55 protein-coding genes, 1 tRNA gene, 1 other RNA gene and 1 pseudogene (1 of these 58 running past the window's edge) are annotated in these 55,133 nt (G+C 69.0%); 29 read left to right on the forward strand and 29 right to left on the reverse strand.

Features of this window, described 5'->3' with window-relative positions; all coding sequences use genetic code 11:
- The first annotated feature begins 39 nt into the window (after nt 1–39).
- The 7 genes and pseudogenes from V8201_RS05350 (at nt 40) to V8201_RS05380 (ending at nt 6,188) form a co-directional block, all read left to right on the forward strand.
- Nucleotides 40–732 carry an SDR family NAD(P)-dependent oxidoreductase gene (locus V8201_RS05350; protein ID WP_271300364.1) on the forward strand — a complete coding sequence of 231 codons (693 nt, stop codon included), beginning with the start codon at nt 40–42 and terminating at the stop codon, nt 730–732.
- Complete coding sequence (locus V8201_RS05355) at nt 722–1,678, forward strand: 50S ribosomal protein L11 methyltransferase (protein WP_271300365.1); 957 nt, start codon at nt 722–724, stop codon at nt 1,676–1,678. The genes V8201_RS05350 and V8201_RS05355 overlap by 11 nt, the downstream gene beginning before the upstream one ends.
- A 271-nt stretch (nt 1,679–1,949) precedes the next feature.
- Entirely contained in the window at nt 1,950–2,489 is a 540-nt protein-coding gene (locus V8201_RS05360) for a glycoside hydrolase family 108 protein (protein WP_336544676.1), read from the forward strand.
- Nucleotides 2,490–2,503: 14 nt separating this feature from the next.
- Nucleotides 2,504–2,743: pseudogene (locus tag V8201_RS05365) on the forward strand (3TM-type holin); the annotation flags it as partial.
- Nucleotides 2,744–3,068: 325 nt separating this feature from the next.
- Nucleotides 3,069–3,614, forward strand: a complete 546-nt coding sequence (hslV, locus tag V8201_RS05370) for an ATP-dependent protease subunit HslV (RefSeq protein ID WP_081792876.1) — start codon at nt 3,069–3,071, stop codon at nt 3,612–3,614.
- Between the two features lie 97 nt (nt 3,615–3,711).
- Nucleotides 3,712–5,004: an ATP-dependent protease ATPase subunit HslU gene (gene hslU / locus V8201_RS05375; RefSeq protein ID WP_336544677.1), complete on the forward strand. Its 1,293-nt coding sequence runs from the start codon at nt 3,712–3,714 to the stop codon at nt 5,002–5,004.
- Between the two features lie 83 nt (nt 5,005–5,087).
- Nucleotides 5,088–6,188: a mechanosensitive ion channel family protein gene (locus V8201_RS05380; protein ID WP_037531499.1), complete on the forward strand. Its 1,101-nt coding sequence runs from the start codon at nt 5,088–5,090 to the stop codon at nt 6,186–6,188.
- Here V8201_RS05380 and V8201_RS05385 read toward each other — a convergent pair.
- Genes V8201_RS05385 through otsB form a run of 3 tightly spaced genes read right to left on the reverse strand, consistent with a single transcriptional unit; the run spans nt 6,130 to nt 10,078 of the window.
- Nucleotides 6,130–7,548: an alpha,alpha-trehalose-phosphate synthase (UDP-forming) gene (locus V8201_RS05385; RefSeq protein ID WP_051583226.1), complete on the reverse strand. Its 1,419-nt coding sequence runs from the start codon at nt 7,546–7,548 to the stop codon at nt 6,130–6,132. The genes V8201_RS05380 and V8201_RS05385 overlap by 59 nt on opposite strands.
- Complete coding sequence (locus V8201_RS05390) at nt 7,530–9,335, reverse strand: glycoside hydrolase family 15 protein (protein WP_037531501.1); 1,806 nt, start codon at nt 9,333–9,335, stop codon at nt 7,530–7,532. The genes V8201_RS05385 and V8201_RS05390 overlap by 19 nt, the downstream gene beginning before the upstream one ends.
- Nucleotides 9,332–10,078, reverse strand: coding sequence for a trehalose-phosphatase (gene otsB / locus V8201_RS05395; RefSeq protein WP_336544678.1), 747 nt, complete (start codon nt 10,076–10,078; stop codon nt 9,332–9,334). The genes V8201_RS05390 and otsB overlap by 4 nt, the downstream gene beginning before the upstream one ends.
- A 226-nt stretch (nt 10,079–10,304) precedes the next feature.
- Here otsB and V8201_RS05400 point away from each other — a divergent pair, with 226 nt between their 5' ends.
- On the forward strand, nt 10,305–11,615 hold the full coding sequence (locus V8201_RS05400; RefSeq protein WP_336544679.1) for a carbohydrate porin: 1,311 nt from the start codon (nt 10,305–10,307) through the stop codon (nt 11,613–11,615).
- Nucleotides 11,616–11,667: 52 nt separating this feature from the next.
- On the forward strand, nt 11,668–13,437 hold the full coding sequence (locus tag V8201_RS05405; protein WP_336544910.1) for a methyl-accepting chemotaxis protein: 1,770 nt from the start codon (nt 11,668–11,670) through the stop codon (nt 13,435–13,437).
- A gap of 13 nt (nt 13,438–13,450) precedes the next feature.
- On the opposite strand, the gene V8201_RS05410 is transcribed toward V8201_RS05405, so the two are convergent.
- From V8201_RS05410 to V8201_RS05425, 4 genes are all read right to left on the reverse strand, one after another.
- On the reverse strand, nt 13,451–14,155 hold the full coding sequence (locus tag V8201_RS05410) for an NTP transferase domain-containing protein (protein WP_336544680.1): 705 nt from the start codon (nt 14,153–14,155) through the stop codon (nt 13,451–13,453).
- Nucleotides 14,155–15,246, reverse strand: coding sequence for an inositol-3-phosphate synthase (locus V8201_RS05415; RefSeq protein ID WP_037535032.1), 1,092 nt, complete (start codon nt 15,244–15,246; stop codon nt 14,155–14,157). The genes V8201_RS05410 and V8201_RS05415 overlap by 1 nt, the downstream gene beginning before the upstream one ends.
- Complete coding sequence (locus V8201_RS05420) at nt 15,243–16,016, reverse strand: CDP-alcohol phosphatidyltransferase family protein (protein ID WP_235199765.1); 774 nt, start codon at nt 16,014–16,016, stop codon at nt 15,243–15,245. The genes V8201_RS05415 and V8201_RS05420 overlap by 4 nt, the downstream gene beginning before the upstream one ends.
- Before the next feature lie 129 nt (nt 16,017–16,145).
- Nucleotides 16,146–18,194 carry an NAD(+) synthase gene (locus tag V8201_RS05425; RefSeq protein ID WP_336544681.1) on the reverse strand — a complete coding sequence of 683 codons (2,049 nt, stop codon included), beginning with the start codon at nt 18,192–18,194 and terminating at the stop codon, nt 16,146–16,148.
- Nucleotides 18,195–18,310: 116 nt separating this feature from the next.
- Here V8201_RS05425 and V8201_RS05430 point away from each other — a divergent pair, with 116 nt between their 5' ends.
- The 3 genes from V8201_RS05430 to bfr all read left to right on the forward strand — a co-directional run bounded on the left by V8201_RS05430 (nt 18,311) and on the right by bfr (nt 19,569).
- Nucleotides 18,311–18,664, forward strand: a complete 354-nt coding sequence (locus V8201_RS05430) for an ArsC family reductase (protein ID WP_271300372.1) — start codon at nt 18,311–18,313, stop codon at nt 18,662–18,664.
- Between the two features lie 112 nt (nt 18,665–18,776).
- A complete protein-coding gene (locus tag V8201_RS05435; protein WP_081793093.1) occupies nt 18,777–18,947 on the forward strand; it encodes a (2Fe-2S)-binding protein in 171 nt (56 codons plus the stop codon).
- Nucleotides 18,948–19,053: 106 nt separating this feature from the next.
- The gene (gene bfr, locus V8201_RS05440; RefSeq protein WP_336544682.1) at nt 19,054–19,569 is read left to right on the forward strand and encodes a bacterioferritin; all 516 of its coding nucleotides are present in this window, start codon (nt 19,054–19,056) and stop codon (nt 19,567–19,569) included.
- Between the two features lie 57 nt (nt 19,570–19,626).
- On the opposite strand, the gene V8201_RS05445 is transcribed toward bfr, so the two are convergent.
- The 8 genes from V8201_RS05445 to purL all read right to left on the reverse strand — a co-directional run bounded on the left by V8201_RS05445 (nt 19,627) and on the right by purL (nt 28,644).
- On the reverse strand, nt 19,627–20,022 hold the full coding sequence (locus tag V8201_RS05445) for a glycine zipper 2TM domain-containing protein (protein ID WP_037535027.1): 396 nt from the start codon (nt 20,020–20,022) through the stop codon (nt 19,627–19,629).
- A gap of 72 nt (nt 20,023–20,094) precedes the next feature.
- Nucleotides 20,095–20,742: a peptidylprolyl isomerase gene (locus tag V8201_RS05450; RefSeq protein ID WP_037535026.1), complete on the reverse strand. Its 648-nt coding sequence runs from the start codon at nt 20,740–20,742 to the stop codon at nt 20,095–20,097.
- Nucleotides 20,743–21,137: 395 nt separating this feature from the next.
- The gene (locus V8201_RS05455) at nt 21,138–21,551 is read right to left on the reverse strand and encodes an Hpt domain-containing protein (RefSeq protein WP_081793092.1); all 414 of its coding nucleotides are present in this window, start codon (nt 21,549–21,551) and stop codon (nt 21,138–21,140) included.
- 96 nt (nt 21,552–21,647) lie between these two features.
- Nucleotides 21,648–23,036: a ribosome biogenesis GTPase Der gene (gene der, locus V8201_RS05460; RefSeq protein WP_271300375.1), complete on the reverse strand. Its 1,389-nt coding sequence runs from the start codon at nt 23,034–23,036 to the stop codon at nt 21,648–21,650.
- A 283-nt stretch (nt 23,037–23,319) separates the two neighbouring features.
- Nucleotides 23,320–24,645, reverse strand: coding sequence for an outer membrane protein assembly factor BamB family protein (locus V8201_RS05465; protein ID WP_037535023.1), 1,326 nt, complete (start codon nt 24,643–24,645; stop codon nt 23,320–23,322).
- Complete coding sequence (locus V8201_RS05470) at nt 24,642–25,394, reverse strand: tetratricopeptide repeat protein (protein WP_037535022.1); 753 nt, start codon at nt 25,392–25,394, stop codon at nt 24,642–24,644. Before V8201_RS05470 ends, V8201_RS05465 begins: the two co-directional genes overlap by 4 nt.
- A gap of 112 nt (nt 25,395–25,506) precedes the next feature.
- Nucleotides 25,507–26,370, reverse strand: a complete 864-nt coding sequence (gene panB, locus V8201_RS05475) for a 3-methyl-2-oxobutanoate hydroxymethyltransferase (protein WP_037535021.1) — start codon at nt 26,368–26,370, stop codon at nt 25,507–25,509.
- A gap of 54 nt (nt 26,371–26,424) precedes the next feature.
- On the reverse strand, nt 26,425–28,644 hold the full coding sequence (gene purL / locus V8201_RS05480; protein WP_271300378.1) for a phosphoribosylformylglycinamidine synthase subunit PurL: 2,220 nt from the start codon (nt 28,642–28,644) through the stop codon (nt 26,425–26,427).
- Between the two features lie 106 nt (nt 28,645–28,750).
- On the opposite strand from purL, the gene V8201_RS05485 reads away from it, so the two are divergent.
- Nucleotides 28,751–29,056: a polyhydroxyalkanoic acid system family protein gene (locus V8201_RS05485; RefSeq protein ID WP_037535019.1), complete on the forward strand. Its 306-nt coding sequence runs from the start codon at nt 28,751–28,753 to the stop codon at nt 29,054–29,056.
- A gap of 231 nt (nt 29,057–29,287) precedes the next feature.
- Here the strand turns inward: V8201_RS05485 and fghA are convergent, their stop codons facing one another.
- The 5 genes from fghA to V8201_RS05510 all read right to left on the reverse strand — a co-directional run bounded on the left by fghA (nt 29,288) and on the right by V8201_RS05510 (nt 33,064).
- Nucleotides 29,288–30,118: an S-formylglutathione hydrolase gene (gene fghA / locus V8201_RS05490; RefSeq protein ID WP_336544911.1), complete on the reverse strand. Its 831-nt coding sequence runs from the start codon at nt 30,116–30,118 to the stop codon at nt 29,288–29,290.
- A 9-nt stretch (nt 30,119–30,127) separates the two neighbouring features.
- Complete coding sequence (locus V8201_RS05495) at nt 30,128–30,511, reverse strand: VOC family protein (protein WP_271300379.1); 384 nt, start codon at nt 30,509–30,511, stop codon at nt 30,128–30,130.
- Between the two features lie 252 nt (nt 30,512–30,763).
- Complete coding sequence (locus V8201_RS05500) at nt 30,764–31,885, reverse strand: S-(hydroxymethyl)glutathione dehydrogenase/class III alcohol dehydrogenase (protein WP_037535017.1); 1,122 nt, start codon at nt 31,883–31,885, stop codon at nt 30,764–30,766.
- Nucleotides 31,886–31,957: 72 nt separating this feature from the next.
- Nucleotides 31,958–32,599: a histidine phosphotransferase family protein gene (locus V8201_RS05505; protein WP_037535016.1), complete on the reverse strand. Its 642-nt coding sequence runs from the start codon at nt 32,597–32,599 to the stop codon at nt 31,958–31,960.
- Nucleotides 32,600–32,662: 63 nt separating this feature from the next.
- Entirely contained in the window at nt 32,663–33,064 is a 402-nt protein-coding gene (locus V8201_RS05510) for a M67 family metallopeptidase (protein ID WP_271300380.1), read from the reverse strand.
- A 20-nt stretch (nt 33,065–33,084) separates the two neighbouring features.
- Here V8201_RS05510 and V8201_RS05515 point away from each other — a divergent pair, with 20 nt between their 5' ends.
- The 4 genes from V8201_RS05515 (at nt 33,085) to mtgA (ending at nt 36,977) form a co-directional block, all read left to right on the forward strand.
- Nucleotides 33,085–34,032, forward strand: a complete 948-nt coding sequence (locus V8201_RS05515; RefSeq protein WP_336544683.1) for an RluA family pseudouridine synthase — start codon at nt 33,085–33,087, stop codon at nt 34,030–34,032.
- Between the two features lie 76 nt (nt 34,033–34,108).
- The gene (rpoH, locus tag V8201_RS05520) at nt 34,109–35,014 is read left to right on the forward strand and encodes an RNA polymerase sigma factor RpoH (RefSeq protein ID WP_037535013.1); all 906 of its coding nucleotides are present in this window, start codon (nt 34,109–34,111) and stop codon (nt 35,012–35,014) included.
- A 4-nt stretch (nt 35,015–35,018) separates the two neighbouring features.
- Nucleotides 35,019–36,293, forward strand: coding sequence for a flavin monoamine oxidase family protein (locus V8201_RS05525; RefSeq protein ID WP_271300382.1), 1,275 nt, complete (start codon nt 35,019–35,021; stop codon nt 36,291–36,293).
- A 9-nt stretch (nt 36,294–36,302) separates the two neighbouring features.
- Nucleotides 36,303–36,977 (forward strand): monofunctional biosynthetic peptidoglycan transglycosylase, encoded by a 675-nt coding sequence (gene mtgA / locus V8201_RS05530; protein WP_336544684.1) that lies wholly within the window; start codon nt 36,303–36,305, stop codon nt 36,975–36,977.
- A 131-nt stretch (nt 36,978–37,108) separates the two neighbouring features.
- On the opposite strand, the gene V8201_RS05535 is transcribed toward mtgA, so the two are convergent.
- On the reverse strand, nt 37,109–37,432 hold the full coding sequence (locus V8201_RS05535) for a YbaB/EbfC family nucleoid-associated protein (RefSeq protein WP_336544685.1): 324 nt from the start codon (nt 37,430–37,432) through the stop codon (nt 37,109–37,111).
- The gene (locus V8201_RS05540) at nt 37,429–39,075 is read right to left on the reverse strand and encodes a DNA polymerase III subunit gamma/tau (RefSeq protein ID WP_336544686.1); all 1,647 of its coding nucleotides are present in this window, start codon (nt 39,073–39,075) and stop codon (nt 37,429–37,431) included. The genes V8201_RS05535 and V8201_RS05540 overlap by 4 nt, the downstream gene beginning before the upstream one ends.
- A gap of 92 nt (nt 39,076–39,167) precedes the next feature.
- Between V8201_RS05540 and V8201_RS05545 the strand changes: the two genes are divergently transcribed.
- The 3 genes from V8201_RS05545 (at nt 39,168) to V8201_RS05555 (ending at nt 41,414) form a co-directional block, all read left to right on the forward strand.
- On the forward strand, nt 39,168–39,422 hold the full coding sequence (locus V8201_RS05545; RefSeq protein ID WP_271300385.1) for a hypothetical protein: 255 nt from the start codon (nt 39,168–39,170) through the stop codon (nt 39,420–39,422).
- Nucleotides 39,423–39,532: 110 nt separating this feature from the next.
- Nucleotides 39,533–41,287, forward strand: coding sequence for a single-stranded-DNA-specific exonuclease RecJ (gene recJ, locus V8201_RS05550; RefSeq protein WP_271300386.1), 1,755 nt, complete (start codon nt 39,533–39,535; stop codon nt 41,285–41,287).
- Nucleotides 41,288–41,339: 52 nt separating this feature from the next.
- Nucleotides 41,340–41,414: transfer RNA gene (locus tag V8201_RS05555), tRNA-Glu, on the forward strand.
- A 10-nt stretch (nt 41,415–41,424) separates the two neighbouring features.
- Here V8201_RS05555 and V8201_RS05560 read toward each other — a convergent pair.
- The 4 genes from V8201_RS05560 to V8201_RS05575 form a co-directional block, all read right to left on the reverse strand.
- Nucleotides 41,425–42,303: a polysaccharide deacetylase family protein gene (locus V8201_RS05560; RefSeq protein ID WP_336544687.1), complete on the reverse strand. Its 879-nt coding sequence runs from the start codon at nt 42,301–42,303 to the stop codon at nt 41,425–41,427.
- Between the two features lie 33 nt (nt 42,304–42,336).
- Nucleotides 42,337–42,879, reverse strand: coding sequence for a DUF2076 domain-containing protein (locus V8201_RS05565; protein ID WP_271300398.1), 543 nt, complete (start codon nt 42,877–42,879; stop codon nt 42,337–42,339).
- A 69-nt stretch (nt 42,880–42,948) separates the two neighbouring features.
- Entirely contained in the window at nt 42,949–43,752 is an 804-nt protein-coding gene (locus V8201_RS05570) for a metallophosphoesterase (protein ID WP_336544688.1), read from the reverse strand.
- Nucleotides 43,749–44,612 (reverse strand): hypothetical protein, encoded by an 864-nt coding sequence (locus tag V8201_RS05575; RefSeq protein ID WP_336544689.1) that lies wholly within the window; start codon nt 44,610–44,612, stop codon nt 43,749–43,751. The genes V8201_RS05570 and V8201_RS05575 overlap by 4 nt, the downstream gene beginning before the upstream one ends.
- Before the next feature lie 103 nt (nt 44,613–44,715).
- Here V8201_RS05575 and V8201_RS05580 point away from each other — a divergent pair, with 103 nt between their 5' ends.
- Complete coding sequence (locus V8201_RS05580; protein ID WP_336544690.1) at nt 44,716–45,789, forward strand: aldose epimerase family protein; 1,074 nt, start codon at nt 44,716–44,718, stop codon at nt 45,787–45,789.
- A gap of 24 nt (nt 45,790–45,813) precedes the next feature.
- Here V8201_RS05580 and V8201_RS05585 read toward each other — a convergent pair whose 3' ends face one another.
- The 3 genes from V8201_RS05585 to V8201_RS05595 form a co-directional block, all read right to left on the reverse strand.
- Nucleotides 45,814–46,332, reverse strand: a complete 519-nt coding sequence (locus V8201_RS05585) for an Hsp20/alpha crystallin family protein (protein WP_336544691.1) — start codon at nt 46,330–46,332, stop codon at nt 45,814–45,816.
- Between the two features lie 32 nt (nt 46,333–46,364).
- Nucleotides 46,365–46,829, reverse strand: a complete 465-nt coding sequence (locus tag V8201_RS05590; protein ID WP_336544692.1) for an Hsp20 family protein — start codon at nt 46,827–46,829, stop codon at nt 46,365–46,367.
- 149 nt (nt 46,830–46,978) lie between these two features.
- Nucleotides 46,979–47,722, reverse strand: coding sequence for a phosphatase PAP2 family protein (locus V8201_RS05595; RefSeq protein ID WP_336544693.1), 744 nt, complete (start codon nt 47,720–47,722; stop codon nt 46,979–46,981).
- Nucleotides 47,723–47,904: 182 nt separating this feature from the next.
- Between V8201_RS05595 and V8201_RS05600 the strand changes: the two genes are divergently transcribed.
- The 8 genes from V8201_RS05600 to V8201_RS05635 form a co-directional block, all read left to right on the forward strand.
- Entirely contained in the window at nt 47,905–50,196 is a 2,292-nt protein-coding gene (locus tag V8201_RS05600) for a chemotaxis protein CheA (RefSeq protein ID WP_336544694.1), read from the forward strand.
- Nucleotides 50,196–50,621: a chemotaxis protein CheW gene (locus V8201_RS05605; RefSeq protein ID WP_271300406.1), complete on the forward strand. Its 426-nt coding sequence runs from the start codon at nt 50,196–50,198 to the stop codon at nt 50,619–50,621. The genes V8201_RS05600 and V8201_RS05605 overlap by 1 nt, the downstream gene beginning before the upstream one ends.
- Nucleotides 50,622–50,687: 66 nt before the next feature.
- Nucleotides 50,688–51,053: a response regulator gene (locus V8201_RS05610; RefSeq protein ID WP_037530094.1), complete on the forward strand. Its 366-nt coding sequence runs from the start codon at nt 50,688–50,690 to the stop codon at nt 51,051–51,053.
- Nucleotides 51,054–51,069: 16 nt separating this feature from the next.
- The gene (gene cheB / locus V8201_RS05615; RefSeq protein ID WP_336544695.1) at nt 51,070–52,170 is read left to right on the forward strand and encodes a chemotaxis-specific protein-glutamate methyltransferase CheB; all 1,101 of its coding nucleotides are present in this window, start codon (nt 51,070–51,072) and stop codon (nt 52,168–52,170) included.
- Nucleotides 52,171–52,172: 2 nt separating this feature from the next.
- A complete protein-coding gene (locus tag V8201_RS05620) occupies nt 52,173–53,021 on the forward strand; it encodes a CheR family methyltransferase (protein ID WP_037530765.1) in 849 nt (282 codons plus the stop codon).
- A gap of 41 nt (nt 53,022–53,062) precedes the next feature.
- Nucleotides 53,063–53,752 (forward strand): N-acetylmuramoyl-L-alanine amidase, encoded by a 690-nt coding sequence (locus V8201_RS05625; RefSeq protein WP_271300408.1) that lies wholly within the window; start codon nt 53,063–53,065, stop codon nt 53,750–53,752.
- Between the two features lie 96 nt (nt 53,753–53,848).
- Nucleotides 53,849–54,231, forward strand: an RNA gene (gene rnpB / locus V8201_RS05630) — RNase P RNA component class A.
- Nucleotides 54,232–54,278: 47 nt separating this feature from the next.
- Nucleotides 54,279–55,133, forward strand: partial view of a hypothetical protein gene (locus V8201_RS05635; RefSeq protein ID WP_152542006.1) — the beginning only. The gene runs 1,080 nt beyond the window's last position; 855 of the gene's 1,935 nt are visible here — the first part of the coding sequence; the start codon lies at nt 54,279–54,281; its stop codon lies beyond the right edge, outside the window.

The raw sequence follows: 55,133 nt of genomic DNA on the forward strand, positions 1-55,133 counted from the left end.
GCCATTGCCGCTCCCGGCCGCGCCGCCTAAAGCCACGCCATGGCGATACTTCTTACCGGATCGAGCCGCGGCATCGGCGCGGCGATCGACGTGGCGTTGCGTGAGGGCGGCGCGCAGGTGATCGGACATGGCACGGCGAGCGGCATCGCCGCCGACTTCGCCGATCCCGCCGCGCCGCGGGCCTTGTGGGCGGCGGCGCTGGCGCAGGCCGGGCAGATCGACGTGCTGGTCAACAATGCCGGCGTGTTCGAGGCCAGTCCGTTGACCCGCGACCACGACGACTGGGTCGCCGATTGGGAGCGGACGCAGCGGATCAATCTCACCGCCGCCGCGGAGCTGTGCCGGCTGGCGGTACGCCACTGGCAGCAGCGCGGGTGCGGCGGGCGGATCGTCAACATCGCCAGCCGCGCCGCCTATCGCGGCGATTCGCCGGCGCACTGGCATTATGCCGCCGCCAAGGCGGGGATGGTGGCGATGACCAAGACGATCGCCCGCGGCTATGCGCGCGAGAACATCCTCGCCTTCGCGATCTGCCCCGGCTTCACGATGACCGGCATGGCCGACGACTATCTCGCCAGCCGCGGCGGCGACGCGCTGCTCGCCGACATTCCGCTCGGCAAGGTCGCTGATCCGGCCGAAGTGGCGGCGGTGGCGCGCTTCTGCGCGCTCGAGGCGCCGGCATCGATGACCGGGGCGGTGATCGACGTCAACGGGGCGAGCTATGTCCGCTGATACGCCGGGGTCGAGCTGGAAGGTCAGCCTGCCGTGCACCCGCGCCGAGGCGGAGGCGATCGACAGCGCGAGCGATCTCGTCATCGACGCGGTGCTGATGACCACCGAAGAGGTGGAGGACGATGTCGAACGCTGGCGGCTCGACGCCTATCTCGATCATGCACCCGATGCGGCGATGCTGGCGACGATCCACGCCCTGGTGCCGAGCGCCAGCGCCCATGATCCGTCGGTCGAGCGGCTCGACGCGCAGGATTGGGTGACGCTGAGCCAGGCGGGGCTGGAGCCGATCCGCGAGGGCCGCTTCGTCGTCCATACCGCCGCGCATGCCGTGTCGCCGCCGCCGGGCGGGCGCGCCTTCCTGATCGAGGCGGGGCAGGCGTTCGGCACCGGCCATCACGGAACGACCAGCGGCTGCCTCGCGATGCTCGACGCGCTCGCGGTGGCGGGGCGGCGGTTCGAGGCGGTGATCGACGTCGGCACCGGCACCGGCCTCCTCGCCTTCGCCGCGACCGCCTTGTGGCCGGCGGCGCGGGTGGTGGCGACCGACATCGATCCGGTGGCGATCGCGGTGACGCACGACAATGCCGCGCGCAACGGCGTGGAGGGGGTCGCGCTCTACGTCGCCGATGGCGCGCGCGATGCGGCGATCGACGCGGCCGCGCCGTTCGATCTGGTGATCGCCAACATCCTCGCCGGGCCGTTGGTGTCGATGGCGCCCGAACTCGCCGCGATCGCCGCGCCCGATGCGGTGATCGTGCTTGCCGGGCTGCTCGAGACGCAGCGCGAGGATGTCGTCGCGGCCTATGCGGCGTGCGGCTGCACGCTGGTCGGGATCGACCGGCGGGGCGACTGGACGGTGCTGCAATTGCGCGGCGGCGCGACGCGCTACGTGCCGGAGGGGCCGTTCGACCCCAAGGGGCGCGACGGGTGGGCGCTCGACCTGTAGGGGCGTGGCCCGCGGTAGTGCGAAGCGGGAGGGCTGCGGGGCCATGGGGCGGGCCGCCGTCACGACCGCCGGGCGCTACGGTTTGACAGGCGGCCCGGCCGACTCGGACATGACGATCGCCGGTTGGCGCCGACGCCGTGTTGGAACGGCGGCCTTGCGCATGCCGGCCAAGCCACGCACGCGCCACGGCTTTTACGCCCCCGAAAAAAGCCGCTGTCCTATTTGGAACGGCCATGATCCCGATCGCCGCCTGACCAGCAGGAGGCACGGCATGACGATACAGACCCTCATCGACGACGTGATCGACCGCGAAGGCGGCTATGTCGACCACCCCGCCGACCGCGGCGGCCCGACCTGCTGGGGGATCAGCGTCGCGGTGGCGCGGGCGAACGGCTACCATGGCGCGATGCGCGATCTGCCGCGCGCCATCGCCGCGGCGATCTACGAGCGCGTCTACTGGCGTGGCGCGGGGTTCGACAAGATCGCCGAACGCGCGCCTGCGCTCGCCGCCGAACTGTTCGACACCGGCGTCAACATGGGCACCGCCACCGCGGCCCGCTTCCTCCAGCGCGCGCTCAACGCGCTCAACCGCAACGGCCGCGATTATGCCGACATCGCCGCGGACCAGCGGATCGGCACCGCGACGCTCGCCGCGCTCGACGCCTTCCTCGCCACCCGCGGGCCGGCGGGGGAGCGGGTGCTGATCAAGGCGGTCGATGCCTTGCAGGGCGAACGCTATCTCGCGCTCGCCGAGCGCCGCCCCGCCGACGAGGCGTTCCTCTACGGCTGGCTCGCGGCGCGCGTCGCATGAGCGAGCCGCTCCCCGACCGCTGGGTGACGCGCGCGCGGCCTGCCTTCCTCTACGTCATGTACGTGCTGCTGCTTGGCGCGATCCCGGTCGGCCTCGTCGCGGCGATCCGCCCGGCCTGCGCCGCGGCGATCGCGCACGGCATGGCGGCGTACCTCGCCGCGATCCCGGAGCCGCTCTACGCGCTCTTCGGCACCGGCTATCTCGGCTACACCGCGGCGCGCACCGTCGGGAAGATCAAGGGCGTCGATCGGTGACGGTGTAGTGGAGGGTTCACGCGGAGGCGCGGAGAAGAAGAATCGGTTCGCGCAGAGGCGCAGAGGACGCAGAGTTGACGTGCTCTGCCGCGGAGCGGCCTTTTCGCTACGCGACCTAGTCAGGAAGGGTGCTTCGCGCCGACGCGATGCCTCTGCGCCTCTGCGCGAAACGCCTTTTCGCGTCTTAGCGTCTTCGCGTGGATCCAACCCCGCCTCTCCCCGCCTCCGCGAGACCCCGATCGTCCTCACTCGCCAAGACGGACCCGATCGAACTTGCCCCGCACCGCAGGCACCCTACATCGCCCCCATGAGCGATTCCCATTCCATGCCGGTCTGGCATGGCACCACCATCCTGTCGGTCCGGCGCAACGGCAAGGTCGTCGTCATCGGCGACGGTCAGGTCTCGATGGGCCAGACCGTGATGAAGCCCAATGCCAAGAAGGTCCGCCGCCTCGGTGCGGACGGACAGGTGATCGGCGGCTTCGCCGGCGCCACCGCCGACGCCTTCACCTTGTTCGAGCGGCTGGAGGCGAAGCTGGAGCGGCATCAGGGCAAGCTGATGCGCGCCGCGGTCGAACTCGCCAAGGACTGGCGCACCGACAAATATCTCCGCAATCTCGAGGCGATGATGATCGTCGCCGACAAGGACGTGACGCTGATCCTCACCGGCAACGGCGACGTGCTCGAACCGGAGGCCGGCGTCGCCGCGATCGGCTCCGGCGGCAATTACGCGCTCGCCGCGGCGCGCGCGCTGGTCGATTACGAGGCCGATGCCGAGACCGTCTGTCGCAAGGCGATGGCGATCGCCGCCGAGGTCTGCGTCTACACCAACGATCGCACCACGATCGAGGTGATGGACAGCACGACCTAAGGACAGACAGCGCCGCCCCGGCGAAGGCCGCGGTGTCGTGACCTTACTGCGCCCTGGCGGCGCGCGATCCCAGCACAGCTGTGACCCAGGATTTCCGATGAATCAGAATCTCACTCCCAAGGCGATCGTCGCCGCCCTCGACGCCCATATCATCGGCCAGCGCGACGCCAAGCGCGCGGTGGCGGTGGCGATGCGCAACCGGTGGCGGCGCCAGCAACTCTCGGCCGATCTGCGCGACGAGGTGACGCCCAAGAACATCCTGATGATCGGGCCCACCGGTTGCGGCAAGACCGAGATCAGCCGCCGCCTCGCCAAGCTTGCCGACGCGCCGTTCGTCAAGGTCGAGGCGACCAAGTTCACCGAGGTCGGCTATGTCGGCCGCGACGTCGAACAGATCGCGCGCGACCTCGTCGAGGAGGCGATCCGGCTGGAGAAGGAGCGCCGCCGCGTCGCGGTCAAGGACAAGGCGGAGGAAGCGGCGATGAAGCGCCTGCTCGACGCCCTCGTCGGCAAGGATTCGAGCCAGGCGACGCGCGAGAGCTTCAAGCAGCGCTTCGCCGACGGTCATCTCGACGCGACCGAGATCGAGATCGAGCTGGAACAGGCCGCGGCGACACCGTTCGACGTGCCCGGCAGCGGCCCGCAGATGATCAACCTCGGCGAGATGATGAAGTCGCTGAGTGGCAATCAGCCGCTCAAGCGCCGCAAGCTGGCGGTGCGTGCCGCCTGGGACAAACTGGTCGAGGAGGAGGCCGACAAGCGGCTCGATCAGGACGAGGTCAGCCGCACCGCGCTGGCGGACGCCGAGGCGAACGGCATCGTCTTCCTCGACGAGATCGACAAGATCGCGGTCAGCGACGTGCGCGGCGGCTCGGTCAGCCGCGAAGGCGTGCAGCGCGACCTGCTGCCGCTGATCGAAGGCACGACGGTGGCGACCAAATACGGGCCGATGAAGACCGACCATATCCTGTTCATCGCCAGCGGTGCCTTCCATGTCGCCAAGCCGTCCGACCTGCTGCCCGAGCTGCAGGGCCGCCTGCCGATCCGCGTCGAGCTGAAGGGCCTGACCGAGGAGGATTTCATCGCCATCCTCTCCGACACCAAGGCGTCGCTGCCGGCGCAATACCAGGCGTTGCTGGCGACCGAGGGGGCCGAGGTCCGCTTCACCGACGACGGCATCGCCGCGATCGCACGCATCGCCGCCGAGGTGAACGGCCAGGTCGAGAATATCGGCGCGCGCCGCCTCCAGACGGTGATGGAGAAATTGCTCGAGGAGGTGAGCTTCGATGCCGAGGATCGCGAAGCGCCGGTGACGGTCGACGCCGCCTATGTCGAGGCGCAGCTGGCCGGGATCGCCCGCAACACCGATCTCAGCCGCTTCGTGCTGTAAGGCGGCGGCGAAGACGTTTCGCAGGTGCAGCATGAAAGCGGGTCGGCAAGGGAGCCTTAACCCGCGTCATGCGTGATAGCGGGATGCGCATTCCGTATCTCGACGTGACCCTGCCCGAATGGACCGCGCGCCTCGGCGGCGTGCTGCTGGTGGTGCTGGTGCTCGCGCTGGTTCACCGCAGCCTGTTCGCCGTGTTGCGGCGGATCGCCAGCCGCACCGCGACCAAGACCGACGATATCCTGATCGCGCGGCTCGGGCGGCCGACCTTCTGGCTGATGATCGGCGTCGCGTTGGCGGCATCTGGGCCGGGGCTCGACCTGCCGCGCTATTGGGAGACGATCTGGCAGCGCGCGATCGGGCTGCTCACCCCGGCGATCTTCGGCTGGATGCTGCTCGCCGCGCTCACCGCCTATCGCGACGTCAGCGAGGTGCGGTTCGACATATCGGCGACCGACAATCTGCGCGCGCGGCGGCGGCGGACGCGGATCAGCATCCTCCACCGCATCGGCGTGTTCGTGCTGGTGATGCTGACGGTGATGATGATGCTGATGAGCATCCCCAGCGTCCGCACGATCGGCGTGACGCTCGCCGCCTCCGCCGGTGTCGCCGGCCTCGCCATCGGCGCCGCCGCGCAGCCGGCGCTCAAGAACGTCATCGCCGGTATCCAGATGGCCTTCACCGAACCGATCCGCATCGACGACGTCGTCATCATCGACAATGAATGGGGGCGGATCGAGGACATCCGCCTGACCTATGTCGTGGTGCGCATCTGGGACGACCGCCGGCTGGTGGTGCCCGTTTCCAAATTCCTCGAGAACAGCTTCCAGAACTGGACGCGCGAGACGAGCGCGCTGCTCGGCTCGGTCTTCTGGTATCTCGATCCCGCCGCCGACGTGCCGCGCATCCGCGCCAAGCTGGAGGAGATCGTCCGCGCCAATCCGCGCTGGGACCAGCGTTTCTGCAACCTTCAGGTCACCGATGCGAAACCCGACGGGACGATGGAGCTGCGCGGGCTGATGACCGCGAAAGACGCCTCGACCGCCTTCGACCTGCGTTGCGACGTGCGCGAGGCGATCTACGCCTTCATCCGCGACGAGATGCCCGAGGCGCTGCCGCGCGAACGCTTCATGCGGGCTCCGTCTGCGCCTCCGTCTCCACCGCCGGACCCATCAGCGCATCGGTGAAGGTCTTGCGCCACCAGCCGATATCCTGCCGGGTGATGACGTCCATCATCTTGGTCCAGCGTTCGATCCGCTCCTCGCGCGGCATGCGCAGCGCGAGCATGATCGCGTCGGACATTTCCTCCGCCGAATAGGGGTTGATCAGCACCGCATCGGTGAGTTGGCAGGCCGCGCCGGCGAAGCGCGACAGGATCAGCACGCCCGGGTCCTCCGGATTCTGCGCGGCGACATATTCCTTGGCGACGAGGTTCATGCCGTCGCGCAACGGGGTGACGAGGCCGATCTTGGCGGCACGATAGATGCCGGCGAGCACGTCGCGCGGATAGCCCTGGTTGACGTAGCGGATCGGCACCCAGTCGATATCGGCATAGGCGCCGTTGATCCGCCCGGCGAGCCCTTCGAGGTTGCTGCGGATCTTCTGGTAGCTGCCGACCGTCGCGCGGCTCGGCGGCGCGATCTGGAGCAAGGTGACTTCCTTGCGCTCCTCGGGATGTTCGGTGAGGAAGCGTTCGTAGCCGAGGAACCGCTCCTCCAGCCCCTTGGAATAATCGAGCCGGTCGACGCCGACGATCATGTCGCGCCCCACCGCGGCATCGCGCATCTGGCGGAAGGCGAGGCGACCGCGCGTGCTGGTGGCGAGTCCGGCGAATTCCTTGGCGTCGATCCCGATCGGGCAGGCCATGACGCGGACGCGGCGATCGTCGAGGACGAGGTCGTCGCCCTCCATATGCGCACCGAGTTCGGCGGTGGCATAGTCGCAGAAGCTCTGCAGCCATTCCTCGGTATGGAAGCCGATCACGTCATAGGCGAACAGGCTGCGCACCAGCGCCTGCGCTTCGGGCAGGATCGACAGCAGCCGCCGCGGCGGCCACGGAATGTGCAGGAAGAAGCCGAGGCGGTTGGTCGCGCCGCGCTTGCGCAATTCCTCGCCGAGCGGAAAGAGATGATAGTCCTGGATCCAGACCGCATCATCCTCCTCGATCAGCGGCTGGACGGTATCGGCGAAGCGTTCGTTGACGCGCTGATAGCCGCCGGCAAATTCGCGCTCATATTCGGCGAGGTCGACGCGGTAGTGGAACAGCGGCCACAGCGTTCGATTGGCATAGCCGTTGTAATATTCGTCGATGTCCTGCTCTTCCAGGTCGACGGTGGCGGTGGTAACGCCGTCGTTGCGCTGGAAGGTGATCTGGCCGGTATATTCGTCGGTCTGGTCCCCCGACCAGCCGAACCACATGCCCTTATATTCGCGCAACGCCGAGGCGAGCGCGACGGCAAGGCCGCCCTGCGCGCCGGAGTCGGACCCCTTGGGCGCGGACACACGATTGGATATGATGATCAGGCGGCTCAGCGGATCGAACTCCATGGTTTGGACAACAGCGCAGCGCAATTGATCATGCCGACCAGCGAATAGGTCTGCGGATAATTGCCCCACAATTCCCCCGATGTCGGGTCGATGTCTTCGGAAAGAAGACCGGCTGCGGTGCGTCGTGCCAGCATCTCGTCGAACAGCGCACGGGCATCGGCGTGGCGGCCGGTGAAGTGCAGCGCCTCGATCAGCCAGAAGGTGCAGACGTTGAAGGCGGTTTCGGGCAGGCCAAAATCATCCTCGGTGTCGTAGCGCAGCATGTGGCTGCCGCGTCGCAGACCCTTCTCCACCGCCTCCAGCGTGCCGACGAAGCGGGGATCGTCGGGCTCGAAGAAGCGCAGGTCGAGCAGCTGGATCAGGCTCGCGTCAAGGTCGTCCCCCGCGAAGGTCGCCGACATCCGGTTGGTCTCGGGCCGCCACGCGCGCGTCTCGATCTCGGTGCGGATCGTGTCGGCGCGGCCCTGCCAGAAGTCGCGACGGTCGGACAGGCCGAGGACGTGCGCGGCATTGGCGAGCCGGTCGCACGCCGCCCAGCACATGGCGGAGGAATAGGTATGGACGCTCTGCCGGGTGCGCAGCTCCCACAGACCGGCGTCGGGCTGGTCGTGGAACTGCCAGGCGCGTTCGCCGACATGTTCGAGGCTCTCGAAATCCTCGCGACCCGACTGGCGGAAAAGCCGCTGGTCGAAGAAGGCATGGACGCTGCACAGCACGATCTGGCCGTAGGCGTCGTGCTGGATCTGCTCATAGGCCTGGTTGCCGACCCGCACCGGCCCCATGCCGCGATAGCCGGCGAGCGCCGGCGCGAACCGCTCCTCCAGCGTCGGCTCGCCGAGCACGCCGTACAGCGGCTGGATATGCCCGCCCGCGGCGCTGTCGACGATATTGCGGAGATAGCCGAGATAGCCCTCCAGCACGTCGAGCGCGCCGAGCCGGTTGAGCGCCTGCACCGTGTAATAGGCATCGCGCACCCAGCAATAGCGATAGTCCCAGTTGCGCTCCGACCCGGCATGTTCAGGGATCGAGGTGGTGAGCGCGGCGACGATCGCGCCGGTCTCCTCGTGCTGGCACAGTTTGAGCGTAATCGCCGAGCGGATCACCACATCCTGCCATTCGAGCGGGATGGCGAGGCCGCGCACCCATTCCTGCCATTCGGCGATCGTCTGCGCGAGCATCGCCTCCAGCGTCTCGGCGAGGTCGCCGCTGAAGCTCTCGTCCGGCCCGAGGAAGAAGTGCAGCGGCCGTTCGAGGCGGAAGGCGCGCTCCTCCTGCACCATGCCGATCGGCGCGGTGGTGGTGAGCCGCAGCTGCATCGCATCGAGCAGGATGCGCAGATGGTTGGAGCCGCCGATCTGTTCTCGGCAGGTGCCGCCCCAGCCGCAGGTGGTGCGGAGCTTTACCGTGACGCGCGGGCTGCCGGCGATCGGACGGACGATGCGCGCGAAGGCGACCGGGCGATAGGTCCGCCCGGTGCGCACGAAGCGCGGGCAGAAATCGGTGACCTCCAGCACGTTGCCGGCATCATCGGTATGCGTGCTGACCAGGATCGGGGTGTTGCGGATATAATGCTGCTCGACCTTGACCGAATTTTCGATGCCGATCGACCAATAGCCGCCGTCGGGATCCGCCCCGCCGACGAGAGCGGAGAAGAGCGGATCGCCGTCGACGCGCGGCACGCACGCCCAGACGAAGCGCCCGGCGCGATCGACCAGCGCGCTGACCTGGCAATTGCCGATCGGCCAGAGGTCGACGCTCATCGCATTGGCGTCGGGCGTGGAGGTCATGCGGCAAGGCTTTCGGTTGCGGCTTCGAGCCAGTGGAGCGTGCTGGCGACGCTGTCGAGACGATAGGCGGCGGCGGTCTCGCGCGCCGCGCCGATCAGCACGCCCGCGCCGCCCAGCGCGCGCGCGGCGACCATCGCCGGCTCGTCGGTGTCGTCGTCGCCGAGGAAGACCGGACGCGCACCGGCCATCGCCGGGCTCTGCATCAGCGTGCGCAGCGCGGTGCCCTTGTCGGCGCCGGGAACACGCACCTCGACCATCATCTTGCCGGTCTGGAGATGCAGTCCGGCGTCGGCGGCGAGCTGGCGGGCGAGGTCGTGCGCCTGCGCCTCCGCCTCCGGCACCGCGCGGTAATGGAGCGCGGCGCCCAGCGGCTTTTCCTCGACCAGCACGCCGCGTGTTGCAGTTGCGAAGGCTTTCATTGCCACGACTATACGGTCGAGGGCGGCGGGGCGTTCCGCGCGCGTGTGCGTGCCGTCGGGCCACAGCACTTCGAGGCCATGGCTGCCCGACACGGCGAAATGCGGATCGCCGAACAGCGCGCGGATGCCGCTGACCGGCCGGCCGGAGATGATCGCCACCCGGCCGTCGAGCCGATCCGACAGCCGATCGATCAGGGCCGCGAGCCGCGCATCGACCGCCACCGCCTCGGGATGCTCCGCCAGTTCGACCAACGTGCCGTCGAAATCGAGGAACAGCGCGGCATCGCGCAACAGGTCGGCGGGGGGCGGGGGCAGGTGCGTCACGCGGCGCGGTGTCGGGGATCGGACGGCAGGGGTCAAGCCGCGAGCGTCGTCGCACCCCGTCGCACCGCCGAACCCACCCGATCGGAGCAACTGGTTCGCAACTTCAGGAGAAGGCGGCCTATTATGGAATTAACCCATTATAAAGTTCTTTAATGGAAAGTTCGCTGACGTAACGGGGGGCGGACGGATGTGGGGTAAGGTCATATGGGGTATCGCCTCCTGGGGCTTGGCCGTCGGATGCGGCGTCGGTCCCGCCGCTGCCCAGGATCTTGCCGCGGGTCCGGCGACGGTTCCCCCACCGCAGCAGCAGGAGGAGTCGCGCGGCGATTCCGGTATCCGCCTCGCGCTCGGCTATACGGGGGAGGCGGCGACCAATGTCCGTGGCGGCCTGCACCGCGACGCCGCTTATGCCGGCCAGGTCTATCTCGGCGTCGACGCTGATCTCGGACGATTGGCGGGAGTCGATGGCGGGACGCTGCATCTCGCCGTCACCGATCGCCACGGCAGCAACCTCAGCGCCATCGCGATCGGCAACAACACGTCGGTGCAGGAGATCTGGGGGACGCAGAACGTCCATCTCGCGATCCTGACGTATGAGCAGCGGCTGCTCCACGATCGCCTCACCGTCGAGGCGGGGCGGAGCCAGGCGAACCTCTATTTCCTCAATGCGCCCGTCTATTGCCAGTTTCAGACGAACTCGGCCTGCGGCAACCCGACCTTTATTTTCAAGGTCAGCAACTTCACCTACTTTCCGGCATCGAGCTGGATGGCGCGGGCGCGGCTATCGCTCGGCGGCACCGTCTATGCACATGCCGGGGTGTTCGAGGTCAATCCCGACCGCCGTCGACCGGGCGATCACGGCATTGCCTTCGGCACCGGCGGCGCGACCGGCGTCATCATCCCCTATGAACTCGGCATCGCCGCCGATGGCGCGAGCGTCCGCCGGCCGCATCATTATGCGATCGGCGGCTGGTTGGACCATGCCGATTACGACGACCCGCTCCGCGACGATCAGGGCGGCATCGCGATCACGAGCGGCCGGCCCGCGGCGATCCGCCACGGGCGATCGGGATGGTTCGCCCGCTTCGATCAGATGCTGACTCGGCCCGACCCGACGTCGCTGCGGGGGCTCACGCTGTTCGGCGTCGCGATGACCAATATCGAAGGGCGGACGAGCGAGACGCACTTCCTCGAACTCGGGCTGTCCTACGCCGGCCTGCTGCCGGGGCGCGAGCGCGATACGCTCGGCTTCGTCATCAACGACCAACGGTTCAGCGATCTCGCGCTTGGCGCCATGCGCGCCGCCCGTCGCACGACCGGCGGGTCCGCCGAGGTGCCGCGGCATCAATATATGATGGAGCTGGCCTATGGCGCGCAACTCGGCCCCGCCGTGCGCCTGTCGCCGAACCTGCAATATATCGTCCACCCCGATCAGAGCGGCGCGCCGTTCCGGCCGCGCGATATCCCCGATGCCTTGGTGCTGGGGCTGAAGTTCACCGTCGACGCGCCGGCATGGCTCGTCCGTCCGGCGCGGTGATCCGTCGCCCCCTTCCCACATCCCCCCAGCGGAGCGTGACCCCGTGCGCCTCATGATCAAGATCAAGCTTTTGCTGACGTTCGGCATCGTCATCGCGCTGCTGATCGGGACCAACGCCTATAGCTACGTCAACCTGACGCTGTTCAACGACACGGTCACCGCGCTGCTCGAAGGACCGGCGGCGCGCAAGGAGCGGATCCAGTGGATCACCGAATATGAACTGCGCGCGACCCGCGGCCTCTACGACCTGATCGAGGCGCCGACCGACACGGAGCGCCACAAGGTGGAGGCGTTGAACGACAGCCACCGCCAGAGGCTCAAAACCGATACGGCTTGGCTGATCGATCATGCCGAAGACGAGACGGACCGGCAGGCGTGGCGCGCCGTCGCCGACGATATCGTGCGCTACGGGCGCGTCGAGCAGAGCGTGCGGGCGCTGCGCGATGCGGGCCGGTCGGCCGAGGCGCGCGCCGTGGCCTATCAGGTTGCCCGGCCGATCACCGACGATATCGAGCGGCTGGAAACGCCGGTGTTCTACAAGCAGCGTGACGAGATGGCGGCGAGCGAGAAGGCGACCACATCGACCTACCGGACCGCGGTGCGGCTGATCGCGGTCTTCGCGGCCGTTGCGGTGGCGCTATCGACGGCGGCGGCGCTGTGGATCGCCTTGGGGATCACCAGGGGCCTCGCGGCGCTGACGCAGGCGGCAAATGCGGTGGCGGTGGGCGACCTCGACCAGCAGGTGAGCGTCACCGGCAACGATGAGATCCGCGATCTCGTCGATACAGTGAACGTGATGACCGGCAACCTGCGCCTCTCGGCGGTCCTAGCGGATACGATCGTGCGGGGGGATCTGACCGTCGACCATCAGCCGCTGTCGAACAAGGATCGGCTGGGTCATTCGCTCGTCGCGATGGTGGCGCGGCTGCGCGCCGTGGTTGCCGAAACCACGGGGGCGGCACAGGTCGTCGCGGCCGGCACGCAGCGCCTTTCCGTCATCGCCGAGCAGGTCAGCGAAGGCGCCGTCCAGCAGGCCGCCGCCGCCGAACAGGCTTCGGCGTCGATGGAAGAGATGACCGCCAACATCAAACAGAATGCCGACAATGCGATCCAGACCGAGGCGATCGCGCGCCAGGCGTCGATGCGGACCGAGCAGAGTGGCGTGGCGGTGCAGGAGGCGACGCGCGCGATGCAGATGATCGTCGAGAAGATCAGCATCGTCCAGGAGATCGCGCGGCAGACCGATCTGCTCGCGCTCAACGCCGCGGTCGAGGCGGCGCGCGCCGGCGATCACGGCAAGGGCTTCGCCGTCGTCGCCGCGGAGGTGCGCAAGCTCGCCGAGCGCAGTCAGGCCGCCGCCGGGGAGATTTGCGGCATTTCCGCCGAAACCATCGCCGCGGCGGCGCATGCCGGCGACATGCTGACCCAGCTCGTCCCCGATATCCGGCGTACCGCCGACCTCGTCGCCGAGATCAGCGCCGCCTGCCGCGAACAGGATATCGGCTCATCGCAGATCAACGCGGCGATCCAGCAGCTCGATCTGGTGACGCAAGACAATGTCCAGGCCTCTGCCCGGATTTCGACGACCGCGACCGAGATCGCCGGAGAGGCGGCCGAGCTGGAGAAGGGCATCGCCGTCTTCAAGGTCGGCAGCTTGACGGCGCCGCCGACCGCGGACGCGACGGCCCGGACGCGGGCACAATCGCTCGTCCCCCAGCCAGCCGCGCGTACCCGCACGGACAAGGCCTTGCTGACCGCGCCGTCGGTCAGGGGGTTCAACCTGCACCTCCTCAACGACGAGGATCGGCCGCCTGCGCGCTGATCACCGGCGCCGTTCAGGCGGCGAGGCGCGTCATCCAGCCCTCGGCATGGGCGAAGGCGGGGGCGTCGTCGACGTCGAGCCAGTCGAGATCGCTGCAATCGACGATCGTCGCCGCGCCGTCTGCCGCGAGCAGGCGAACGCCCTCGGTCAGCGACGGGCTGTCGAGCGTCGCCAGCGCCGCGAAGAAGCGCTGCGACACCGCGAAGATGCCGGTGTCGTAGCAGTCGTGCGGGTGCAGTTCCTTGCCGATCGCGACGATCGCATCGCCGCGCGTCGCGACGCAGGTGACGTCGAGCGGATCGACCCAGGGATGGCCGAGCCGGCGGTCGATGCCGAGCCGCAGCCCGTCGCCCGCGCCCGCCTTGGCGAGGCGGCGATAGTGGCGCGGCTGAACGAGGTGATCGCACATCGCGAGCACCGCGCCCTCGGCGCCGATCAGCGCACGCGCCGCCAGCGCCGAAACACCGTTCGGCTGATGATAGTCGGTCATCACCGTCACCACCTCAAGCGGCCAGCTGCGGGCGGCGAGGTGCGCGGCGATCGCCTCGGCGCCATAGCCGAGCGAGACGATCGCGCGCGTCAGGCCTGCCGCCGCCATGCCGTCGAGCGCATGATCGATCAGCGCCCGCCCGGCGACCTGGCAGAGCGGCTTGAACGGCGTCACCGAACGGAGCCGGCTGCCCTGACCGGCGGCGAGCAACAGGCCCGTGGTGATCATCAGGCGGCCTTGATGAACGCCTCGACCGCGGTCTGGGCGAGATCGTCGGTCATCTGCGTGCGCGGGTGCTTGCAGAAATAGGCACTGGCGGGGTCGATCACGCCGGCGATGCCGCGATCCTTGGCGATCGCCGCGCAACGGATCATGTCGATCGCGACGCCGGCGCTGTTGGGCGAATCCTCGACCGACAGGCGCAGTTCGAGGTTCATCGGCACGCCGCCGAACAACTGGCCCTCCATGCGCAGGAAGCAGACCTTGTTGTCGTTCTGCCAGGGCACGTAGTCCGACGGCCCGATATGGACGTTGTCGTCGTCGAGCCGCTCGGCCGCGACCGACTGGACCGCCTCGGTCTTCGAGATCTTCTTGGATTCGAGGCGGCGGTGGTTCGACATGTTGAGGAAGTCGGTGTTGCCGCCGGTGTTGAGCTGATACGTCCGGTCGAGCTTGACGCCGCGCTTGGCGAACAGGTCGGTGAGCACGCGGTGGACGATCGTCGCGCCGAGCTGCGCCTTGATGTCGTCGCCGATGATCGCGACGCCGGCATCCTCGAACTTCTTCGCCCATTCCGGGTTCGAGGCGATGAAGACGGGGATGTTGTTGACGAAGGCAACGCCGGCCTCGAGCGCGCATTCGGCGTAGAATTCGGTCGCCTGCTGGCTGCCGACCGGCAGATAGTTCATCAGCACGTCGGTACCGCTCGCCTTCAGCTCGGCGACGATCTCGGCCTTGCTCGGCTGCGTGTCGTTGGCGACGATGAAGGTGCGGTCGTCCTTGTAATCCGCCATATGGTCGGCGACGCCGTCGAGCACCGCGCCCATCTTGACGAGCGTGCCGGTGGCAGGAACGTTGGCGGCGAACACCGCGGTGCAATTGGGCTTGGCGAAGATCGCCTCGGCGACGTCCTTGCCGACCTTGCGCGCATCGACGTCCCAGGCGGCGACGACCTTGATGTCGGAGGGCTTATAGCCGCCGAGCTCCCAGTGCATCAGCCCGACGAGATCGTTGGCGCCTTCGCGATAATGCTCCAGCCCCTGGACGAGCGAACTCGCGCAGTTGCCGATGCCGACGATGGCGATGTTGATGCTCTTCATGAATGACCCTGTTCGCTTGGAAAAAGAAGGGAATGCGGCGTAGCGCCGAAGACGAAGCGGCGCTCGACGCGCCGGTGGCGGTAGAGGCCGACCGCGCAGACCAGGGTCAGCGGGACGATCTCGAACCAGAAAAACAATCGCGGGTTGCCGATCAGGCAGGCGAGGCACACCGCCCAGACGCGGACGTTGGCGGTGAGCAGCGACTGGAGGCGCATCGCCGGCACTGCCGCGGCGGCATAAGCGGCACCGAAGGCGGCCCGATCCTCGGCCGCGCCGAAGCGCCGCTCGAACGGCATCGACACGCGGTCGACCGAGCCGGCGACGCTGTCATAGAGGCGGACGAGCGGCATGCCGGTCGGCACCGGCACCGCGGCGAGCGGCTCGCCGCGCGCACGGCGGTGGAAGCGCGCGCGCTCGCCTTCGTACAGGCTCGACTGGACGGCGTGGCAGCCGCCGGCGAGGATCGCCAGCACCCAGCCGCCGGTGGTGCCGATCGCACAGGCGAGCGCGATATAGATCAACGCGAAGACACCATGGTCGCACAGCCCGTCGAGCGTGCGGCCAAGGGCGCTCGCCGTCTTGGTCGCGCGCGCGATCATCCCGTCGAGCCCATCGGCGATCAGCCAGGCGACCGAGAAGATCAGGCCGATCACCGCCGCGGCGGGCGCCGACGCCTGCGCATAGGCCAGCGCCGCGATCGTGCCGCAGCCGAGCCCGATCACCGACACCGCATTGGCGGACAGACCGTGCCGCAAGGCAAGGGGGAGCAAGGCGTGTGACGCAAGATGAATCAGATAGAGATTCGATGGGTCCTCGATCCGGCGATCGCGCGAGCCATCCCGGGGAGGCGGTGTCATCAGATCTTCATAATGCGCCCCCGGGCAAATAAAGGCAATAATTTACGGAACGTTTCGCCGCAACTCTTCGAGCCAGACCGCCGCGCTGCCGTCCGCCGGCGCGCGCCAGTCGCCGCGCGGGCTGAGCGCGCCGCCGCCGGACACCTTCGGTCCGTTGGGGATGGCGGAGCGTTTGAACTGGCTGAGCTGGAAGAAGCGGACGATGAACCGCTCCAGCCAGTGTTTGATCGTCGGCAGATCGTAGGCGACGCGCTCCGCCGCCGGAAAGTCCGCCGGCCATGCCCCCGCCGCGGCATCGCGCCACGCATGCCAGGCCAGAAAGGCGATCTTCGACGGCGCGAGCCCGTGGCGGACGATGTAATGCGCGAAAAAGTCGTTGAGGGCATAGGGGCCGATCATCGACTCGGTGCTTTGCATCGCGCCCGTCTCGGCATCGGCGGGGACGAGTTCGGGCGAGATCTCCTGGTCGAGGATCGTCGTCAGCACCGCATTGGTGGCCGCGTCATACTGACCGGTGCGGATGCACCAGCGGATCAGGAACTGGATCAGCGTCTTGGGCACGCCGCTGTTGACCGCGTAATGGCTCATCTGATCGCCGACGCCATAGGTGCACCAGCCGAGTGCCAATTCGCTGAGATCGCCGGTGCCGAGCACGATGCCGCCGCGCTGATTGGCGAGGCGGAACAGGTAATCGGTGCGCAGCCCCGCCTGCACATTTTCGAAGGTGACGTCATAGACCGGCTCGCCGCTCGCGAACGGGTGGCCCATGTCGGCGAGCATCTGGCGCGCGGCGGGGCGGATGTCGATCTCGGCGCCGGTGCAGCCGAGCGCGCGCATCAGCGCCCAGGCATTGCTCTTGGTCGTGTCCCCGGTCGCGAAGCCGGGCAGGGTGAAGCCGAGGATGTCGCTGCGCGGCCGACCGAGCCGATCCATCGCCTTGGCGGCAACGATCAGCGCATGCGTCGAATCGAGACCGCCCGAGACGCCGATCACCAGCGTCTGCGATCGCGTCGCGGCGAGCCGCTTCGACAGCGCCTCGACCTGGATGTTGAAGGCCTCGTAGCAATCCTCGTCGCGCCGGCCGGGATCGTTGGGGACGAAGGGGAAGCGGCGGATCGGCCGCTCCAGCCCGCTGTCGTCGAGGCTGGGCCGGTGGCTGAAGCCGATGCGGCGGACGCGCGTCTCCGGATGGCCGGAGGCGATCGCGGCATCGTTGAACGTGCCGGTGCGCAGCCGCTCCTGGACAATCCGTTCGCCATCGACGTCTGCGACGGTGAGCTCGGCCGTCTGGACGAAGCGCTGCGATTCGGCCAGCAGGTCGCCGCATTCGTAGATGAAGCCCTGACCGTCCCAGGCGAGATCGGTGGTGCTCTCGCCCGGCCCCGCGGCGGAATAGACATAGGCGCAGGCGGTGCGCGCCGATTGTGCCGCGGCGAGCAGCATCCGCTCGCGCCCCTTGCCGATGACGATGTTGGAGGCGCTGAGATTGCAGCAGATCGTCGCCCCGGCGAGGGCGCCAATGGTGGAAGGCGGCGTCGGCGCCCAATAATCCTCGCAGATCTCGGCATGGACGACGAAGCCGGGCAGATCGTCGGCGGCGAACAGCAGGTCGGTGCCGAACGGCACGGCTTCCTCGCCGAGCCGGATGGTCAGGCCGGTGAGGCCGAGGCCGGAGGCGAACCAGCGCTTCTCGTAATATTCGCGATAATTGGGCAGGAAGGTCTTGGGCACGACGCCGAGGATGCGGCCGCGATGCACCGCCACCGCGCAATTGTAGAGCCGCCCGTTGCGGACCAACGCCGCGCCGACGAGCAGCAGCGGCGCGAGGCTCGCGGTCTGCTCGGCGAGCGCCAGCACCGCCTGTTCGCTGGCGCGCTGCTGCGCCGCCTGCAGGTGAAGATCGTCGATCGCATAGGAGGTCAGGTTGAGTTCGGGAAAGACGACGAGGTCGACGCCGCGCGCATCGGCATCGGTCGCCGCCGCCACGGTCGCGGCGAGATTGACGGCGACCTCGCCGACGCTGGCGATCGGTGTCGCGGCGGCGACGCGGACGAGCTGGTGACGATGGATCGAGAAGAAGGCGTCGGTCATGCTGCACTGCTAGCCCTGAAGGGAGAAGGGTGCCAGCCGCGCGAACGCGCCGGGTCGGGAGGCGATCCGGGCCGATCAGCCTCGCCCTCGGCCGACCGGCCGGCTAAAGGCGACCGATGACGACGCTCTACGGCATCCGCAATTGCGACACGGTGAAGAAGGCGCGGGCCTGGCTCGACGGCGCGGGCATCGCTTACGCCTTCCACGATTACAAGACCGCCGGCATCGACGCCGCGCTGCTCGAATCCTGGGTCGCGCGGCTCGGGTGGGAGGCGTTGCTCAATCGCGCGGGGACGACCTTCCGCGCTCTGCCCGATACCGACAAGGCCGGCATCGACTCGGCGCGCGCGGTCGCGCTGATGCTGGCGCAGCCGTCGATGATCAAGCGTCCGGTGTTCGTCCACGACGCGATTCTGCTCGTCGGCTTCAAACCGGCGGCGTGGCAGGCGGCGCTGACGCCGGAATGCTGAGCCGGCGCCGCGGCATTGCGGCGAAGCGTGCCGGCACGACTGCGAATGATTAGCATTACACTTGCGACCGTCTCGCATTAGCTCCATAAGCACGGCTGAGCGAGGAGCATCCATGGTCGTCTGTGTTTGCAATGCGATACGAGAGTCCCAGGTTCGGGAGGCGGCCCGCAACGGCTGTCGCACCGCCTGCCAGGCCTATCAGTCGCTCGGCTGCCGCGCGAAATGCGGCCAATGCGTGCTGGTAGCGCGAGCGATTATCGACACCGAACGCGCTGCTGCCTGACGTTTGCAACGCAAAAAACGGCGGATTTCTGCGGTTTTTTGGCTTGTCGTCCGCCTCGGTCGCCGCCTAGATCGCCGCCATCGGCAACCATGGTGGAGTTTGGACGATGAAGGGTGAACCGCGCGTCATCGAATTGCTCAACGAGGCGCTCAAGAACGAGCTGACCGCGATCAATCAATATTGGCTACACTATCGCCTGCTCGATCACTGGGGCGTCTACAAGCTCGCCCAGTATGAGCGGATGGAATCGATCGACGAGATGAAGCATGCCGACTGGCTGTCGGAGCGCATCCTGTTCCTCGACGGTCTGCCCAATTTTCAGCTGCTCGGCCGGCTGCGCATCGGCGAGACGGTGGAGGAGATCCTCCGCTCCGATCTGGCGATGGAGCAGGAGGCGGTCGTCCAGCTCAAGGGCGCGATCGCCTATTGCGAGGAGGTCAAGGATTTCGTCAGCCGCGATCTGTTCGCGCGCATCCTCGCCAGCGAGGAGGAGCATGTCGATACGCTCGAACGCCAGTTCGAGATGATCGAGCGGATGGGGGTGCAGAATTACGTCCAGCTCAATTCGATCAGCGAGCACGATTCGCCCAAGGCGGGCGCCGCACCGCACCTCAACGGCTGATCCGGAATGAAGACGACCCCGCGGCATGCCGCGGGGTCGTTCTGGATTCTGCGATCCTTAGCGGCAGCGCACCTTGCCGCGATCGACCGAGCGGCCGAGCAAGGCGCCGCCGCCTGCGCCGAGCAACGTGCCGAGCGTGCCGCCACCGACGAGATTGCCGAGCACGCCACCGCCGACCGCGCCGACCACCAGACCGGTGGTGCCGTCATTGCGGCGGCAATAGGCGCGACCGTCCTGGCCGCGATAGATACGGTCGTTGCGGCCGAGGCGACGCTCGCGATAGCGGCCCTCACGATACGAATCGGAGGGGTTCCAATTGCCGTCGCGATCGCCCTGCCAGCGGTAATCGTTCCGCGCATTGTCGTAACGGTCGCGCTGCGCCGCGGCGGGGGTCGCGGCGATCGGCGACACCATCGCCACGGTGGCCAGTACGGCCAGGAACCCGGTCTTCATCGTTACTCTCCTAAAAGACTAGGCGGGATAACCGGGGGCGAGGCATATGGTTGCAACCGGGGCTGATCTGCCTCAGTGCGCCGGTCGATCGCGCGTCTTGACGAGCCACGGCTTGACCAGCCCGGTCGGGTGCGGCGTGCCGTTGAGGCGGCGCGCGGCGATCAGCCGCACCGGCTTGAGCAGCAACTGCCCGCCCATGCCGCCGCCGGTCGGCAGCGCCAGGATGCGCTTGATGACCGGCATGCCCGAGACGACGTGGCCGAAGGCGGCATAACCCGGATAGTCGCCTTTGGCGTCCATGCTCGGCATCGCGCCGACGGTGATGAAGAAATTGCCGCCCGCCGATCCCGCCTCGGCGCGCCGCGCCATCGAGATCGTGCCATCGACATGGCGCAGCCCGGTCATCGCCGTGGTTTCGAGCGGGAAGGGCGGCAGGATGCGCCGCGCGTCGGTGCGGATGCCGCCCTGGATGAAGCCATAGCTCGGCGCGCTGCGGTTGCGAGCGGACCGATAGAAGCTCATCCCGTCGAACCGCCCGTCGTCGACATAGCCGAGGAAGTTGGCGACCGTGCGCGGCGCGTGCCGCGCGTCGAGCGCGAGCACGATCGGCCCATAAGGCGTGTCGAGCCGGACGCGCACCATCGCGGGTTCGCGTGGTGCGGCGGCGGGGGTTGCGGTGGCAATGCCGAGGGTTGCGAGCAGGGCGAGGGGCAGGCGCATGCCCGCTTCGCTAGGCGGCGCGCGGCGCGGACACAACCGGGGAGAGGCAGGCCAAGGCTAACGATTGCGATAAACGAAACCTCAATTGCGTCTTTTGCAATTGCGAAGCATCGTGCTGCGATGCACAAAGACGGTGCCTTTCAGGCATCCTCTCCTAAAAACTTTCCGGCCGGTCGCAAGACCGGCCTTTTTTTTGGCCGCGACTTGGCGTATTCGTTTTTTGCCTAAAACGCGCCGTCAACGAAATATACGGAGCGGAGCCAGCCGGTCAGACCGGCACCGGCGCGGTTATGGGCACGGGGGATCGAGTCGCGCGGCGGTGACTCTCCCCCGTATCGAGTTCGAGAATTTTCCAGCAGGGTGAACTCCGTCTCTGAGACGACCCTTGCCGCCCCTCACACCTTCCGCCCGAATCCCCCCGGTGCCGGCCGTCGCGGTGCCACCGGGGCGGCTTCCCGCTCCAGCAACGCGAGCGTCTCGAAGAAGAGCGGTCGCAGCTGCACCACCAGTTCCAGCGCTTCCTCGCACGTGTCCTGCCGCTCGACGCAGTCGCGCGCCATCTCCTCGATCTGCTCGGCGAGGGTGGCAAGCGGTTCGGCGCCGAACTGCCGGGCCTCGCCTTTCAGTGTATGCGCCGGGATGACCATCGCCGCGGCGGTGGTGGTGCGCATCGCCTGTTCGATCGCGATCACCGACTTGACGCCGTCCTCCCGGAAATAGCCGAGAATGCGCACGAAACCGGTTCCGAGTTCGGCGCGTGCCTGCGCGTACACGGCCCAGTCGATCAACGTGCTGCCAACGAACGACACTGATTTCTCCCCGCAACCCGTGGGCACACCCCTGCCGGTCTCGCATCGGAGTAAGGCAAAGCCGTAAACATCACGTTGCCGCGCGGGGCGGCCGGTCTAATCCTTGGTGTCGAACGGGTTCTTCGGCGCGCGGAACGTCATCCGCACCGGTACCGCGCCAAAGCCCAGTTCCTTGCGCATCGAATTGACCAGATAACGTTCGTAGCTCGCCGGCAATTGGTCGACGCGCGTGCCGAAGACGACGAAGCTCGGCGGCCGCGTCTTGACCTGGGTGACGTAGCGCATCTTGATCCGCTTGCCGCCGGGGGCAGGGGGCGGATTGGCCTCGATCGCCTTTTCGAACCAGCGGTTCATCTCGCCGGTGCCGACCCGCTTCGACCAGGCGTCGCGGACCTCGAACGCCGCCTGCATCAACTGGTCGATGCCCTTGCCGGTCGCGGCGGAGACGGTCATCACCGTCACGCCCTTGACCTGCGACAGCCCGTCCTCGAGCGCGCGCTTGACGCCGTTGAACAGCGACGAGGCATTCTCCGCGACGTCCCATTTGTTGAGCGCGATGACCAAAGCGCGCCCCTCTTCGAGCACCTTGTCGGCGATGCGCAGATCCTGCGCCTCGAGGCCAAGCGTGGCGTCGAGCAACAGCACCACCACCTCGGCGAAGTCGACCGCGTGCAGCGCATCGGCGACCGACATCTTCTCGAGCTTGTCCTGCACCTTGGCGCGCTTGCGCATGCCGGCGGTGTCGATCAGCCGGACCGGGCGCGGCTCGCCATGCGCACCGCGGCGCGGGTCGCGCCACAGCCAGTCGACCGCGATCGAATCACGCGTGATCCCCGCCTCGGGGCCGGTGATCATCCGGTCCTCGCCGAGCATGCGATTGATCAGCGTCGACTTGCCGGCATTGGGGCGGCCGACGATCGCGAGCTTGAGCGGCGCGTCGGCGCGGTCGTCGTCCTCCTCGTCGAGCGCGATCTCGGCGAGCGCCTTTTCGATATGCGGCAGCAGCGCCTCGAACAGCTCGGCCATGCCCTCGCCATGTTCGGCGGACAATTGCACCGGATCGCCGAAGCCGAGGCTGAGCGATTCGAGAATGCCCTGTTCGCCGGCCCTGCCCTCGGCCTTGTTGGCGGCGAGGATCACCGGTGTCTTCGACGAGCGCAGCCAGCGGCCGATCTCCTCGTCGAGCGGGACGATGCCGGCGCGCGCGTCGAACAGGAACAGCGCCACATCGGCCTGCCCGATCGCCGCCTCGGTCTGCAGCCGCATGCGGCCGGGCAGCGTCTGCGCGTCATGATCCTCATAGCCGGCGGTGTCGATGACGCGGAAGTCGAGGCCGATCAGATGCGCATCGCCCTCGCGCCGATCGCGGGTGACGCCGGGCCGATCGTCAACCAGGGCGAGTTTCTTGCCGACGAGGCGGTTGAACAGCGTCGACTTGCCGACATTGGGACGGCCGACGATCGCGACGGTGGGAATACGGGACATGGTTGCGCCTTAGAAGACCGGCGCGGAAATTACCAATGTTCGCCGGGCGGGTGGCGTCACCGGCGCGGCGAGGGTGTGTGCGCCGACCGCCTCGTTCGCCGAGAGGATCAGTATTCCCGCGCAGGCGGGAATCCAGTGGCCAAACAGACCATCGGCTGGCGGCAAGAAGAACACCGGGCTCCCGGCTGGGCGGGAGCACAGACATGACCGTCGCAATTCTCCCCACCCGTTCGGGATGAGGGCATCGCAAGCAACCCCAATTCCGCCCCGGCCGCGGAAAGGATCACCGATAGGCGGTGATCTTCCCCGACTGGCCGAGCGTGTAGAGCGTCGACTTCACGACGATCGGCGGCAGCGCATAGCTGTCCTTGGTCTCGATCGTCTTGACGATGCTGCCGTCGGTCGGCGAGGCGAAGGCGATGTCGCCCAGCGAGTTGGTCAGCACCAGCCGGTTGCCGGCGAGCACCGGCCCGAACCAGGTGACCTGCGGCCCCTTGTTCTTCTTGGCATTCTTGAAGCGCTGCAATTGCGCGATCCAGCGTGCCTTGCCGTTCGACCGGGCGAGGCAGACGAGCCGCGCGTCGTCGGTGACGACGAACAGCCATTCGCCCGCGATCCACGGGGTCGAGATGCCGGCGAAATTCTGCTCCCACAGCCGCTGGCCGGTGGCGAGATCGAGGCTGACCATGCGGCCGCCCTGGCCGACCGCGAAGACGCGGCCGTTGTCGATCACCGGCGCGGCATCGATATCCGACAGGCTCGACACCGAGGTGGTGATCGAGGTGCGCGACAGAGCGTCACCCCACAGCACGCGGCCGTTCTCGTAGCGATAGGCGTTGAGCTCGCCGCTCGAGAAGCCGGCGACGATCGTGCCCTGGCTCGCGGCGGGGGCGGCGACGCCGAACACGCCCTGCGTCTCCAGCGTGCCCGACTGCGTCCATTGCACCTTGCCGTCGCTCTGGTTGAGCGCGAAGATCTGATTGTCCTGGCTCAGCACATAGACCGAGCCGTTGGCGACGGTCGGGGCGCCGCGCAGCGGGCCGCCCGGCTTGGCGCGCCAGATTTCCTTGCCGTCCGCGGCATTGACCGCGACGACGTCGCCGACGCCGTCGGTCGCATAGACGTGGCCGTCGTCATAGCTCGCGCCGCCGCCGAACCGCGCCGGACGATTCTGGTCGCCGGTGCTGACCGAGGCGTCCCAGAGCTTCGCGCCGCTGTCGGCGGCGAAGGCGTGGATCTGCGCATTGACGTCGACGACGAACAATTTGTTGTCGGCGACCACCGGCGGCGCGCCGAGGCGCTCGCGGTTGGAGGCGCGGCCGATCGACTCCTGCCAGGCGCGCGCCGGCGATTCGGCCAGCGCCAATTGTCCCATCGACTTGGCGGCATTGCCGCCGGGCTGCGTCCAGGCGTCGTTCGGCTCCGCGGCGGGCAGCGTCACCTGGATGTCGGCGATCGTGCTGTCCGCCTCGATCGCATTTTCCGATGCGAGGATCGGCACCCGCTCGCCGACCGTCGGGGTCTTCTTGGTATGGCCCTTGAAGATGCCGCAGGCGGACAGCGCCATCAACGCCGCCACCGCCACCGAGGCCCGATATCTCGTCGTCATTGCGCAGGTGCTTCCTTCGATTGTGCGCCGGCCGCGCTGGCGGGAGAGACGATCCGCACCTTGGCGGCATCGTTCGGCGTGGCATCGATACCCATTGTGCCCGCCATCTGAACCGCGCGTTGACGGATCGTGTCGGGCACCGCGTCATTCTGCGCGAGCTGGCTGAACAGCTGGCCGGCGAGGTCCTTGCGGCCGCTGTCGAGATAGGCGATCGCGAGCATCTCGCCGGCGCTGCCGAAATAGGCGTTGGTCGGCACCGCGATCGGGCGCAGCCGCTCGATCACCACCTGCGGCTTCAGCGTGTCGAATTCGGCGCTGGTCTGCCGGATCAGCGCGAGGTCGCGGAACGGCTGGGCGAGGCTGGTGTCGGCGGCGATCCTGGCGAACATCGCCGCGGCGGGCTTGATCTGCTGCTTGCCGAGCAGGATGTCGGCCTGCGTCATCTGCGCGAGCGCGCGATAGCCGGGGCGCGGCGAGGCGGCGATCGGCTTGAGCATCGTGTCGGCCTTGTCCGCCTGTCCGGCGCCGAGCGTGTCATAGGCGGCCTGCAACTGCTCGCCCTCGACGCCCGCCGCCTCGGTCTGGCGATGCTGCCAGTAGAGGACGCCGGCGAAGGCGGCGAGCGCCACGACGATCGCGGCGATCGTCCAGCGGCCGTAGCGCTCCCAATAGCTGGTCAACTGGTCGCGGCGCAGCTCGTCATCGACTTCGCGCAGGAACGCTTCGTTGTTTTGCGGCGTAAGGGCCAAGGAGGGCTCCGGAACAGACGGTGGAATTGGCGCGCACTCTTAGCGGCGACGCCGACGAAACGAAAGCACGCGAAATGTGGCGGGTTGAGGGCGCTGCACCGCGGGCGGGGACTTACACCTTGGCGGCGTAGATCTGCTCGGGGCCGGGGAAGGTCCGCGCGCGCACTTCCGCGGCATAGCGTTCGGCGGCGTCGGAGATGCGCGCCGCCATATCGTCATAGCGTTTGACGAAGCGCGCGGTGCGCTCGAACAGGCCGAGCATATCCTCCGCCACCAGCACCTGGCCGTCGCAGCGGGCCGAGGCGCCGATGCCGATCGTCGGGCAGGCGACGCTTTCGGTGATGCGGATCGCGATCGGCTCGACCACGCCTTCGATCACCAGGGCGAAGGCGCCAGCCTCGGCGATAGCGGTGGCGTCGGCGGCGATCGCCTCCGCCTCCGCGTCGCTGCGGCCGCGTGCACCATAGCCGCCGAGCACGTTGACCGCCTGCGGCGTCAGGCCGACATGGCCCATCACCGGAATGCCGCGCTCGCTGAGGAAGCGTACCGTCGGCGCCATCGCCGCGCCGCCTTCCAGCTTCACCGCCGCGGCACCGGTCTGCTTGAGCAGCAAGGCGGCGCTGTCGAACGCCTGCTGCGGCGAGCCTTCGTAGCTGCCGAACGGCATGTCGATGACGACCAGCGCGTGATAGCTGCCGCGCACCACCGCCGCGCCATGCGCCGCCATCATCTCCAGCGTCACCGGCACGGTGGAAGGCAGGCCGTAGATCACCTGGCCGAGGCTGTCGCCGACGAGCAGCATGTCGCAATGCGGGTCGAGCAGCTGCGCGGTGCGCACCGTATAGGCGGTAAGCATCACCAGCGGTTCGCCGCCGCCCTTGCGCTGGCGAATCGCGGGCACGGTCAGGCGCTTGCGCGGCGCCGGCGTCGGGTTGGCGCGGCTGGTCGCGGTGTCGATGGTGAAGGTGGTGGACATGGCCATGCCTTACCGCGCGGGGCGGGCGGGCGCTACCCGGCCCGCCGCCGCCGGTCAGGCGAGCGCGCCGTCCACCCCCATCAGCGCCGGGAAGAAGCCCTCGTGCGCGCTGCGCAGCGCCTCCAGCGTCACCACGTCGTCACGATCGGGCCGTTCGAAGATCAGCCGCTTGCCGCCGGTGCGCCCGAGCGGCTCGGCCTCGACCCCGGCGGCATGCGCCGCGCCGAGGAAGTCGAGCAGCGCCGCATCGTGGACGGTGACGACATAGACGCCCTGGTCCTCCGCGAAGAAGGCGCGCGCACAGTCGAACGGCTGCTTGCGGTCGATCATCGCGCCGACATTGCCGGCAAGCGCCATTTCGGCGAGCGTCACCGCGATGCCGCCGTCCGACACGTCGTGCACTGCGGAGAGCTGCCCGGCGGTGATCGCGGCGCGGATCAGGTCGCCGGTCTTGCGCTCGGCGGCGAGATCGACCGGCGGCGGCGGGCCGTCCTCGCGGCCATGGCATTCGCGCAGGAAGAGCGACTGGCCGAGATGGCCGCGCCGCGTGCCGACCGCGAGGATGATGTCGCCGGTGCCCTTGAAGGCGATCGTCGCATTCCGGGTCCAGTCCTTGAGCAGCCCGACGCCGCCGATCGCCGGGGTCGGCAGGATCGCGCTGCCGCCGCCGGTCGCCTTCGATTCGTTGTAGAGCGAGACGTTGCCGCTGACGATCGGGAAGTCGAGCGCGCGGCACGCCTGCGCCATGCCGTCGAGGCAGCCGACGATCTGGCCCATGATCTCGGGCCGCTGCGGATTGGCGAAGTTGAGGCAGTTGGTGATGGCGAGCGGCGTGCCGCCGACCGCGGTGATATTGCGCCACGCCTCGGCGACCGCCTGCTTGCCGCCCTCGACCGGATCGGCGAAACAATAGCGCGGGGTGCAATCGGTGGTGATCGCCAGCGCCTTGTCGGTGCCGTGGACGCGGACCACCGCGGCGTCGCCGCCGGGCGCCTGCACCGTATCGGCACCGACCATGTGGTCATATTGCTCCCAGATCCAGCGACGGCTGGCGATGTCGGGCGAGCCCATCAGCGTCAGCAGGTCGGCGGCGATGTCGCGGCTCTCGGGCACGTTGGCGAGCGGCGCCGGCGGCGGCGTCGGCACGTGCGGCCGGTCGTACAGCGGTGCCTCGTCGGCGAGCGGGCCGAGCGGGATGTCGCAGACGGTCTCGCCCTTGAAGGTCAGCACCATGCGGCCGGTGTCGGTGACACGGCCGATCACCGCGAAATCGAGCTCCCATTTGCGGAAGATCGCCTCGGCCTCGGCCTCGCGGCCGGGCTTGAGCACCATCAGCATGCGCTCCTGCGATTCGGAGAGCATCATTTCATAGGGCGTCATGCCGGTTTCGCGCTGCGGCACGTCGTCCATCACCAGCTCGATGCCGACGCCGCCCTTCGACGCCATCTCGACGCTCGACGAGGTGAGGCCGGCGGCGCCCATGTCCTGGATCGCGACGATCACGTCGGTCGCCATCAGTTCGAGGCAGGCCTCGATCAGCAGCTTCTCGGTGAATGGATCGCCAACCTGCACGGTCGGACGCTTGGCATCGGCATCCTCGCCGAAATCGGCCGACGCCATCGTCGCGCCGTGGATGCCGTCGCGCCCGGTCTTGGACCCGACGTAGACGATCGGATTGCCGATGCCGCTCGCCGCTGAATAGAAGATCTTGTCCTGATCGGCGATCCCGACCGTCATCGCGTTGACCAGGATGTTGCCGTCATAGGCGGGGTGGAAATTGACCTCGCCGCCCACCGTCGGCACGCCGACGCAATTGCCGTAGCCGCCGATGCCATGGACGACGCCGCTGATCAGGTGGCGCATCTTGGGATGGGTCGGCGATCCGAAGCGCAGCGCGTTCATGTTGGCGACCGGCCGTGCGCCCATCGTGAACACGTCGCGCAGGATGCCGCCGACCCCGGTTGCCGCACCCTGATAGGGTTCGATGTACGACGGGTGGTTGTGGCTCTCCATCTTGAAGATCGCAGCCTGATTGTCGCCGATGTCGATCACGCCGGCATTCTCGCCCGGACCGCAGATCACCTGCGGCCCTTCGGTCGGCAGCTTCTTGAGGTGGATGCGGCTCGACTTGTAGCTGCAATGCTCGGACCACATCACCGAAAAGATGCCGAGCTCGACCAGATTGGGCTCGCGGCCCAGCGCGTGGAGGACGCGCTCATATTCTTCCGGGGACAGGCCGTGGTCGGCGACGATCTGGGGCGTGATCTCGGTCATGCGGCGCGCCTTAGCGGGGCGCGGGGGTTTCGTCACCATCGCTGATGGTTGACGGCGCACGCCGGGCGCGGGCAGGGGCGCCGCCTGTTCCTTTCCGGAGACGATGATGGCCGCGATCCCCTTCGACATAGCGCACGACCTCGGCCGCGACGAGGCGCGGCGGCGGATCGCGGCGGGGCTGCCCAAGCTCGCCCGGCATATCCCCGGCGGCGGCACGGTGGATGCCGACTGGACGGGGCCGGACACGCTGGCGCTGGCGATCGTCGCGATGGGGCAGAAGGTCGCGGTCGACATGACGGTCGGCGACGCCGACGTCCGCGGCACGGTCAGGGTGCCGATGATGCTGGCGATGATGTCCGGCCCGATCGCCGACTTCGTGAAGACCAGCGCGGAGAAGATGCTGGCCAAGTGAAGAGGTGATCACGTGCGTTCATCCGCTGAGCGTCGCGTGATCCTGTCAGACTAGAGTGCTCCCGCGCAGGCGGGAGCCCAGTGTTTCTGTGCCGCAAGCCGTCGTTCTGCTGGGCCACTGGATTCCCGCCTGCGCGGGAATACGGGCGGGCAGGCGGAAGCCTCCCGATCAGCAGCGGCGTTCTACAAGCGGAGGTGATGGGGTGACCATCGCTCGTGTACCCGTAACCCGCTACCCCAGCCGCGCCGCATGCCAGGCGAGATGGTCCGCCATGAACGTCGCGATGAAATAGTAACTGTGGTCATAGCCCGGCTGCATCCGCAGCGTCAGCTCGATCCCCGCGGCGTCACACGCCTCGGCGAGCAACTGCGGGCGTAGCTGCTCGGCGAGGAACTGGTCGGCCTCGCCCTGGTCGACGAGCAGCGCGGGCACGCGCGCGCCGTCCTCGATCAGCGCCACCGCATCGTGCCGGCGCCACGCCGCGCGGTCCGCGCCGAGATAGCCGCCGAGCGCCTTCTCGCCCCACGGCACCCGGCTCGGCGCGACGATCGGTGCGAAGGCGGAGACGGCGCGGAACCGCTCCGCCAGCGTCAGCCCGATGGTCAGCGCGCCATGACCGCCCATCGAATGGCCCATGATCGACTGGCGCGCCATGTCGGCCGGGAAATGCGCGGCGATCAGCGCCGGCAATTCCTCGGTGACGTAGGACCACATGCGGAAATGCGCCGCCCAGGGCGCCTCGGTCGCATCGACGTAGAAGCCGGCGCCCTGGCCGAAGTCATAGGCAGGATCGTCGGCGACGCCGTCACCGCGCGGCGAGGTGTCGGGCGCGACGAAGATCAGCCCGAGCTCGGCGCAGGCGCGGCGATATTCGCCCTTGTCGGTGACATTGGCGTGCGTGCAGGTCAGCCCCGACAGATACCAGACCACCGGCAGCGTCTGTCCCGGCGCATGCGGCGGGACATAGACCGAGAAGGTCATCGGCGTGCCGGTCGCGTCGGAGGCATGGCGATAGACGCCCTGCGTGCCGCCGAACGCCCGCGCGGTGGCGACGGTCTCGATCGCCATCCCTCAGGCCGCCATACGGTGCGCGGCGCACAGCTTGTTGCCGGCGGGATCGCGCAGATAGGCGAGGTAGAGCTGGCCGAACGGCGACTGGCGCGGGCCGGGCGGGTCCTCGATCGCGGTGCCGCCATGCGCGAGTCCGGCGGCATGCCATGCATCGACCGCCGCGGGCGAGGCGGCGGCGAAGCCGATCGTGCCGCCATTGGCGTGGCTGGCGGGCTCGCCGTTGATCGGCACGCTCAGCAGCAGCCGGCCGCCAGCGTGCATATAGGCCGTGCGGCCCTTGGCATCGCTGACCCCCGGTCCGATGCCGAGCGCGCCCAGCGTCGCATCGTAGAAGGCGCGCGAGGCGGCCATGTCATCGGTGCCGAGCATGACGTGGGAAAACATGGGAGGCTCCTTCATGTGTGTTCGATGCTACGCTTGGTCGAAGGTAAAGCGGGTCGCTGTTTCAGCGATCCAGCCGTCATCGGGATGGTTGAGAATACCATCCCGTATCTCCCTAGCTACCACCCCGGCGCAGGCCGGGGTCCAGTCGGGTGGACCCTGGTAGTCACTCACTCCGCGTCCCCCATCTGGGCCCCGGCCTCCGCCGGGGCGGTCGGAGGATTGTTGCAGAAATCCAGGGGGAATCGTGCGCCGTCAGTAGATCACCACGCTGCGGATGCTCTCGCCGGCGTGCATCAGGTCGAACCCCTTGTTGATCTCGTCGAGCGTCAGCCGGTGGGTGATCATCGGGTCGATCTGGATCATCCCGTCCATATACCAGTCGACGATCTTGGGCGTGTCGGTGCGGCCGCGCGCACCGCCGAACGCGGTGCCGCGCCAGTTGCGCCCGGTGACGAGCTGGAACGGGCGGGTGCTGATCTCCTTGCCCGCCTCGGCGACGCCGATGATGATCGACGTGCCCCAGCCGCGGTGGCAGCATTCGAGCGCCTGGCGCATCACGTCGGTGTTGCCGGTGGCATCGAAGCTATAGTCGGCGCCGCCGTCGGTCAGCTGGACGATATGCGCGACGATGTCGCCCCCCGGTACCGAAGAGGCATCGCGCGGATTGGCGAAATGGGTCATGCCGAAGCGGCGGCCCCAATCCTCGCGATCCGGATTGATGTCGACGCCGACGATCATCTTCGCGCCGGCGAGCTTCGCCCCCTGGATGACGTTGAGGCCGATGCCGCCGAGGCCGAAGACGACGACGGTGTCGCCCGGCTGCACCTTGGCGGTGTTGACCACCGCGCCGACACCGGTGGTGACGCCGCAGCCGACGTAGCAGCTGGTGTCGAACGGCGCGTCGGGGCGGATCTTGGCGACCGCGATCTCGGGCAGCACGGTGAAGTTGGAGAAGGTCGAGCAGCCCATGTAGTGGAAGATCGGCTGGCCCTTGTAGCTGAACCGGGTGGTGCCGTCGGGCATCAGCCCCTTGCCCTGCGTCGCGCGGATGGCGGTGCACAGATTGGTCTTCTGGCTGAGGCACGACTTACACTGGCGGCATTCGGGCGTGTAGAGCGGGATGACGTGATCGCCGACCGCGACGCTGGTCACCCCCGCGCCGACCTCGCGGACGATGCCCGCGCCCTCATGGCCGAGCACGCTCGGGAACAGGCCCTCGCTGTCGAGGCCGTCGAGCGTATAGGCGTCGGTATGGCAGATGCCGGTCGCCATGATCTCGACCAGCACCTCGCCGGCCTTCGGTCCTTCGAGGTCGAGCTCGACGATCTCGAGCGGCTGTTTGGCGGCGAAGGCGACGGCGGCGCGGGTCTTCATGGATCGGAGCTCCGGAAAGTGCAGGCCGCCCGGTTAGTCCCCTCCACCCGGACAGGGCAAGTCGCGGCGGGATCAGCCGCGAAATACCGCGCCGAAGATCATTATCGTCTCGGTCGGCTCGCTGATCTGCAACGTGCCGCCCGCCTGCGCGACCAGGCTGTGCACCATATAGGCGGCGGCGGTGCGCGGTGTGACGCCCTCCGGCCCTTCGCCGTGATCGAGCGCGAGCCGCAGGTCGGGCGCGAGGATGATGCGCGGCCCCTCGATCTTGACGACGATCTCGAGCTGGCCGTTATTCTCCTCGCCGCCGACGTCGAGCGTGCCGCCGCGCACCAGCGCCTCGCTGGCGAGCAGCGCGAGGTTGAGCATCACCTTGAGCGCCGTCTTGGGCAATTGGTCCGACTCGACCCACCAGTTGAAGGTGGTGCGCTTGTTGTCGATCAGTAGGCCTTCGATCGCCGTCTTCGCCTCGCGCGAATCGACGCGGTCGCCGAAGCCGCCCGCCCCGCCGAACGCGAGGCGGAAGAACTTGAGCTTGTTCGCCGAGGCGCGGGCGGATTCGGCGAGCAACTGGAAGACGCGCGCGCGCATCTCCTCGTCGGTTTCGTCGGTGAGCAATTCCAGTCCGTTGTTGAGCGCGCCGACCGGCGAGAGCAGGTCGTGGCACAGCCGCGAACAGAGCAGACTGGCGAAATCGACCGGACTGACGGACATGAGCTTCCCCTGGATGAACGCTGCGTGTGTGGCCGAGCCGAGTCGCGCGCGCAAGGGCGGCCGTCAGGCGATGCGCAGCGGCACCGGCGCGAACCGCCCCTCGACCGGTCCGTCGGCGACCGCGCGCCAGCCGCGCACCGTCCCGCCGGCGACGATCAGCCACAGCGCACCGTCGGGCGGCGCGCTCGCGGCATCGCGCGGCGAGGGACGCGCGATGCCGCTCGGGTGCGAATGATAATGGCCGATCAGGCGCGGTCCGCCGCCGCGCGCGGCGCGATGCGCGGCGAGCAAGGCGGCCGGATCGATCTCGAACCAGCGCGCCGGATCGGCGGCGACGTTGCGGCACGGCCGGATCGCGGTGATCGCCGCATCGTCGCCGAACAGCAGGCCGCAGACCTCCGCGTCGGGACAGGCGGCGGCTTCGCAGCGGATGCGGTCGATCAGGTCGCTTGCAATTGCGGTCATGCTACCCACATCCCTAGGTAATGGACCGGGGGGTTTCCATCATTGAAGCAGTGATCGCGCCGGCGGCGGACGGCTGGCGGCTCGATCGGGCGCTGGCCGATGCGGTGCCGACGTTGTCGCGCGAACGGCTGAAAGTGCTGATCGCCAGCGGCGCGGTGACGCGCGCGGGCCTGATGGTGCGCGATCCCGCCAAGCGCGCCGCGGCGGGCGACCGGCTTGCGGTCGCGGTGCCCGTGCCGAGCCTGCCGCATAACGAGGCGCAGGATATCCCGCTCGTCGTCGCCTATGAGGACGAGCATCTCATCGTCATCGACAAGCCCGCCGGGCTGGTGGTGCATCCCGCCGCGGGCAATCTCGACGGCACCCTGGTCAACGCGCTGCTCTACCATTGCCAGGGATCGCTGTCGGGAATCGGTGGCGTCGCGCGGCCGGGGATCGTCCACCGCATCGACAAGGACACCTCCGGCCTGATGGTCGCCGCCAAGACCGATCGTGCGCATGAGGGGCTGGCGCGGCAGTTCCACGATCACAGCATCGATCGCCGCTATCGCGCGATCGTCGGCGGCGTGCCGCGCCCGGCGGAGGGCAAGGTCGACGCGCCGCTCGCGCGCTCCGCGGCCAATCGCAAGAAGATCGCGATCGTCCCCGGCGGCAAGCGCGCGGTGACGCATTACCGCACGATGCAGGTGCTGCGCGACGCGGCGCTGGTCGAATGCCGGCTGGAGACGGGACGGACGCACCAGGTGCGCGTCCATATGGCCTCGCTCGGCCACGCCTTGCTCGGCGACCCGGTCTATGGTAGAACAAAGGGTGTTCAAAAGGCGCTGCTCGAAACCCTTGGTTTCCGGCGCCAGGCCTTGCACGCCGCCCACCTCGGGTTCATCCATCCGGTGAAAAGCACCGCTTTGGCGTTCGATAGCCAGATGCCTGCAGACATGCAGGAACTGTTCACCGAGCTTCACGTATAGGTTCGAGCCGGTTCGCCGCCGCCCCAAAGGAGACAGGGCGGGGCGAATCGCCTCCGAAAGAAAGGGAGATCAGATCATGGCAGCCCGCAGCAACGTCCCCGCGACGATTCCTGCCCTTGGCGGGGAGCAGAGCCTCAACCGCTACCTGGCCGAGATCAAGAAATTCCCGATCCTCGCGCCCGAGCAGGAGTTCATGCTCGCCAAACGGTTCCAGGAGCATGGCGATACCGATGCGGCGGCGCAGCTCGTCACCAGCCATCTGCGCCTCGTCGCGAAGATCGCGATGGGCTATCGCGGCTATGGTCTGCCGACCTCGGAGCTGATCTCGGAAGGCAACATCGGCCTGATGCAGGGCGTCAAGAAGTTCGAGCCCGATCGCGGCTTCCGCCTCGCCACTTATGCGATGTGGTGGATCCGCGCCTCGATCCAGGAATATATCCTGCGCTCGTGGAGCCTGGTGAAGATGGGCACCACCGCCGCGCAGAAGAAGCTGTTCTTTAATCTGCGGCGGATGAAGTCGAAGCTCGACGCGTTCGAGGACGGCGACCTCAAACCCGAGCATATCACCAAGATCGCCACCGACCTCGGCGTCGCGGAAGCCGATGTCGTGTCGATGAACCGGCGCATGGCGATGGGCGGCGACACCTCGCTCAACGTCTCGATGCGCGAGGATGGCGAGGGCCAGTGGCAGGATTGGCTGCAGGACGACGCGCCGTTGCAGGATACGGTGGTCGCCGAGGCGCAGGAGGCGGACGTCCGCCACGGCATGCTCGTGTCGGCGATGGACGATCTCAACGATCGCGAGAAGCATATCCTCACCGAGCGGCGGCTGACCGACGATCCCAAGACGCTGGAAGAGCTGTCGCAGGTCTATGGCGTATCGCGCGAACGCGTGCGGCAGATCGAGGTGCGCGCGTTCGAGAAGCTCCAGAAGGCGATGATGCGCATCGCCGGCGAAAAGCGTCTGCTCGCCGCGGCCTGACCCGATGCGCACCGTCGTCATCGGCGGCGGTGCGGCCGGGATCGCCGCGGCCCGGCGGCTGCACGATGCAGGCGCCGAGGTGCTGCTGGTCGAAGCAGGCAGCCGACTCGGCGGCCGCGCGCGCAGCGTCGCGGTGGAGACGCTAACCGGTGGTGAGAGACTGTCTTCGCGCGCGCCGGATCGGGCCGAAGGTCAACCCGCCATCGATCTCGGCTGTGGCTGGCTCCATTCCGCCGGCCGCAATCCGTGGACCGCGATCGCCGAGCGCAGCGGCGCCGCGATCGATCGCAGCTCCCCCCATTGGGGTGAGCAATGGCGCGACCTCGGCTATCCGCCCGACGAGCAACGCGCCTTCCGCGCCGCCTATCAGCGCTGGGACGAGGCTGCGCATGCCGCGCTCGCCGGCCCCGACCGGCCCTTGTCCGATTTCGTCGCGCCGGACGATCCGTGGCGGCCGATGATCGATGCGATCTCGGGCTATGCCAATGGCGCGCCGCTCGACCGTGTCTCGCTGCACGATTGGGCGGCTTACGAGGATGCCGCCACCGACGACAATTGGGCGCTTCCCGCCGGCTATGGCACGCTGATCGTCGGACACGCCGGCGCGGTGCCGGTGCGGCTCGATACGCCGGTGACGCGGATCGACCACCGCGGCCGGACGATCCGGCTCGACACGCCCGCGGGGACGATCGAGGCCGACCGTGTCATCCTCGCCATCCCGACGAGCGCTTATGCCGCGATCCGCTTCGACCCGCCCTTGCCCGACAAGCAGGCGGCGGCGGCGGCGCTGCCGCTCGGTCTCGCCGACAAGGTGTTTCTCGCGGTCGACCGACCCGAATGGCCGGCACAGGCGCATCTGATCGGCGATCCGCATCGCAGCTGCACCGCCAGTCACCGGCTGTCGCCCTTCGGCCTGCCGATCATCGAAAGCTTCTTCGGCGGCGCCTGCGCCGAGGCGATGGCCGACACCCGCGCCGCGACCGACTTCGCGATTCGCGAGCTGGTCGCGCTGCTTGGCTCCGACTGGCGGCGCCGGCTGACCCCGCTCACCGCGACGCACTGGCGCGGCGAGTCGTATATCCACGGCAGCTACAGCCACGCGCGGGTCGGGCAGGCGGGGGCGCGCGCGATCCTCGCCGCGCCGGTCGACGATCGCCTGTTCTTCGCGGGCGAGGCCTGTTCCGCCACCGACTTCTCGACCGCGCACGGCGCCTATCAGACCGGCATCGCCGCCGCCGACGCGATCCTCCCCTTGCTGGAGCCCGCGCCGCGCCGGTAAGGAGCGGCGATGCTCTTCGTCCTCCGCCTCCTGTTCAAGGCCGGTCTGGTCTTCGTCGCGATCAGCCTGCTGTGGGTCGGCATCTATCGTTTCGTGCCGGTGCCCTTCACCTGGACGATGGCGGGCGATCTGCTCGGCGGGCGCAGCGTCACCAAGGACTGGATGCCGCTGTCCGAGATGGACCCCGACATGGCCCGCGCCGCGATCGCCGGCGAGGATGCGCGTTTCTGCTCGCATTACGGCTTCGACTGGCAGGGGATCGCGCACGCCGCCTATAGCAATGCGCAGGGCAACCGGCTGCGCGGCGGCTCCACGATCAGCCAGCAGACCGCCAAGAACGTCTTCCTGTTCCAGGGCGGCGGCTATGTCCGCAAGGCGTTCGAGGCCTATTTCACCGTGCTGATCGAGACCCTGTGGGGCAAACGCCGGATCATGGAGGTCTATCTCAACGTCGCCGAGACGGGGATCGGCACCTATGGCGTCAATGCCGGGGCGATGCGCTATTTCCACCACGACGCCTCGCACCTGACCCCGACCGAGGCGGGGCGGATCGCCGCGGTGCTGCCGCTGCCCAAGAAGCGCGCGGCGATCGACCCGCACGGCTTCGTCCGCCGCCACGGCAACGCCCTGTCGCGCTATGTCGGCGTGGTGCGGCGGAGCGGGCTGGACAGCTGTCTGCGGTAGGGGAGGTCGGTTCGGGACAGCGTCTTACCCCTGTATCGCGCCTGTCTTGTCGTCCTGCCCCGGTTGTCATCCAGCCCCGGTGGTCATCCCCGCCTGCGCGGGGATGACAAATTCCGGTGGAGCTAAGAACCTCAGAACGGCAGCTTGAACCCCGGCGGCAACGGCAGGCCGCTCGTCATCTTGGACATTTCCTGGCCCGACACCGCATCCGCCTTGGCGCGCGCATCGTTGAACGCCGCGGCGAGCAGGTCCTCGAGCATCTGCTTTTCCGACACCTCGATCAGCGAATCGTCGATCGCGATGCTGATGATCCGGCCCTTGGCGCTCGCCTTGACCTTGACCAGGCCGCCGCCCGAGACACCCTCGACCTCGATCGTGTCGAGCTGGTCCTGCGCCTTCTGCAGCTCGTTCTGGACGTTCTGCGCCATGGCGAGGATTTCGTCGATATTCTTCATGCCATACTCCGTTTGCCGGGCCAGGATTCGAGTTCCGCCTCGGGGAAGGCGGCGAAGGCCGCCCTGACCAGCGGCGTGTCGAGGATCGCCAGCCGCTTCGCTTCGTCGTCCGCCTTGGCCTGCTCGCGCAAGGTAGGCGCGCCGGGCGCATCCTCCAAGGCGATCTTCCAGACCTGTCCTGTCACGGACTTGAGCGCATCGGCGACGTCGCGCAGCGTATCGGCGGACATCGGCCGCGACCCGCTGAGGATCAGCTCGGGCGCCGCATAGCGCACGACGCGCGCGCCGTGGCTGAGTTGCGCCGCGACCGCGAAATGGCCCTTGTCCTCGAGCAGGGTGACGAGGCCGGGGAAGTCCGCGGGCACCGCCGGACGTTCGGCCACGGGGGCGGCGGCGGCGGCGGGCGCCGGCGCGCCGGACGCGGCAGCGGGTGCGCCGATCGCGCCGAGCTTGCCGCTGGCGATCTGCTTCGCCAGTTCGCCGGGATCGGGCAGGCTCGCGGCATGGATCGTGCGCAGCAGCGCCATCTCCGCCGCCTCGATCGGCAGCGCCGCCTTGGCGACCTCGTCATGCCCCTTCAGGAACAATTGCCACAATCGGTGCAGCGCCGGGAAGGACAGGGCCGCCGCCCATTCGTGCCGCGCCGCGCGCTCCTCGGCGGGCTGGGCGGGATCGTCGGCGGTGCCGACCTTGGTCAGCGTGATGCCGTGCACCGATTCGAGCAGTGCGCGCAGCACCGCCTGCGGATCGACGCCATAATCATATTGCCGGCGCAGGCTGGCGAGCGCCCCCGCCGCATCGCCGGCGAGCACCAGCGCGAGCAGGTCGCGCACCGCGCCGCGATCGGACAGGCCGAGCATCTGGCGCACCGCATCGGCGGTGACGCCGCCGCCCTCCAGCCCGGCATGCGCGATTCCCTGGTCGAGGATCGACAGGCCGTCGCGCGCCGAACCTTCCGCGGCGCGTGCGATCAGCATCAGCGCCTCGGGCTCGGCCTCGACGCCTTCCTCGCGGCAGACGAAGGCGAAATGCTGGGCTAGCTGCTCGGCCGAGATGCGCCGCAAGTCGAACCGCTGGCAGCGCGACAGCACGGTGATCGGCACCTTGTTCACCTCGGTGGTGGCGAACAGGAATTTGACGTGCGCCGGCGGCTCCTCCAGCGTCTTCAGCAACGCGTTGAACGCATTCTTCGACAGCATGTGGACTTCGTCGACGATATAGATCTTGTAGCGTGCCGACACCGCAGCATAGCGCGCCGCATCGATGATCTCGCGCACGTCGTCGACGCCGGTATGGCTGGCGGCGTCCATCTCGATCACGTCGATGTGACGCCCCTCGGCGATCGCGCGGCACGGCTCGCAGACGCCGCACGGATCGATCGTTGGACCGCCCTGGCCGTCCGGGCCGATGCAGTTGAGCGCCTTGGCAATCAGCCGCGCGGTCGACGTCTTGCCGACGCCGCGCACCCCGGTCATCAGGAACGCATGCGCCAGCCGGTCGCGCTTGATCGCATTGCCGAGCGTGGTAACCATCGCGTCCTGGCCAATCAGCTCGCGGAAGGTCTGCGGACGGTATTTGCGCGCCAGCACGCGATAGGGCGTCGCCGCCGCCGGTGGTTCGCCCAGGTCAAAGGAATCGGCCATTGGCGCTGATATAGGCAGGGAGCGGGCCGGTGTCGAAGGGTGAGACGGGAACGGCGGTTCCGGCGCCGGGACGATAGATGGAGGGGACGACCTTGCTCGCCGATCTGCTCACCGCATTCGCATCGACGGCCTGCGTCGGTTTGATCGGCTACGCCGCGACCCGGTGGCTGGCCCCCTTGCGTCCGGCCCGTTTCGGCGGCTTCATGCTGGCGATCGGCTATGCCTCGGCACGGTTCAGCGGCGCGGGGGCGGGGGAGGCGCCGCTGATGCGCGCGATCGGTGCCGCCGCGGCGCTCGGGTTGCTGTGGTTCCTGTGGTTTTCTGAACGCGACGCGGATCGGCCGTGACACCGCGATGAGCCGCTGACCGGCAAAGCGTTTCCTCCTCGGCGCATCTTGCTTTAAGGACGGCAGACCGTCGCGCCGTGCCGCGCCCTACCGGAACCTTTGCCCCATCCATGACCCCCGTTCTCGGCGTATCCCATTCGATTCTCGGCCAGCCCTGGCATTGGCGCAGCCTCGCCGCCGATGCGCGCGATGGCTTTGGTGCGGACGATCTCGTCACCCAGCTGCTGCTCGCCCGCGGCGCCGAGCGCGAGACGCTCGACGATCACCGCAGCCCCTCGATCCGCGCCTTCATGCCCGATCCGTCGGTGTTCCGCGACATGGACCGCGCCGCGGCGCGGCTCGCCGATGCGGTGCAGGCGGGGGAGAGCGTCGCGGTGTTCGGCGATTATGACGTCGACGGCGCCACCTCGGCGGCGCTGATGATCCTCGTGCTGCGCGAACTTGGGCTCGAGGCGCGGCCCTATATCCCCGACCGGCTGCTCGAAGGCTATGGCCCATCGGGCGATGCCCTGGTGCGGCTGGCGGGTGAGGGGGCGTCGCTGATCGTCACCGTCGATTGCGGCGCGCAGGCGTTCGACGCGCTGGCGATGGCGCATGCGCATCCGGTCGACGTCGTCGTCGTCGATCACCACAAATGCGCCGCCGCGCTGCCGCTCGCGCATGCGCTGGTCAATCCCAACCGCCTCGACGAGGCGGAGGGCGCGGCGCACGGCCATCTCGCCGCGGTCGGCGTCTGCTTCCTACTCGCCGCCGCGCTGCTGCGCGTGCTCGATGCGCGCGGGTTCTTCGCCAGCCGGGCCAAGCCCAACCTGCTCCACCATCTCGATCTCGTCGCGCTCGGCACCGTCGCCGACGTCGCGCAGCTGCGCGGGCTCAACCGCGCCTTCGTCGCGCAGGGGCTCAAGGTGCTGGCGCAGCGCCGCAACCCCGGCCTCGCCGCGCTGATCGAGGCGGCGCGGCTGACCCGTGCGCCGACGTGCAGTGACCTGGGCTTCGCGCTCGGCCCGCGGATCAACGCCGGCGGCCGCGTCGGCCGTGCCGACCTCGGCGTCCGGCTGCTCACCACGCGCGATCCCGACGAGGCGCGGCAGATCGCCGTCGAGCTCGACCGGCTCAACGAGGAGCGCCGGCTGATCGAGGCGGGCGTGCAGCAGGCCGCCGAGCTCGGCGCGACCGGCGACCGCCGCGTCGTCGTCGTCGCGGGCGAGGGCTGGCACCCCGGCGTGATCGGCATCGTCGCCGGTCGCCTCAAGGAGAAGCTCGGCCGCCCGGCGATCGTCATCGCGATCGGCGAGGACGGGCTCGGCAAGGGATCGGGCCGGTCGATCGCCGGGGTCGATCTCGGCGCGGCGGTGCTCGCGGCGAAGGAGCACGGGCTGCTCGTTGCCGGCGGCGGCCACGCGATGGCGGCGGGGCTGACGATCCCCGCCGACGGCATCGCCGCCTTCGCCGACTTCCTCGAAGCGCGGCTCGCCGCCACCGTCGACAGCGCGATGGAGAGCCGTGCGCTGCTCGTCGACGCGGTACTCGCGCCGGGCGGGATCAACCCGCTGCTGGTCGAATCGCTCGACGTCGGCGGGCCGTACGGCATGGGCTGGCCGGCGCCGCGCATCGCCGCCGGGCCGGTGCGGATCATCAAGGCCGATGTCGTCGGCAACGGCCATGTCCGCGCGGTGGTGGCGGGCGACGACGGCCGCAGCTTCAAGGCAGTGGCGTTCCGCGCCGCCGACACCGCCCTGGGGCAGGCGCTGCTCGCCGCCGCGCCGCACCGCCGCCTGTGGCTCGCCGGCCGCGCCAAGATCGACGATTGGGGCAGTCGCCCGGCGGCGGAAATGCACCTTGAAGACGCCGCCTGGGCGAATTGATCGCTGCAACCCCTTGACCGATCGCCGACCCTCTTCTAGCAGCACCCCCGCTGGCCCCTTCGTCTAGCGGTTAGGACGCGGCCCTTTCACGGCTGAAGCACGGGTTCGATTCCCGTAGGGGTCACCAGCACTTCCCCTTACACCGCCACCCCCGTGGCCGCGACATGCGCGGCGATGTCGCCCGCGGTCGTCCACCAGATGCGCGGATCGTCCGCGGCGCGCAATTCGGTCAGCACCTTCGCCAGCGGCGGGACGCGGTGCGCCTGTCCCATGATATAGGGATGCAGCGCGATGCCGAGGACGAGCGGCCGGCGGTCGCATTCGGAAAGCAGTTGCTCGACCGCGGCGCGAATCATCGCGGCGAAGGTATCGGCTTCCTGATGGCGCTGGATGATCGAGGGGATGTCGTTGATCTCCTGCGAATAGGGGATCGACAGCAGCGGCCCGTCGCTGGTCGCCAGCTGCGTCGGCTGATCGTCATGCGCCCAGTCGAGCACGTAGCGATAGCCCTCCGCGGCAAGCAGGTCGGGGGTATGCTCGCTTTCCGAGATCCACGGGCCGAGCCAGCCGGTCGGCGCGGTGCCGAGCGCGGTGAGGCGCGCGGTGACGTCCGCGATCAGCATGCGCTCGGCATGGCGCGACAGCTTGCCCTGCGCCTGCGCGTTGCTGCCGCCGTGCGCGGCGATCTCGTCGCCGCGGTCGCGGCAGGCCTCGGCGAGGCCGGGGCAGCGGTCGAGCACCGCGCTGTTGAGCAATGCGGTGGTGCGCAGCTGCAAACGGTCGAACAGGTCGAACAACCGCCATGCGCCGACGCGATTGCCGTAATCGCGCCACGCGTAGTTCATCACGTCGGGCTGGGTCTGCGACGGCGCGAGTTCGGCGCCGAGGCCGCCGCCGAAGTCGAACACCTCGTAATTGACGCCGAGGTAGATCGCGAGGCGGCGGCCGTCGGGCCAATCGTAATCGGGCCGGTCGATGATCGGGCGGTAGGCGTAGCGGTCGTGATGCTGGGACATGGACGCGCAACGCACGACCGGCCGGACCGGCCCCTACCAGTCGCCGCGATCGTCGTAATCGTTGTCGCCGTCGTCGCCGTAATTGTTGATGACGACATTCTCCTCGGGCGCGAGGAAGCCCTGGCCGCCGCCGTGGTGGCCGCCGAACAGGTCGGACAGGCCGCTGAACAGCATCTCGCCGCCGGCGACGCCCGCCGCGGTGGTGCCGGCGGCGCGCAGGAAGCTGCCGAGCCCGCCGCCGCCAGACAGGATGCCGGGCCGCGCCTCGGGCGCGGGCGGGGCATAGTTGGTCTGGGCGAAGGCGGGCGACGCGCCCCACGGCCCCTGCTCGGGCAGGAACCGGTTCGCGGCGGGCTGCGGCGCGAGCTGCCGCTCCAGCTCGGCGATCCGCGCCTGCGCCGCGTGCAGCGACTGGTCGGCGACGATCGCATGCTGGACGAGCACATAGGCAGCGTCCGGATTGGCGGCGAGCGCCTGGCGGATCATCGCGTCCGCCTCGGCATCCTTGGCGATGCCGCGCGCCGCGCCGAGGTCGGTGAGGAATTGGGAGAGGAGGGTGCGTTCGTCCGGTGTCATCTCTGATCCCCTGGATAGGTCGCCGCGGAAGATCGGTGCGGATCGGTCCCAGTCAACCGGCGGGGGCGATCATGACGCCGAATTCACCTCGGCCGCCGGCGTGTCGACCGCCTGGAGGATCGCGGCGTGGTCGTCGCACAGATAGAGCGCGGTGAGCACGCCGGTCTTGTACGCGCCGGTATCGATGCCGATGCGGTGCGGCAGCAGCACCGGCTGGTCGCCGGTCCAGGTATGGCCGTGGACGATCACCGCCGTGGCAGGGCGCGGGTGGTCGAGGAACTCGTCGCGGATCCACAAAAGGTCGTCGCGGCGCTGCGCATGCAACGCCACGCCGGGAACGACGCCGGCATGGACGAAGGCGTAATCGCCAACCTCGACGAGCAGGTCGAGACGGTCGAGCAACTGATAATGCGAGGTCGGCATCGCATCGAGCAGGCTGTCGCGCAGCGCGACGAGCGTCGCGGGGGTGTCGAGCGCCGCCTCGTCGGGAATCGCCACGCCGTACGAGGCGATCGTCGCCGCGCCGCCGACCGCGAGCCAGCGGCGATGTTCGGCCGGGCGATCGAGGAAGCCGCGCAGCATCGCCTCGTGATTGCCTTCGAGCAGCCGCGCATCCACCGCCTTGGACCGCAGCAGCCAGACCAGCGCCGCGAGCACCGCCGCCGAGGCGGGGCCGCGATCGACATAGTCGCCGCACAGCAGCAGCCGCGGCGTCACGCCGGGATGCCGCTCCGCCGCGTCGCGGCTGATCTCGGCGAGCAGCGCATGGAGCAGGTCGTAGCGGCCGTGGACGTCGCCGATCGCATAGAGCGGCTGCGGTCCGGCGCGCAGGCCCGGCGCGGGGTTATGCGCGACGCGACGGATGGCGATCATCGCCACGCCATCCGGTCGTCCCCCGGCGCATTGTCGGCGTAGAGCTGAAGGTCGGCGGCGATCATGCCGTATATGCGCAACGCCTCGCGCGGGCGGCGCTGCGAGACGCGGCGGGCGCGCAGCCATTCGTCGCGATAGTCGCGCAAGGTGCCGTTGCGCACCTGTGCGGCGGTGGCGCGATCATAAGCGACCGCGACGGTGCGCTCCGCCGCCTGCAATTGCGGGGCGAGGCACGAGGCCTCGTCATAGCAGTTGCGCGCGGCATAGAGGACGGGGGATGCCCGGTCGATCGCCACGGGGCGCTCGGCGCGGCGCGGGCGCGGCACGACGATCGGCCGCTCGTCGGCGCGTGCGGTCTGACGGGCCGCGGCGGCTGGCGGCGCGGGCGTCGCCCCGTCCGCCGGGGCCGAATCGACACGATAGTCGGCGCCGGCGCGATCATCGGCATCACCGCGATAGCCGGTGTCGCCGCGATCCTCGGTGTCGCCGCGATAGTCCTGCGCCTCCGCAGTGTCGCCGGGCGTCGGCGTCGGCACGGTGGCGGCGGCGACCATCACCGGCGCCACGGTCGGCGCGGCAGCGGGGCGGGTGGCGATCCGCTTGGGGGCGGCGCGCTGGGCCGGCGCGGCGCCCGAATCGAGTACGGCGCTGCCGCCGATCAGCCCGGCGGTGATCATCGTCGCGACCCCGCCGACCGCGACCAGCGCGCGCCAGGCGCGGTGGCGTCGCTGCGGCACCAGCGCCGGCGCGCGGTCGTTCGGCAGGTCGCCGCGATGCGTCGCGCCGAAGATCGCCGTCATATCGTCGGCGACGGCGCGGATCGCCGGGGCGGGAGCGGGGGCGGGCGTCTCGGAATCCATGGCGGTCCTGTTAAGCATAGCCGCTGAACCTCGGCTGTATTGCACGCAAGCGCAACGCCACGCGGGACTCGCCCACCTGCCGTCGCTGGCGTAGATCGCGTGGATGATGATTTTGCTCCCGCTTGCCGCGATCGCCGCCGCGACGCCACCCGCCGATCCGACGATCACGCTGCGCAACGCGCACGGCATGGTGGTGCGGCTGATCCCGCAGGGCGCGATCGTCACCGCGGTCGAGGTGCCCGATCGCGACGGCCATCGCGCCAATGTCGTGCTCGGCTATCCGACCCCGGCGGACTATCGCGCCAAGATCCGCAAGAACGGCTTCGGCGCGACGATCGGCCGCTATGCCGGGCGGATCGGCGGTGCGCGCTTCGCCATCGACGGCCGGCCGGTGACGCTGGTCGCCAATGACGGCGCCAATGCGCTGCACGGCGGCGGTCCGCAGGGGTTCGACACCGTCGACTGGACGCCCGCCGCGATCCGCCGCGACAGCGTCCGCTTCACGCTCGTCAGCCCCGACGGATTCCAGAACTTCCCCGGCCGGCTGACGGTGAGCGTCACCTATCGGCTCGCCGACGACGATGCGCTGCATATCGACTATCGGGCGCAGACCACCCGGCCGACCGTGCTCAACCTCACCAACCACAGTTATTTCAACCTGGCGGGGGAGAGCAGCGGCAGCGTCGACGGCCAATATCTGCAACTGCGCGCGGCGCGGCTGGTCGACACCGACGCCGGCGGCATTCCGAGCGGCCGCTTCACCCCGGTCGCAGGGACGCCGTTCGACTTCCGCTGTCCGCACACGATCGGCGAACGGATCGCGCAGCCGCCGCTGACGCCACGCGGCTACAATCACGCCTGGCTGTTCGACAAGCCCGCCGGCACGCTGGCGCCGGTCGCACGGCTGGTCGATCCCGGCTCGGGCCGGACGTTGACGATCGAGACGACCGAACCGTCGATCCAGGCCTATACCGGCGGCTATATCGACGGCAGCGATGCCGGTCCCGGCGGCCATGTCTACCGGCCGGGCGACGGCATCGCGCTCGAGATGCAGCATCTCGCCGACAGTCCCAACCAGCCCTCCTTCCCGTCGACGCGGCTGCGTCCGGGCGAAACCTATCGCCAGACGACGATCTGGCGGTTCGGGGTGGCGGCGAAGGGGGCGCCCGCCTGCTAGTTGGGCGGGCGCCGTCGCTGCGGCTCAGCCCGAGCCGGCGTGGATCGGGATGCGCCGCACCGCATCCCCGGCGGCGGCGGTGCGCGGTATCGTCACGGTGAGCACGCCATGGGCGAAGGCGGCGGTCGCCTTGTCGGCGTCGATGCCGCGCGGCAGGCCGATGCGGCGTTCGAAGCGGCCGTAGCGGCGTTCGGAATAGCCGCGCGCCTCGTCCGCCACCTCGGCCTTCTTCTCGCCGCGCAGCGTCAGCACCTGGTCCTCGATCGACAGCTCGACGTCCTTCTGTTCGAGCCCGGGCAGTTCCGCCGTGACGCGGATCGCCTGATCGGTCTCGCTCAGCTCGACGCTCGGCACGGCGAGGCGTTCGGTGGCGAAGGACGGCGCGCCGAAGCCGTGCAGCACGTCGTCGAACAGGCGGTTCATCTCGCGGTGAAGCGACAGCAAGGGAGGCGTGTCGCAGGCGCCCTCGGCATCGCGCAGGCCGACCGCCGGTACGGCGCGATGGTCCTGGCGGCTCCAGGGGATCAGATCACGGATAGCCATCATCATTCTCCTGTCTGGCTGGGCTGTGGGGATCAGGCGGCCGCGGGCAGAGCGGCGCCGTCGTTGATCGCGATGCGGCGCGGCTTCATCGCGTCCGGCACGATGCGTTGCAGCGCGATGCTGAGCAGGCCGTCGCGGAAGTCGGCGGACTGTACCTCGACGTAATCGGCGAGCTGGAAGCGCCGCTCGAACGAGCGCGTCGCGATGCCGCGATGCAGGAAGCGGCTGCCGCTGTCGTCCGATCCATCCCGATCGGGTTCGGCGTGGCGACCGGTGACGGTCAGCTGATTGTCGCGCGCGACGATCTCGATCTGATCGGGCCGGAAACCGGCGAGCGCGATCGTGATGCGGTAGCGGTCGTCGCCTTCGCGGACGATGTCATAAAGTGGATAGCCGTCGCTGCCGTCGCCGCGGGTCCCCGTTTCGAGCAGGTCGAACAACCGGTCATAGCCGACCGTGGCGCGCCGATACGGCGTGAAATCGAAATTGGTCCTCATCTCCAAATCCTCCTGACGAGCAATCTGGACCTGAGCTGCGCCGGAGCGAGAGCCGGCGCCCCCTACGTCCAACCGGACCCGAACACGGCGCCCGGCGACGGTGAATTAGAAACCGCCGGCCGCGGTTCAAGCCGCCCGGCGCGGATTTTTTACGGCAGCATCTGCACCACCGCGCGGCTGCCGGCCGCGGCGGTGACGCGCGGCGCCTCGCCCGAGATCGACTCCTTGCCGAGCATGTATTTGACCAGCACGCGCTGGTCCGCGAACAGCGTGCCGAAGCTCACCGCGACGAAGGCGAGCGCGGCGGTGATCGCCACCGGCGCGCGGCGATAGGCGAGGGCGACGATCCGGTTGGCGCGATGGCCGATATCGGGGAAGCGCCACAGGCCGGTGAAGGTCGCGACGCCGAGCCCGGCGCCGATCAGGATGTCGGTGGGATAATGGTAGCCGGCGAACATCTTGGCGATCGCGACCAGCACGCACATGGCGATGCCGACGATCCCCCAGCGCCGCTCCGCCGTCCACATCGCGGCGGTGAAGGCCGAGAGGATGGCGAGCGTGTCGCTCGGCAGCGACGACCAGTCGAAGGGGAAATCCTGCCTGGTGAAGGGATACAGGCCGAGCGCGGCGGGACGGGGCCGCGCCGGCAGGAACAGCTTCGACGCCATCGCCAGCGCGACGACGACGATCGCGGCGATGAAGCCGGTCATGATGATGTCGCTGCGGCGGCCGTCGCGCGGCGCGGTCAGCCACATGGCGAAGGCGATCATCGCGATCGGCAGCGTCTGCACCGTATTGTAATGCAGACCATAGACGAAGACGTCGTCGAGCCCGCGATGGCCGTTCAGCCCGGCGAAGAAGCGCACGGCCGCCATGTCGAAGCCGTTCTGCATTGCTCTGCCCCCCTTACCCTCGTCGCGCCAAAACGTAGATCGGCCAGCGGGAATTGTCACTAATCTGTCATCTAAATGAAATGCGCCTGTCATGTGTCAGATCGGGCCGCGCCGCCCCCTCGCGAGTAAACGCAGCTTTAACGCATGTTCCGCCATGACCCGGGGATAACCCACGGGGACCCATGGACGACCTTCTGCAGGAATTCATCGCCGAGACCCGCGAGACGCTCGAGGCACTGTCGGGGGAGATCGTCGCATGGGAGGCGGCGCCGACCGATCGGACGCGGCTGGATGCGATCTTCCGCTTCGTTCACACGGTGAAGGGCAGCTGCGGCTTCCTCGATCTGCCGCGGCTCGCCCGGCTCAGCCATGCCGCCGAGGATGTGCTCGCCGCGGTGCGCGACGGACAGCGCCTCCCTGACACCGCGCTGGTCGATGCGGTGCTCGCCATCGTCGACCGGATCGGCGAACTGGTCGAGGCGATTGACGCCGGCGCGCCGCTCGACGATTCGTGCGAGGACCTGCTGATCGCCGCGCTTGCCGAGGATGCCCGCCCCGCGGTCGTCGCGCAGCCGGCGGCGGCGATGCGTAGCAACGGCCGCTCGGTCCGCCTCAACGTCGACCTGCTCGACCGGATGATGAGCGGCATGTCGGAGATGGTGCTGGCGCGCAACGAGCTCGCCCGGCGACTGCGCGACGAACAGGTCGATCCACTGGTCGAGGCGGCGCTGGAGCGGCTGTCGCTCACCGTCTCCGACATGCGCGACACCGTCACCCGCACCCGGATGCAGCGGATCGACGCGCTCTTCTCGGCTTTGCCGCGGATGGTGCGCGATACCGCGGGCGAGCTCGGCAAGTCGGTCGCGCTCAGCATTGACGGCGCCGATGTCGAGCTTGACCGCGAGATGATCGAGCTGATGCGCGATCCGCTCGTCCACATCATCCGCAACGCGGTCGATCACGGCATCGAGACGCCGGCCGAGCGCCGCGCCGCGGGCAAGCCGGAAACGGGCCGGCTCCTCGTCTCGGCGCGCCAGTCGGGCAACCAGATCCTCGTCGAGATCGCCGACGACGGCCGCGGCATCGACAGCGACCGGCTCGCCGCCAAGGCGCGCGCGCAGGGGCTGGTCAGCGACGCGGCGCTCGCGTCGATGGACGCGGCGGCACGGCTCGACCTGATTTTCCACGCCGGCCTGTCGAGTCGCGACACCGTCACCGCGATCTCGGGCCGCGGCGTCGGCATGGACGTGGTGCGGTCGAACATCGAACATATCGGCGGCCGGATCCAGCTCGCCAACCGGCCGGGGCAGGGGCTGACGATCGTCATCTCGGTGCCGCTGACCCTGTCGATCATGTCGACGATCGTCGTCGGCGTCGGCGACCAGCGCTTCGCGATCGCGCGCCAGTCGGTCGACGAGATCCTGCGCATCGGCTGCGAGACGGTGCGGATCGACACGGTCGGCGATGCCCAGGTGGCGACGGTGCGCGGACGGCGGCTGCCGCTCGTCTCGCTCGGCCGGCTGCTCGGCATCGGTACGGGCGGCGAGACCAATCTGGCGATCGTCGCCACCCGCGACGGCGATTATGCGCTGGCGATCGATGCGGTGATCGATGCCGAGGAACTGGTGGTCAAGCCCGCCGCGCCCGCGGTGATGGCGACCGGCGTCTATGCCGGCCATACCTTGCCCGATTCGGGACTGCCGATGCTGCTGCTCGACGCCTCGGGGATCGCCACCGTCGCCGGGCTGCGCTTCCTCCACGGCATCCTCGCCGAGGAGGAGGCCGCTGCCGCGGCACCGGCGCGCGGCGTGCTCGCGCTGATGTTCGAGGATCTCGACGACCAGCGCCGCGTGCTGCCGCTCGCCGCGATCGACCGCGTCGAGACGGTGTCGACCGCCGCGATCCGCCGCACCGGCGGCCAGTTGCGACTCGCGATCGGCGGCCACCTCGTGCCGCTCCACGCCGCCGCCGCGATCGGCGAGCGCGCCGACCTGCCCGTGCTGCGGCTGACCGACGGATCGACCGAGATCGCTTATGCGATCCACGAACCCGTCGAGATCGTGCAGCTGCCCGGCGAGGTCGCGCCGGCGCGCGGGGTCGGGCCGGTCGCCGGCGTCGTCATCATCGACGGCGAGCAGGTCGAATTGCTCGACGCGCACGCGCTGTTCGCCGGGGCGCTGCAACCCGCCGGCGATCGCCTGTGCTGGCTGCAACGCGATGCCGGCGGCTGGATGGAGACCTTCCTGCGGCCGATGCTCGAATCGATGGGCTATCGCTGCGTGATGCAGCCGCCGCCAGACGGACCGGCCGACGTGGCGCTGGTGATGGATGGAGCGACGATCGCCCCCGCCGCCGCGCGCAACGTCGTCCGGCTGCGCCAGGAGCGGCCGAGCGACGGCGATCCCGCCAGCATCTATCGCTATGACCGGCCGGCGCTGCTCGACGCGCTGGCGCATGCCGTGGGAGATCGCTGATGGGCCTGTTCCTGATCGCGCATATCGCCGGGCGCGGCGTCGCCATCGAGACCAGCCAGGTCGATTCGGTGGTCGATATCGCGCAGGTGATCGCGGTGCCGCGCACCGAGGCGGCGGTCCGCGGCCTCGTCGCGCTGCGCAGCCGCGTCGTGACCGTCATCGACACCGGCACCGCGCTCGGCCTCGATCCGACGCCGGCCAGCGCGCGCCGCGCCGTCATCACCCGTGTCGACGGCCATCTCTACGCGATCCTCGTCGACGAACTGGAGGACGTCTCGGTCTTCGAGGCGCAGCCGCTGTCGCCGGGCCTCGCGCTCGACCATGGCTGGGCGCGCGCCGGCATCGGCCTCGTCGAGCGCGACGGCGAACCGTTGCTGATCGTCGATCTTGCCGCGCTCGTCCCGCAACAAACGCTCGCCGCTTAACGCGACGCTTACGCTTCGCTGCCACTGTCCCGAATGGCGAACACACGCCCGTATAAAGGCTTATCCATGAAGACCTGCCTCGTTGTCGACGATTCGAAGGTGATCCGGAAGGTCGCGCGCCATATCCTCGAAACGCTCGACTTCACCGTGTCGGAAGCCTGCGACGGGCGCGAGGCGCTCGACGCCTGTCTCGCCTCGCCGCCCGACGTGATCCTGCTCGACTGGAACATGCCGGTGATGAGCGGCATGGATTTCCTGCGCGCGCTGCGCGAGGCGCCGATCCCGACGCGGCCCAAGGTGGTGTTCTGCACCACGGAAAACGGCATGGCCTATATCCGCGCGGCGATCGAGGCGGGGGCGGACGAATATGTCATGAAGCCGTTCGACCGCGATACGCTCGAATCCAAACTCCAGATCGTCGGCATGGCCTGAGGCGGAGGCCGGCGTGATGGCCACCGCGATATCCCTCGACCGGCAGGAGGCCGCGACCGCCGGTGCGACTCTGGCACGGGTGCTGATCGTCGATGATTCGGCGGTCGCGCGCGCGGTGGTCGAACGCATCCTGACCGCGACCGATCGCTATGCCGTCGTCGCCAGCGTCAGCACCGCCGCCGCGGCGCTCGACGTGCTGGCGCGGGCGAAGGTCGACGTGATCCTGCTCGACGTGCAGATGCCGGGCACCGACGGGCTGACCGCGCTGCCCGACCTGATCGTCGCCGGGGCGGGGGCGACGGTGCTCGTCGTCTCCGGCCAGGCGGGAGAGGGCGCCGCGACGACGGTGCAGGCGCTCGCGCTCGGCGCCGCCGACACGGTGTTCAAGCCGGCGAGCGGCGCGCGCCTCGGTCAATTCGCCGCGATCCTGATCGACAAGCTCGACCGGCTCGCCGGCGCCACCCCGTCACGCATGCCGTCGCCGCCCGCGCCGGCGCGCCCCGCACCGCCGCCGCGCATCGCGACCGGTGCCGGCAGCGACGAATTCGACATTGTCGCGATCGGCGCCTCGACCGGCGGCATCCATGCGCTGAGCGCCTTCCTCGCCGAGATCCCGGCGAGCTTCCGCCTGCCGATCCTCATCACCCAGCATCTGCCGACCGCCTTCATGCCCTATTTCGCCGCGCAGCTCGCGGTGATCGGCAAGCGCCCGTGCGAGGTCGCGACCGACCGGCTGCGGCTGCGTCCCGGCCGGATCGTCGTCGCGCCGGGGGATGCGCACATGCGCATCGTCGCGCTCGCCGACGGCTCCGCCGCGATCCGCCTCACCGCCGAGCCGGTGGCGAGCGGCTGCACGCCCTCGGTCGACCCGATGTTCGCCTCGCTCGCGGCGGTGTTCGGGCCGCGGCTGCTCGCCGTGGTGCTGAGCGGCATGGGCCGCGACGGATCGGACGGCGCGCGACGGGTGCATGAGGCGGGCGGCTGCGTGGTCGTCCAGGATCAGGCGAGTTCGGTGATCTGGGGCATGCCCGGCGCGGTGGTCGACGGCGGCAGCGCGGACGCCGTGCTGCCCCCCGCCGCGATCGGCCGCATCGCCGCCGCCCGGCGCCGGCCATGACCATGCCCGCGTCCGGGACGGTATCGCCCGTCGCCCTCAACGTCTTCAGCGCCTTGCTCGAGGCGCGCACCGGGCAGCAGATCGCCAGCTATCGTTCGTGGCGGATCGACGTCGCGCTCAAGCCGCTGCTGCGCGAACGCGGGCTCGACACGCTCGACCAATTGGTGACGCTGCTGCTCGACGGGCAGGACGTGCGGGTCGGCGATCAGATCGTCAACGCGCTGGTCAACCAGGAAACCTCCTTCTTCCGCGACGCGCCGGTCTTCGATCTGGTGCTCGAGGCGGTCGCCGGCGCCGAAGCCGCCGGGCGGCGGCCGCGCATCTGGTGCGCGGGCTGTTCGACCGGGCAGGAGCCGCTGTCGCTGGCGATGCTGTTCGCCGAACGCGCCGAAGGCGGGCGACCGATGCCGGAGATCATCGCCACCGACGTGTCCGAGGCGGCGGTCGCCCGCGCGCGCGCCGGCCGCTACAATCAGTTCGAGATTCAGCGCGGCCTGCCGATCCGCCGCATGATGCGCTGGTTCGACAGCGAGGGCGGCGACTGGGTCGCCCGGCCCGAGCTGACCCGGCTGGTGACGGTGCGCCGCCACAATCTGGTCGCCGATCATCCGCCGGGCGGCGCGTTCGACGTCATCCTCTGCCGCAACGTGCTGCTCTATCTCTCCCCGACGACCAAGGCGGCGGTCTTCGCGCGCTTCGCCGCGGCGATGCGGCCGGGCGGAACGCTCGTGCTCGGCGCCGGCGAGACGGTGATCGGCCAGACCGACGCCTTCGCCCCCAGCCGCCGGTTGCGCGGCCTCTACGAGCGGACCGGCGATAGGCCGGCACCGTCGCACGCCGCCGCGGCCTGATCCCCCTTACGCACCCGGCCCGGCTCGGCTAGGCTGACGCCATGACCATCCTCGACACGCCCTCGCCGAACTTCGACGAGCGGTCGCTGCCGATCTCCATGATCGTGCTGCATTATACCGGCATGCAGGACGGCCCGTCGGCGCTCGCGCGGCTGCGCGATCCGGAGGCCAAGGTGTCCGCGCATTATCTGGTCGAGGAGGACGGCACGGTCTGTCGGCTCGTCGCCGAACAGGACCGCGCCTGGCATGCCGGCCGCTCGTCGTGGCGCGGCATCACCGACGTCAATTCGGCGAGCGTCGGCATCGAGATCGTCAATCCCGGCCACGACTGGGGCTATCGCCCGTTCACCGAGGAGCAGATCGCGGCGCTGATCCCGCTGGTCGCGGCGATCAAGGAACGCCACGGCATCACCCGCGGCAATATCGTCGGCCATTCCGATATCGCCCCGGCACGCAAGCGCGATCCCGGCGAGCTCTTCCCCTGGGGCAAGCTCGCCCGGCTGCGGCTCGCGCTGCCGCGCCCGACGCGCAACCTGCTCGACCCGATGTGGACGCAGGGCGGCTTCCTACTCGCGCTCGAACGCTTCGGCTATGACGTCAGCGACGCGATGGCGGCGATCATGGCCTTCCAGCGCCGCTATCGCCCCGAGCTGATCGACGGCGAGATCGACGCCGAATGCCGGATGATCCTGCTCGCGCTGCTGCTGCCCAAGCCGCAGGGCGACGACTGAAGCGTCGTGCCGGACGCGGCGGCAGCGCGGCGTTCGGCATGGAAGCGCGCCGGCACCGCTTCCCTAGCGCGATTTCCCGCGCTAGGGCGCACCCGGTCAGAGGGTCGGGCGGCCGCGGGTATCCCAACGGATACGCGAGGAAAGTCCGGGCTCCGCGAAACAACGGTGCCGGGTAACGCCCGGCGGGGGTGACCCCAGGGACAGTGCCACAGAGAGCAGACGGCGACGGCTTCGGCCACGTCAGGGTGAAAGGGTGCGGTAAGAGCGCACCGCGCGCCTGGTAACAGGAGCGGCATGGTAAACCCCACCGGGAGCAAGACCGAATAGGGGCGACAGGGGGCTTCGTGCTCCGGGGCTTTGTTTCAGCTCGTCGCCCGGGTTGGTTGCTGGAGGCGGCGCGCAAGCGTCGTCGTAGAGGAATGGTCGCCCATCTTCCGCAAGGAAGAGGACAGAACCCGGCTTACAGACCCTCTGGCGTTTCATTGCCCCGTGGTGCAGGCTGCCCCCAAGGGACGGGGGACGGACGATGCGGATCGAAATGGGCGTGCTGGCGACGATGCTGGCCATCGGCAGTGCGGCCGTCGCGCAGCCCCAGCGGAGCGTCCAGCAGGATTTCGAGGCCGCCACGGCGCTGAGCGCGGGCGACGATCATGCCGCGGCGCTCGCGGCATGGCAGGCGCTGGAGCCCCGTGTCGCGGCCAAACCGCGCAGCCGCGGCATCGTGCTGGTGCGCAAGAGCCGGGATTTGGTCGCGCTCAAACGCTATGACGAGGCGGTCGCCGCGACCCGCGAGGGGCTGGCGCTGCTGCCGACCGGCGACAAGACGTTGAGCGCCGATCGCTTCGATGCCTATCTCAACCTCGCCGGGCTTGACCAGCAGACGCTCGATTATGCCAGCGCCGCCGACGCCTACCGCCATGCCGAGCAGGAGGCCGCGACCGCCGGCGAACGGCTTGCCGCCTTGCGCGGGCTGATCCGCACCGCGACCTTCACCGATCCCGCCACCGCAACCGCCGCAGCCGCACGCGCCGATGCGGTGATCGCCGCGACGCCGATCGACAATCCGCTCGCCGCCGATTTCGCCTCCGCCAAGGCGGTGCTCGCGCTCAACACCGGCAATCTGCCCGTCGCCACGGCCGAGGCGATGCGCGCCGTCAAGCTGCTCGGCGGACTCACCGAGAAGACCGACCTGCGCGATGTCGCGGCGCGATCGAACGTCGCCCTGGCGATGCTGCTCGCGGGGCGGAAGGACGAGGCGCGCCACTATATGGCGATGACCGGCGCGGGTCGGATGCCGGACGGCCAGTTCGACCTCGGCGCGGCGATGACCCCGCCCGATTGCGGCGGTGAGGCGGGGCTCAAGCCCGAGCAGCTCGCCGTC

Origin of the sequence: Sphingomonas kyungheensis (genome assembly GCF_037120395.1) — a bacterium.
GTDB classification, from domain to species: domain Bacteria; phylum Pseudomonadota; class Alphaproteobacteria; order Sphingomonadales; family Sphingomonadaceae; genus Sphingomonas; species Sphingomonas kyungheensis.

Coding starts and splice junctions, on each gene's coding strand:
- V8201_RS05350 (WP_271300364.1), top strand. CDS start 40: ATGGCGATACTTCTTACCGGATCGAGCCGCGGCATCGGCGCGGCGATC.
- V8201_RS05355 (WP_271300365.1), top strand. CDS start 722: ATGTCCGCTGATACGCCGGGGTCGAGCTGGAAGGTCAGCCTGCCGTGC.
- V8201_RS05360 (WP_336544676.1), top strand. CDS start 1,950: ATGACGATACAGACCCTCATCGACGACGTGATCGACCGCGAAGGCGGC.
- hslV (WP_081792876.1), top strand. CDS start 3,069: ATGCCGGTCTGGCATGGCACCACCATCCTGTCGGTCCGGCGCAACGGC.
- hslU (WP_336544677.1), top strand. CDS start 3,712: ATGAATCAGAATCTCACTCCCAAGGCGATCGTCGCCGCCCTCGACGCC.
- V8201_RS05380 (WP_037531499.1), top strand. CDS start 5,088: ATGCGCATTCCGTATCTCGACGTGACCCTGCCCGAATGGACCGCGCGC.
- V8201_RS05385 (WP_051583226.1), bottom strand. CDS start 7,548: ATGGAGTTCGATCCGCTGAGCCGCCTGATCATCATATCCAATCGTGTG.
- V8201_RS05390 (WP_037531501.1), bottom strand. CDS start 9,335: ATGACCTCCACGCCCGACGCCAATGCGATGAGCGTCGACCTCTGGCCG.
- V8201_RS05405 (WP_336544910.1), top strand. CDS start 11,668: ATGATCAAGATCAAGCTTTTGCTGACGTTCGGCATCGTCATCGCGCTG.
- V8201_RS05410 (WP_336544680.1), bottom strand. CDS start 14,155: ATGATCACCACGGGCCTGTTGCTCGCCGCCGGTCAGGGCAGCCGGCTC.
- V8201_RS05415 (WP_037535032.1), bottom strand. CDS start 15,246: ATGAAGAGCATCAACATCGCCATCGTCGGCATCGGCAACTGCGCGAGT.
- V8201_RS05425 (WP_336544681.1), bottom strand. CDS start 18,194: ATGACCGACGCCTTCTTCTCGATCCATCGTCACCAGCTCGTCCGCGTC.
- V8201_RS05430 (WP_271300372.1), top strand. CDS start 18,311: ATGACGACGCTCTACGGCATCCGCAATTGCGACACGGTGAAGAAGGCG.
- V8201_RS05435 (WP_081793093.1), top strand. CDS start 18,777: ATGGTCGTCTGTGTTTGCAATGCGATACGAGAGTCCCAGGTTCGGGAG.
- bfr (WP_336544682.1), top strand. CDS start 19,054: ATGAAGGGTGAACCGCGCGTCATCGAATTGCTCAACGAGGCGCTCAAG.
- V8201_RS05445 (WP_037535027.1), bottom strand. CDS start 20,022: ATGAAGACCGGGTTCCTGGCCGTACTGGCCACCGTGGCGATGGTGTCG.
- V8201_RS05450 (WP_037535026.1), bottom strand. CDS start 20,742: ATGCGCCTGCCCCTCGCCCTGCTCGCAACCCTCGGCATTGCCACCGCA.
- der (WP_271300375.1), bottom strand. CDS start 23,036: ATGTCCCGTATTCCCACCGTCGCGATCGTCGGCCGTCCCAATGTCGGC.
- V8201_RS05465 (WP_037535023.1), bottom strand. CDS start 24,645: ATGACGACGAGATATCGGGCCTCGGTGGCGGTGGCGGCGTTGATGGCG.
- panB (WP_037535021.1), bottom strand. CDS start 26,370: ATGTCCACCACCTTCACCATCGACACCGCGACCAGCCGCGCCAACCCG.
- purL (WP_271300378.1), bottom strand. CDS start 28,644: ATGACCGAGATCACGCCCCAGATCGTCGCCGACCACGGCCTGTCCCCG.
- V8201_RS05485 (WP_037535019.1), top strand. CDS start 28,751: ATGGCCGCGATCCCCTTCGACATAGCGCACGACCTCGGCCGCGACGAG.
- V8201_RS05495 (WP_271300379.1), bottom strand. CDS start 30,511: ATGTTTTCCCACGTCATGCTCGGCACCGATGACATGGCCGCCTCGCGC.
- V8201_RS05500 (WP_037535017.1), bottom strand. CDS start 31,885: ATGAAGACCCGCGCCGCCGTCGCCTTCGCCGCCAAACAGCCGCTCGAG.
- V8201_RS05505 (WP_037535016.1), bottom strand. CDS start 32,599: ATGTCCGTCAGTCCGGTCGATTTCGCCAGTCTGCTCTGTTCGCGGCTG.
- V8201_RS05510 (WP_271300380.1), bottom strand. CDS start 33,064: ATGACCGCAATTGCAAGCGACCTGATCGACCGCATCCGCTGCGAAGCC.
- V8201_RS05515 (WP_336544683.1), top strand. CDS start 33,085: ATGGACCGGGGGGTTTCCATCATTGAAGCAGTGATCGCGCCGGCGGCG.
- rpoH (WP_037535013.1), top strand. CDS start 34,109: ATGGCAGCCCGCAGCAACGTCCCCGCGACGATTCCTGCCCTTGGCGGG.
- V8201_RS05525 (WP_271300382.1), top strand. CDS start 35,019: ATGCGCACCGTCGTCATCGGCGGCGGTGCGGCCGGGATCGCCGCGGCC.
- mtgA (WP_336544684.1), top strand. CDS start 36,303: ATGCTCTTCGTCCTCCGCCTCCTGTTCAAGGCCGGTCTGGTCTTCGTC.
- V8201_RS05535 (WP_336544685.1), bottom strand. CDS start 37,432: ATGAAGAATATCGACGAAATCCTCGCCATGGCGCAGAACGTCCAGAAC.
- V8201_RS05540 (WP_336544686.1), bottom strand. CDS start 39,075: ATGGCCGATTCCTTTGACCTGGGCGAACCACCGGCGGCGGCGACGCCC.
- recJ (WP_271300386.1), top strand. CDS start 39,533: ATGACCCCCGTTCTCGGCGTATCCCATTCGATTCTCGGCCAGCCCTGG.
- V8201_RS05560 (WP_336544687.1), bottom strand. CDS start 42,303: ATGTCCCAGCATCACGACCGCTACGCCTACCGCCCGATCATCGACCGG.
- V8201_RS05565 (WP_271300398.1), bottom strand. CDS start 42,879: ATGACACCGGACGAACGCACCCTCCTCTCCCAATTCCTCACCGACCTC.
- V8201_RS05570 (WP_336544688.1), bottom strand. CDS start 43,752: ATGATCGCCATCCGTCGCGTCGCGCATAACCCCGCGCCGGGCCTGCGC.
- V8201_RS05575 (WP_336544689.1), bottom strand. CDS start 44,612: ATGGATTCCGAGACGCCCGCCCCCGCTCCCGCCCCGGCGATCCGCGCC.
- V8201_RS05580 (WP_336544690.1), top strand. CDS start 44,716: ATGATGATTTTGCTCCCGCTTGCCGCGATCGCCGCCGCGACGCCACCC.
- V8201_RS05585 (WP_336544691.1), bottom strand. CDS start 46,332: ATGGCTATCCGTGATCTGATCCCCTGGAGCCGCCAGGACCATCGCGCC.
- V8201_RS05590 (WP_336544692.1), bottom strand. CDS start 46,829: ATGAGGACCAATTTCGATTTCACGCCGTATCGGCGCGCCACGGTCGGC.
- V8201_RS05595 (WP_336544693.1), bottom strand. CDS start 47,722: ATGCAGAACGGCTTCGACATGGCGGCCGTGCGCTTCTTCGCCGGGCTG.
- V8201_RS05600 (WP_336544694.1), top strand. CDS start 47,905: ATGGACGACCTTCTGCAGGAATTCATCGCCGAGACCCGCGAGACGCTC.
- V8201_RS05605 (WP_271300406.1), top strand. CDS start 50,196: ATGGGCCTGTTCCTGATCGCGCATATCGCCGGGCGCGGCGTCGCCATC.
- V8201_RS05610 (WP_037530094.1), top strand. CDS start 50,688: ATGAAGACCTGCCTCGTTGTCGACGATTCGAAGGTGATCCGGAAGGTC.
- cheB (WP_336544695.1), top strand. CDS start 51,070: ATGGCCACCGCGATATCCCTCGACCGGCAGGAGGCCGCGACCGCCGGT.
- V8201_RS05620 (WP_037530765.1), top strand. CDS start 52,173: ATGCCCGCGTCCGGGACGGTATCGCCCGTCGCCCTCAACGTCTTCAGC.
- V8201_RS05625 (WP_271300408.1), top strand. CDS start 53,063: ATGACCATCCTCGACACGCCCTCGCCGAACTTCGACGAGCGGTCGCTG.